The organism is Umboniibacter marinipuniceus (genome assembly GCF_003688415.1).
Taxonomy (GTDB): Bacteria; Pseudomonadota; Gammaproteobacteria; order Pseudomonadales; family DSM-25080; genus Umboniibacter; species Umboniibacter marinipuniceus.
The window spans coordinates 400,064-457,734 of sequence record NZ_REFJ01000001.1 but is presented as its reverse complement, the minus strand read 5'-3'; the positions used below and the strand labels follow the sequence as shown (position 1 = coordinate 457,734).

Annotated in this window: 55 protein-coding genes (2 of these 55 running past the window's edge); 29 read left to right on the top strand and 26 right to left on the bottom strand. The window is 50.3% G+C overall.

Translation table 11 applies throughout. The features are described 5' to 3' along the window. From DFR27_RS02130 to DFR27_RS02105, 6 genes are all read right to left on the bottom strand, one after another. A protein-coding gene (locus tag DFR27_RS02130; protein ID WP_121875806.1) for an ApeI family dehydratase crosses the window boundary here: on the bottom strand, positions 1-419 show its start. The gene continues 1,153 nt to the left of window position 1, outside the view; the window shows 419 of its 1,572 coding nt (coding positions 1-419); its start codon is at positions 417-419; the stop codon falls past the left edge of the window. Between the two features lie 6 nt (positions 420-425). Further along, the gene (locus DFR27_RS02125; protein WP_147434498.1) at positions 426-902 is read right to left on the bottom strand and encodes a COG4648 family protein; all 477 of its coding nucleotides are present in this window, start codon (positions 900-902) and stop codon (positions 426-428) included. A gap of 62 nt (positions 903-964) precedes the next feature. Then, positions 965-1,210 (bottom strand): acyl carrier protein, encoded by a 246-nt coding sequence (locus DFR27_RS02120; protein WP_121875804.1) that lies wholly within the window; start codon positions 1,208-1,210, stop codon positions 965-967. An 18-nt stretch (positions 1,211-1,228) separates the two neighbouring features. Next, positions 1,229-1,495, bottom strand: coding sequence for a phosphopantetheine-binding protein (locus DFR27_RS02115; protein ID WP_121875803.1), 267 nt, complete (start codon positions 1,493-1,495; stop codon positions 1,229-1,231). Further along, positions 1,480-2,280, bottom strand: a complete 801-nt coding sequence (locus DFR27_RS02110) for a lysophospholipid acyltransferase family protein (RefSeq protein ID WP_121875802.1) — start codon at positions 2,278-2,280, stop codon at positions 1,480-1,482. The genes DFR27_RS02115 and DFR27_RS02110 overlap by 16 nt, the downstream gene beginning before the upstream one ends. Then, positions 2,273-2,902, bottom strand: coding sequence for a beta-ketoacyl synthase chain length factor (locus DFR27_RS02105; RefSeq protein ID WP_170150749.1), 630 nt, complete (start codon positions 2,900-2,902; stop codon positions 2,273-2,275). Before DFR27_RS02105 ends, DFR27_RS02110 begins: the two co-directional genes overlap by 8 nt. A gap of 76 nt (positions 2,903-2,978) precedes the next feature. Here DFR27_RS02105 and DFR27_RS02100 point away from each other — a divergent pair, with 76 nt between their 5' ends. Next, complete coding sequence (locus DFR27_RS02100; protein ID WP_121875800.1) at positions 2,979-3,572, top strand: 4'-phosphopantetheinyl transferase family protein; 594 nt, start codon at positions 2,979-2,981, stop codon at positions 3,570-3,572. A gap of 123 nt (positions 3,573-3,695) precedes the next feature. Here DFR27_RS02100 and DFR27_RS02095 read toward each other — a convergent pair whose 3' ends face one another. Then, a complete protein-coding gene (locus DFR27_RS02095) occupies positions 3,696-4,115 on the bottom strand; it encodes a VOC family protein (RefSeq protein ID WP_121875799.1) in 420 nt (139 codons plus the stop codon). A gap of 140 nt (positions 4,116-4,255) precedes the next feature. Between DFR27_RS02095 and DFR27_RS02090 the strand changes: the two genes are divergently transcribed. Continuing rightward, on the top strand, positions 4,256-5,083 hold the full coding sequence (locus tag DFR27_RS02090) for a hypothetical protein (protein WP_211327530.1): 828 nt from the start codon (positions 4,256-4,258) through the stop codon (positions 5,081-5,083). A gap of 15 nt (positions 5,084-5,098) precedes the next feature. Then, positions 5,099-6,298 (top strand): cupin domain-containing protein, encoded by a 1,200-nt coding sequence (locus tag DFR27_RS02085; protein WP_121875798.1) that lies wholly within the window; start codon positions 5,099-5,101, stop codon positions 6,296-6,298. Positions 6,299-6,379: 81 nt separating this feature from the next. Here the strand turns inward: DFR27_RS02085 and DFR27_RS02080 are convergent, their stop codons facing one another. Further along, positions 6,380-7,963 carry an AbgT family transporter gene (locus DFR27_RS02080; protein WP_121875797.1) on the bottom strand — a complete coding sequence of 528 codons (1,584 nt, stop codon included), beginning with the start codon at positions 7,961-7,963 and terminating at the stop codon, positions 6,380-6,382. 213 nt (positions 7,964-8,176) lie between these two features. Here DFR27_RS02080 and DFR27_RS02075 point away from each other — a divergent pair, with 213 nt between their 5' ends. Beyond that, positions 8,177-9,535: an alpha/beta hydrolase family protein gene (locus DFR27_RS02075; protein WP_121875796.1), complete on the top strand. Its 1,359-nt coding sequence runs from the start codon at positions 8,177-8,179 to the stop codon at positions 9,533-9,535. Here DFR27_RS02075 and DFR27_RS02070 read toward each other — a convergent pair. Continuing rightward, positions 9,521-10,105, bottom strand: coding sequence for a hypothetical protein (locus tag DFR27_RS02070; RefSeq protein ID WP_121875795.1), 585 nt, complete (start codon positions 10,103-10,105; stop codon positions 9,521-9,523). The genes DFR27_RS02075 and DFR27_RS02070 overlap by 15 nt on opposite strands. 70 nt (positions 10,106-10,175) lie before the next feature. Beyond that, a complete protein-coding gene (locus DFR27_RS02065) occupies positions 10,176-11,186 on the bottom strand; it encodes a nuclear transport factor 2 family protein (RefSeq protein WP_121875794.1) in 1,011 nt (336 codons plus the stop codon). Positions 11,187-11,376: 190 nt separating this feature from the next. On the opposite strand from DFR27_RS02065, the gene DFR27_RS02060 reads away from it, so the two are divergent. Then, positions 11,377-12,471: an RDD family protein gene (locus DFR27_RS02060; RefSeq protein ID WP_121875793.1), complete on the top strand. Its 1,095-nt coding sequence runs from the start codon at positions 11,377-11,379 to the stop codon at positions 12,469-12,471. 132 nt (positions 12,472-12,603) lie between these two features. Next, positions 12,604-13,062 carry a hypothetical protein gene (locus DFR27_RS02055; RefSeq protein WP_121875792.1) on the top strand — a complete coding sequence of 153 codons (459 nt, stop codon included), beginning with the start codon at positions 12,604-12,606 and terminating at the stop codon, positions 13,060-13,062. A 5-nt stretch (positions 13,063-13,067) separates the two neighbouring features. Here the strand turns inward: DFR27_RS02055 and DFR27_RS02050 are convergent, their stop codons facing one another. Beyond that, positions 13,068-14,708, bottom strand: coding sequence for an acetolactate synthase large subunit (locus DFR27_RS02050; protein ID WP_121875791.1), 1,641 nt, complete (start codon positions 14,706-14,708; stop codon positions 13,068-13,070). Positions 14,709-15,111: 403 nt separating this feature from the next. On the opposite strand from DFR27_RS02050, the gene fusA reads away from it, so the two are divergent. Continuing rightward, a complete protein-coding gene (fusA, locus tag DFR27_RS02045) occupies positions 15,112-17,196 on the top strand; it encodes an elongation factor G (protein WP_121876097.1) in 2,085 nt (694 codons plus the stop codon). A 106-nt stretch (positions 17,197-17,302) separates the two neighbouring features. Here the strand turns inward: fusA and DFR27_RS12555 are convergent, their stop codons facing one another. The 4 genes from DFR27_RS12555 to DFR27_RS02030 all read right to left on the bottom strand — a co-directional run bounded on the left by DFR27_RS12555 (position 17,303) and on the right by DFR27_RS02030 (position 19,265). Then, positions 17,303-17,455, bottom strand: a complete 153-nt coding sequence (locus tag DFR27_RS12555; protein ID WP_170150748.1) for a hypothetical protein — start codon at positions 17,453-17,455, stop codon at positions 17,303-17,305. A gap of 226 nt (positions 17,456-17,681) precedes the next feature. After that, a complete protein-coding gene (locus DFR27_RS02040) occupies positions 17,682-17,888 on the bottom strand; it encodes a cold-shock protein (RefSeq protein ID WP_281269006.1) in 207 nt (68 codons plus the stop codon). Positions 17,889-18,088: 200 nt separating this feature from the next. Next, positions 18,089-18,724 carry a ChrR family anti-sigma-E factor gene (locus DFR27_RS02035; RefSeq protein ID WP_121875789.1) on the bottom strand — a complete coding sequence of 212 codons (636 nt, stop codon included), beginning with the start codon at positions 18,722-18,724 and terminating at the stop codon, positions 18,089-18,091. Position 18,725: 1 nt separating this feature from the next. Continuing rightward, positions 18,726-19,265, bottom strand: coding sequence for a sigma-70 family RNA polymerase sigma factor (locus tag DFR27_RS02030; RefSeq protein WP_170150747.1), 540 nt, complete (start codon positions 19,263-19,265; stop codon positions 18,726-18,728). Positions 19,266-19,416: 151 nt separating this feature from the next. Between DFR27_RS02030 and DFR27_RS02025 the strand changes: the two genes are divergently transcribed. The 5 genes from DFR27_RS02025 to DFR27_RS02005 are packed head-to-tail and all read left to right on the top strand — an operon-like array spanning position 19,417 to position 23,982. Continuing rightward, positions 19,417-19,926 (top strand): nuclear transport factor 2 family protein, encoded by a 510-nt coding sequence (locus DFR27_RS02025; protein ID WP_121875787.1) that lies wholly within the window; start codon positions 19,417-19,419, stop codon positions 19,924-19,926. Next, positions 19,923-20,720, top strand: coding sequence for an SDR family NAD(P)-dependent oxidoreductase (locus DFR27_RS02020; protein WP_121875786.1), 798 nt, complete (start codon positions 19,923-19,925; stop codon positions 20,718-20,720). The genes DFR27_RS02025 and DFR27_RS02020 overlap by 4 nt, the downstream gene beginning before the upstream one ends. Further along, on the top strand, positions 20,704-21,966 hold the full coding sequence (locus DFR27_RS02015) for an NAD(P)/FAD-dependent oxidoreductase (RefSeq protein WP_121875785.1): 1,263 nt from the start codon (positions 20,704-20,706) through the stop codon (positions 21,964-21,966). The genes DFR27_RS02020 and DFR27_RS02015 overlap by 17 nt, the downstream gene beginning before the upstream one ends. A 2-nt stretch (positions 21,967-21,968) precedes the next feature. Then, positions 21,969-22,727, top strand: coding sequence for a DUF1365 domain-containing protein (locus tag DFR27_RS02010; protein WP_121875784.1), 759 nt, complete (start codon positions 21,969-21,971; stop codon positions 22,725-22,727). Positions 22,728-22,770: 43 nt separating this feature from the next. Next, positions 22,771-23,982, top strand: coding sequence for an SAM-dependent methyltransferase (locus DFR27_RS02005; protein WP_121875783.1), 1,212 nt, complete (start codon positions 22,771-22,773; stop codon positions 23,980-23,982). Positions 23,983-24,108: 126 nt separating this feature from the next. On the opposite strand, the gene DFR27_RS02000 is transcribed toward DFR27_RS02005, so the two are convergent. Both DFR27_RS02000 and DFR27_RS01995 read right to left on the bottom strand, forming a co-directional pair. Continuing rightward, entirely contained in the window at positions 24,109-24,969 is an 861-nt protein-coding gene (locus DFR27_RS02000; RefSeq protein WP_121875782.1) for a TraB/GumN family protein, read from the bottom strand. A gap of 28 nt (positions 24,970-24,997) precedes the next feature. Continuing rightward, positions 24,998-26,287 carry a metal-dependent hydrolase family protein gene (locus DFR27_RS01995; RefSeq protein WP_245962583.1) on the bottom strand — a complete coding sequence of 430 codons (1,290 nt, stop codon included), beginning with the start codon at positions 26,285-26,287 and terminating at the stop codon, positions 24,998-25,000. Positions 26,288-26,383: 96 nt separating this feature from the next. Between DFR27_RS01995 and DFR27_RS01990 the strand changes: the two genes are divergently transcribed. After that, positions 26,384-26,917: a PH domain-containing protein gene (locus DFR27_RS01990; RefSeq protein WP_121875781.1), complete on the top strand. Its 534-nt coding sequence runs from the start codon at positions 26,384-26,386 to the stop codon at positions 26,915-26,917. Next, positions 26,907-28,454 carry a PH domain-containing protein gene (locus tag DFR27_RS01985; RefSeq protein ID WP_121875780.1) on the top strand — a complete coding sequence of 516 codons (1,548 nt, stop codon included), beginning with the start codon at positions 26,907-26,909 and terminating at the stop codon, positions 28,452-28,454. The genes DFR27_RS01990 and DFR27_RS01985 overlap by 11 nt, the downstream gene beginning before the upstream one ends. An 18-nt stretch (positions 28,455-28,472) precedes the next feature. Here the strand turns inward: DFR27_RS01985 and DFR27_RS01980 are convergent, their stop codons facing one another. Continuing rightward, positions 28,473-29,546 carry an NADH:flavin oxidoreductase gene (locus DFR27_RS01980; protein WP_121875779.1) on the bottom strand — a complete coding sequence of 358 codons (1,074 nt, stop codon included), beginning with the start codon at positions 29,544-29,546 and terminating at the stop codon, positions 28,473-28,475. 134 nt (positions 29,547-29,680) lie between these two features. On the opposite strand from DFR27_RS01980, the gene DFR27_RS01975 reads away from it, so the two are divergent. From DFR27_RS01975 to DFR27_RS01940, 8 genes are all read left to right on the top strand, one after another. Next, positions 29,681-34,579 (top strand): alpha-2-macroglobulin family protein, encoded by a 4,899-nt coding sequence (locus DFR27_RS01975; RefSeq protein WP_147434497.1) that lies wholly within the window; start codon positions 29,681-29,683, stop codon positions 34,577-34,579. Then, a complete protein-coding gene (gene pbpC / locus DFR27_RS01970) occupies positions 34,576-36,897 on the top strand; it encodes a penicillin-binding protein 1C (RefSeq protein ID WP_147434496.1) in 2,322 nt (773 codons plus the stop codon). Before DFR27_RS01975 ends, pbpC begins: the two co-directional genes overlap by 4 nt. A 200-nt stretch (positions 36,898-37,097) precedes the next feature. Beyond that, a complete protein-coding gene (locus tag DFR27_RS01965) occupies positions 37,098-38,936 on the top strand; it encodes a DUF885 domain-containing protein (RefSeq protein ID WP_121875776.1) in 1,839 nt (612 codons plus the stop codon). A 199-nt stretch (positions 38,937-39,135) separates the two neighbouring features. Continuing rightward, positions 39,136-39,552 carry a DUF3429 domain-containing protein gene (locus DFR27_RS01960; RefSeq protein ID WP_121875775.1) on the top strand — a complete coding sequence of 139 codons (417 nt, stop codon included), beginning with the start codon at positions 39,136-39,138 and terminating at the stop codon, positions 39,550-39,552. After that, complete coding sequence (locus tag DFR27_RS01955) at positions 39,549-39,944, top strand: thiol-disulfide oxidoreductase DCC family protein (protein ID WP_121875774.1); 396 nt, start codon at positions 39,549-39,551, stop codon at positions 39,942-39,944. The genes DFR27_RS01960 and DFR27_RS01955 overlap by 4 nt, the downstream gene beginning before the upstream one ends. Beyond that, the gene (locus DFR27_RS01950; protein WP_121875773.1) at positions 39,941-40,636 is read left to right on the top strand and encodes an SDR family NAD(P)-dependent oxidoreductase; all 696 of its coding nucleotides are present in this window, start codon (positions 39,941-39,943) and stop codon (positions 40,634-40,636) included. Before DFR27_RS01955 ends, DFR27_RS01950 begins: the two co-directional genes overlap by 4 nt. A gap of 12 nt (positions 40,637-40,648) precedes the next feature. Beyond that, positions 40,649-41,611 (top strand): YbgA family protein, encoded by a 963-nt coding sequence (locus tag DFR27_RS01945; RefSeq protein WP_121875772.1) that lies wholly within the window; start codon positions 40,649-40,651, stop codon positions 41,609-41,611. A gap of 22 nt (positions 41,612-41,633) precedes the next feature. Beyond that, entirely contained in the window at positions 41,634-43,031 is a 1,398-nt protein-coding gene (locus DFR27_RS01940) for a cryptochrome/photolyase family protein (protein WP_121875771.1), read from the top strand. Here DFR27_RS01940 and DFR27_RS01935 read toward each other — a convergent pair. Both DFR27_RS01935 and DFR27_RS01930 read right to left on the bottom strand, forming a co-directional pair. Continuing rightward, positions 43,020-43,874, bottom strand: a complete 855-nt coding sequence (locus tag DFR27_RS01935; RefSeq protein ID WP_121875770.1) for a pirin family protein — start codon at positions 43,872-43,874, stop codon at positions 43,020-43,022. The two genes, DFR27_RS01940 and DFR27_RS01935, sit on opposite strands and share 12 nt — an antisense overlap. Before the next feature lie 12 nt (positions 43,875-43,886). Further along, complete coding sequence (locus tag DFR27_RS01930; protein WP_121875769.1) at positions 43,887-44,837, bottom strand: glutathione S-transferase family protein; 951 nt, start codon at positions 44,835-44,837, stop codon at positions 43,887-43,889. Between the two features lie 98 nt (positions 44,838-44,935). Here DFR27_RS01930 and DFR27_RS01925 point away from each other — a divergent pair, with 98 nt between their 5' ends. The 6 genes from DFR27_RS01925 to DFR27_RS01900 all read left to right on the top strand — a co-directional run bounded on the left by DFR27_RS01925 (position 44,936) and on the right by DFR27_RS01900 (position 51,779). After that, positions 44,936-45,862 carry a LysR family transcriptional regulator gene (locus DFR27_RS01925; protein WP_121875768.1) on the top strand — a complete coding sequence of 309 codons (927 nt, stop codon included), beginning with the start codon at positions 44,936-44,938 and terminating at the stop codon, positions 45,860-45,862. Positions 45,863-45,940: 78 nt separating this feature from the next. Then, the gene (locus tag DFR27_RS01920; RefSeq protein WP_121875767.1) at positions 45,941-46,897 is read left to right on the top strand and encodes a nuclear transport factor 2 family protein; all 957 of its coding nucleotides are present in this window, start codon (positions 45,941-45,943) and stop codon (positions 46,895-46,897) included. Positions 46,898-47,061: 164 nt separating this feature from the next. Further along, positions 47,062-48,081, top strand: a complete 1,020-nt coding sequence (locus DFR27_RS01915; protein ID WP_121875766.1) for a cupin domain-containing protein — start codon at positions 47,062-47,064, stop codon at positions 48,079-48,081. Between the two features lie 92 nt (positions 48,082-48,173). Further along, positions 48,174-49,229: an ester cyclase gene (locus DFR27_RS01910; RefSeq protein ID WP_121875765.1), complete on the top strand. Its 1,056-nt coding sequence runs from the start codon at positions 48,174-48,176 to the stop codon at positions 49,227-49,229. 11 nt (positions 49,230-49,240) lie between these two features. After that, a complete protein-coding gene (locus tag DFR27_RS01905; RefSeq protein WP_211327529.1) occupies positions 49,241-50,134 on the top strand; it encodes an amidohydrolase family protein in 894 nt (297 codons plus the stop codon). Positions 50,135-50,171: 37 nt separating this feature from the next. Beyond that, the gene (locus DFR27_RS01900) at positions 50,172-51,779 is read left to right on the top strand and encodes a sodium:solute symporter family transporter (protein ID WP_121875764.1); all 1,608 of its coding nucleotides are present in this window, start codon (positions 50,172-50,174) and stop codon (positions 51,777-51,779) included. Positions 51,780-51,894: 115 nt separating this feature from the next. On the opposite strand, the gene DFR27_RS01895 is transcribed toward DFR27_RS01900, so the two are convergent. From DFR27_RS01895 to hisD, 4 genes are read right to left on the bottom strand one after another with little or no spacing between them, the layout of a single operon-like run. Continuing rightward, on the bottom strand, positions 51,895-52,656 hold the full coding sequence (locus DFR27_RS01895) for an HpcH/HpaI aldolase family protein (protein WP_121875763.1): 762 nt from the start codon (positions 52,654-52,656) through the stop codon (positions 51,895-51,897). Continuing rightward, positions 52,653-53,372, bottom strand: coding sequence for an alpha/beta fold hydrolase (locus DFR27_RS01890; protein WP_121875762.1), 720 nt, complete (start codon positions 53,370-53,372; stop codon positions 52,653-52,655). Before DFR27_RS01890 ends, DFR27_RS01895 begins: the two co-directional genes overlap by 4 nt. A gap of 23 nt (positions 53,373-53,395) precedes the next feature. Next, a complete protein-coding gene (locus DFR27_RS01885; RefSeq protein WP_121875761.1) occupies positions 53,396-54,430 on the bottom strand; it encodes a LacI family DNA-binding transcriptional regulator in 1,035 nt (344 codons plus the stop codon). Beyond that, positions 54,408-55,697 carry a histidinol dehydrogenase gene (gene hisD / locus DFR27_RS01880; protein WP_121875760.1) on the bottom strand — a complete coding sequence of 430 codons (1,290 nt, stop codon included), beginning with the start codon at positions 55,695-55,697 and terminating at the stop codon, positions 54,408-54,410. The genes DFR27_RS01885 and hisD overlap by 23 nt, the downstream gene beginning before the upstream one ends. A gap of 144 nt (positions 55,698-55,841) precedes the next feature. On the opposite strand from hisD, the gene DFR27_RS01875 reads away from it, so the two are divergent. After that, the gene (locus DFR27_RS01875; protein WP_121875759.1) at positions 55,842-56,603 is read left to right on the top strand and encodes an SDR family NAD(P)-dependent oxidoreductase; all 762 of its coding nucleotides are present in this window, start codon (positions 55,842-55,844) and stop codon (positions 56,601-56,603) included. 7 nt (positions 56,604-56,610) lie between these two features. Here DFR27_RS01875 and DFR27_RS01870 read toward each other — a convergent pair whose 3' ends face one another. Beyond that, on the bottom strand, positions 56,611-57,513 hold the full coding sequence (locus tag DFR27_RS01870) for an aldo/keto reductase (protein WP_121875758.1): 903 nt from the start codon (positions 57,511-57,513) through the stop codon (positions 56,611-56,613). Then, a protein-coding gene (locus tag DFR27_RS01865; RefSeq protein ID WP_121875757.1) for a cation:proton antiporter crosses the window boundary here: on the bottom strand, positions 57,510-57,671 show its 3' portion. 1,512 nt of this gene lie beyond the right edge of the window; the window shows 162 of its 1,674 coding nt (coding positions 1,513-1,674); its start codon lies beyond the right edge, outside the window; the stop codon is at positions 57,510-57,512. Before DFR27_RS01865 ends, DFR27_RS01870 begins: the two co-directional genes overlap by 4 nt.

The window sequence follows — 57,671 nt, the reverse complement described above, 5'->3', positions numbered from 1 at the left end:
ACGCACTTCACCCCTTGGTAGAACTCCTCCAGCACAAGGGACTCGCTCTCTAACTGCGCGAGCGTCTTAAAAACCAGTTTGGCTTCGCCACTCGAACCCGAGGTTAGAAACGCCAGCTCACCTGGACTTTCAATGATTCGATCGGCCGACTTAGATTCATGGAACACACCGTCGACATAGGCATCTCTCCCTCCCGCCAAGAATTGCTCTAGCGCAGACTCACTCACCTGATTCAAGAGAATAGGTGTAGCGCCACTCTCTAACAACCCCAAAAGGACACCACAGCACTCATCCAAGCGCTGGCAATACAAGCCCACTTCAGCCGTGGTGGCATGCGCTTGAATGGCTTGGTAGCTTTGCAGTGCCAAGTCGCTACGTTGCAATACAAACTTTTTCAGTTGCGATACAAATCTACTCATAACTCACTAAGTCCTGCGATACCAAGTTCGAAATAGGAACTCCAGTACAAATGTCCCTGCAACGAATAAGTAGATGATCAGGCCATTGAACAGCAACCAAATATCGCGATCTCCGAGCACTACCGTATAAGCACTTACTGCCGCGGTGAGTGCAAAGACGATGCACCATAGCTTGGTCACTTGGCGAGTATAGTGCACGCCTTTTTCCTCAAGCTCTGGTTCCTTTATTCGTGCTATCCGCTCTACCAGAGGGACTTGCCCTGCTCGCAAACTCTGCGCAAACCAAACCAGCATCATCAGGTTGATGACCACTGGATACGAGAGTGCCGATATAGTCGGAAATAAAACGAAGGCGGCGACAACCAATACCAGCAAGCTCAACGCCAGTAGTTTTTTTGATGGGGAGAGCCCCGCACGAATAAATTCAAGATTCCTTAGCACCAAGAGCAGGATTACCGGCACAACGAATAAGGCTCTTGGCACTGAATCCCATAATAACCAGAGGCTGATGGGATAAAGTATAGAGAGCAAGAATATTAGCGCGTTCAACTGTTTCGTAGAGTATTAATAGCCTCTACCACTTCGCCAACAGTCCGGACCGATTTAAATTCCTCGGGCGCAACTTTCTTACCGGTCATTTCGCGAATGCGAACAATCAAATCCACAGCATCAATCGAATCAATGTCGAGGTCATCGTATAACGCTGCCTCTAGGGTGACATCATCCGGATCCACATCAAACATTTCTTCAAAAATTTCTTTCAGTTCATTTAGGGTGTGCTGATCAGTCATTACTACCTTCTCCACGTATCAAGCTTTTGCCGCGGCAACAAACGCTGCCAACGCCGTAACGCTTGAGAAATGCTGTCGAGTTTCTTCGGGGTTAGCCTCAGGATCAATTTTTACGCCGTACTTTTTCTGCAGCGCCAAACCAAGCTCCAATGCATCAATAGAGTCTAAGCCCAGCCCTTCAACAAATAGCGGCTCACCCGATTCAATTTCATCGGGAGACATGTCTTCAAGGTCTAATGCGTCGATAATTAATACCTTAATTTCCTGTTCTAATTCCTGTCCCATTTGTCACCTCGGTCTGTATAAAATTTAAGCCAATCGGCGGTGAGTTGCCGAGCTGCCTTGGCGCGTGGCAAATCATCATACGGCGCTAGCTCCCACCTTCCTTCATACGATAGCAAAAAACCCGGCGCTACCGTAGGCAAATTATTCCAATGAACTTCCTTGGTTAGAAAGGGAGTCGTTCGCTGAATGGTCAGCATTAGGACTGGAACGCCTGCTAGAATAGCTATGTTAGCAGCGCCACGCGACAAGGTCATGGCTTTCATGCTAGAGGTTCTTGACCCTTCGGGGTAGATAATAATCACCTCGCCTCGTGCAATGGCCTGTCGACACTCATCCAACATCTCAGGGCGCCCGTCATTCGGAATAAAGCCACAGGCTCTGACTAACAGCCCCACGAAAGGATTATTCCAAAGTTTCTTCTTAACAATACAATTAGCGTTGGGTATCCGCGCAATCATCATCACCACATCAATCAGGCTGGGATGATTGGCAATTAAAACACCACCTTGCGTTATATCGGCCTCCATTGAGGACCAATTCTTCCACCGGATATCAACGCTACCCGCTAGCTGCATATAGCGAACTAACACAGCGAATCCTCGGCTGATGGCATAACGACTCCAGCGGACACGCCTATCCGGATTACGAATTACTACACGTAACAGGAGCACCCAGAGAGAAAGTAGTATGGCGCCCAAGCCGAAACTCACAAAGCCTAGCGCTGTCGCGACAACGAAGAACACTTGATAGCGGAAAGTTGAAGGACCATTCAGTGCCTTAGTCATGCCAATCGAATGCCTTCGCTAACAAGTTCAAAAATCCATCATAGCCCGCACTGTCATCTAGCTTTTTGACTTCCTCAAGACCTAAGGTTTGACCGTGATCAGAGATTCGCAGCACTAACGCTGTGGTAGCAATATTTGCCGAGGCGACTCGCTGGTAGACTTGAGGAACTGTTTGGTCCGTCATAATGAGCAAGACGTCAGCCCCCTGCTCTCTGCGCAATAACTCACCTTCGAGTAGTGCGTTGTAGAAACGATTTTTCGCCGCACTAATGGCGACGATATGCTGATGATTCTTGGTGGCCATAGACAGTATTCCGGGCTCAGCATTTTGTACCGACAGCGAAAAATCAGTAGGAGACATAGGCTCTTCGTTAACGATGGACTCCATCAACCGCTGAGTTCTAGCAAGATCGCCATATTGCGAGCACCAAACGATACTAAGCCCATCACCGTTGAGCAGTTCGTTGGCAAGTGCCGAGGCACGCTTACCTGCCGGACTCAAGCGCCGATTTAGCATCGCTGGTAATTTGATTCCCCCGCTAAAAACCGCCTCGGGAAAGCCGTCTGCTATTCGCTCGGCTTTATGCTCAGCGTCAATATCAATGGCTACAGCCGTTATCATTAGTGTATCGATAGTCATTGTGCTACTTTCTCAGCTACTTACTTTCATTATGGCCGAATTAACTTAGCTATTAAACATGATAACCACGCTATTCGACTTTCACCATGTTCCTAATGATCCGCAACAAACTCGCCAAGCGAAACGCCAGGGCTTGCGCTCAGCCTCACGGCGCAGACTCGCCGGCCTATTATCACAAGCAGGCGCTAGCAGTGATAGAGTTATTCGCGACGACAACGGCCTTCATCCAGTTGACGAACAATTCTATTGCTCAGTGTCCTACACTCAGAACTTAGTGGCTTCGGCAATCTCTCATCATGCTATTGGGATAGATATTGAAGCCATTTCGCCACGTCGTGATTGGCGCAAGATCGGCAAATTCCTTTGGCGCGAAACACCAAAGAGTATCGAGGAATTCTATTTCCGCTTTGGCGTTATGGAGGCTTGGGGTAAGCTCCGGGGAATAGGCATCCACTCACAAAGCCGACGAATCCATATCTCGGACTCAACGATTACCTCTCCTGACATCCCAGGCACTCACTGGCATTTCATTAACCTTCAACAGGCTAGCTACAACTTCTGTATGGTAGTTGATGCGCAGTACTCCAAGCCTAAGCAGCTTGAAGCACTCTCACATGAGATTACCACTCAACTCGGCATTGCCACCGCCTAGCATTCGGCACTCGGCACTCGGCACTCGGCACTCGGCACTCGGCACTCGGCACTCGGTACTCGGTACTCAGCTACGGATTTACCCAGCTTTGAGTATGGCTTTGCCAATCCGCTGCAATGGCCTTCATGTTGCAAAGAGCTGCGCCTCAATGTCTGCAAAGCCTTTGAATTCCAACGTATTACCGCTAGGGTCGCGAATAAACAAGGTTCCCTGCTCACCGGCTCCCCCCGGGAAACGGATATGAGGCGCCACCACAAATTCAACACCCTCTCTCTCAAGACTTTGATGTAACTCATGCCATGCCTCCATGGCTAGCACCACGCCGAAATGCGGCACAGGTATACCGTGTCCATCAACCAAATTAGACGCTTCAGCTGGTCTTTTGTTCTCGTCCAAATGCACAACAAACTGGTGCCCAAAGAAGTTAAAGTCCACCCAGCGTTCACTGCTACGCCCTTCAGAGCAACCCAACAGCCCACCGTAGAACGACCGGGCATCAGCAAGCGAATTCACCGTGACCGCAAGATGAAAAGGTGACAACATAACTAACTCCTTAATGCCTGCGCGTTTGTTAGCGCGCCATAGAGCGTGACAGTTTACCGCTAGTCCATTTGACTCAGCAGCGTAATTTGCTCATTATTTAGGCTATACCATAATTATCCTATCAGAAAATGGTGCTTGCTATGTCAAAGAAAAAGGCAAATTTAACTCGTCGATCATTCCTTGGCGTTGTCTCGGGAACCTTCGCTGGCTTCGGCATGTCAGTCGTCTCCAAGTCTGCGCAGGCTGAGGTTGTCACCGATTCTGATCCGAATGATGAAGCTGGACGCGGACGTGGCGGTAGTGGCGTTACTGATTCTGACCCCAATGACGAGTCAGGGCGCGGGCGTGGAGGCAGCGGCACAACCGATTCTGACCCTAACGATCAATCAGGACGAGGACGCGGCGGTAGTGGCGTCACTGATTCAGACCCGAATGACCAGTCAGGGCGCGGGCGTGGAGGCAGCGGCACAACCGATTCAGATCCCAATGACGAGTCTGGCCGTGGGCGTGGTAGCAACGGCGTCACCGACTCAGACCCCAATGACGAGTCTGGCCGTGGGCGCGGTAGCAACGGCGTCACTGACTCTGACCCCAATGATCAATCAGGTCGTGGGCGTGGTAGCAACGGCGTCACTGACTCTGACCCCAATGACCAATCAGGCCGTGGGCGCGGCAGCAACGGCGTCACTGACTCTGACCCCAATGACCAATCAGGTCGTGGGCGTGGCGGCAGCGGCGTTACCGACTCTGACCCCAATGATCAATCTGGTCGCGGGCGTGGTAGCAACGGCGTCACCGATTCCGACCCAAATGATGAATCAGGACGCGGACGCGGTGGCAGCGGCATTACGGACTCCGATCCGAACGATGAATCTGGGCGCGGACGTGGTGGCAGCGGTATTACTGACTCCGATCCGAACGATGAGTCAGGTCGTGGGCGTGGTAATCGCGGCTACAAAAACAAATAAGCAAGTGGTTTGTCCATGACATCGTTACCTCCTTGGGTGAGCAACCCGCTGGAATACTTACTGGGCGATATGTCGCCCAGTGAATTCTTCAATCATTATCACGAACAAAAAGCGTTACGCTGCAAGCCTGGTTCTTCAAAGCACTTTGAAGACTTACTCAATGAACATCGCTTAGATACCATCATTGCGGAGACTGAGCTACCGCCCGAGTCTCTGGAAATGGCTCGCACAAATCCCCCGTTATCACGTGATCAGTTCACCTTTAACAATGGCGAAATTGATCGCGGGGCGGTAATACGCCACTTCCAACAGGGTGCCACCTTAATTCTTACCCAACTACAGCTGGCTGACCCGAAGCTTGCGGAGCTCTGCAGAGCGCTTGAGTACGAATTCAGTGCCTATGTGCAAACCAACATCTATTTCACACCACCCGGTTTCCAGGGCTTTCGAACTCACTTCGACGATCACGATGTGTTTGTTATTCAAGTAAGCGGTCAAAAGGATTGGACGCTATACGAGCGACCTGTCGACAACCCGTATCGCGGCGAACGCTTCCAATCAAGCAAACACCCCGCTGGCGAGATCGCAGACAAATTTACCCTCAAGGCGGGCGAGTGCCTATACGTACCCCGTGGCCTAATGCATGATGCGGTGGCTAGCGGCAGCGAACCTTCGCTCCATATCACCGTAGGCATCATCGTAAAGTCTTGGGCAGACTTAATGCTTGAAGCCATGTCAGAGGTTGCGCTTCACGATCCTGGCTTCCGCAGATCCTTACCACCCGGATTCGCTAAAATCGACTTCGACCGTTCGCAGGCTCAGGCGCATTTCGACCAATTGGTGAAAGCCTTCGCTAATTCAGCTCAATTAGAGGGTGCTTTTAATGCCTTTGTCGGAAATTTCATTCGCTCTCAACCCGCTTTGGTAAGCGGTGCGCTGAGTCTTGCGGCGAATCAAAGCTCGGCAGAACAATACTATCTCGTTAGACCCAACTCCTTGGCTCGTACCTTCGTGGACGAACCAACTGGCGAGCTGGTTTTGGTTTGCCCTGGCGGGGACATCCGGTTCAATTCCGATGCCGAAGATAAAATCGACGATATCCTAGCTGGACAACGATTTAATGCGCAATACTTAACCGGACTATCAGACGATAGTTGCGACATCATTAATAAACTACTCGCCTTTGGTATTATTCAAGCTGACAGCCACGGGTAGCCGTTGCGAACAGTCGCCTGAATTGCTCCTGGCAGTACTTAGACACAGAAAAAAGGCCGTTCAGTTTAACGGCCTTTTTCATTATGGGGTATAAAATATTGGCGAGCCCGGCCCCACTGGAATACCCGCAACAAATACCCAAAGGTAAAAGAAGGAGCTCCAAATCACTACGAACACCATGGTGTACGGCAACATAATGGAAATCAGTGTACCAATGCCAATATTCTTGTAATAGCGCGAGGCGATGGCAAGAATCAAACCAAAATAACTCATCATCGGCGTGATCAAGTTGGTGGTCGAATCTCCAATTCGGTAAGCCGCCTGAATAGTTTCAGGGGAATAACCTACCAGCATTAACATCGGCACGAAGATTGGCGCGGTAACCGCCCACTGTGCGGAGGCCGAGCCCAAACTAAGATTGATCAAGCCACACACCAGAATAAACAGGAAGAATAAGCTTGGCCCTGTGAGTCCCGCTGACTCCAATGCCGTAGCCCCCATTACCGCCAATACAGCGCCGAAATTTGTCCACTTGAAGTAGGCAACGAACTGCGCGGCAAAGAATACCAACACCATATAGCCGCCCATCGAACTCATGGCTTTAGACATCGCGTTGATGGCATCGACATCGTTGCTCATGGTCCCAACAACTTTGCCATAGACAAATCCGGGCACGGCAAAGAAGATAAAGATGAAGGCAACAATACTCTTTAGGAATGGCGATCCCGCCAGTTCACCAGTCTCCGGATTGAGCAGCACACCACCCAGCGAATCGACCGTTGTAGCGGCGATAACTAAGCCTACAAGTACCGCAGCCAATCCAGCAAAACGCAAACCTCGGCGTTCGATATCGGTCAGTGCAGCACCGCCTTCGATATTAGTGTTAGCTAACGCCTCGGGATCACCCATTGCCGGGTCGTAGGTCCCTAGCTTTGGCTCAACCACTTTCTCCGTTACCCAAGTGCCCATGGCGGTAACAAGGAACGTGGACGCTGCCATAAACCACCAATTGGCCTCAGCACCCACGGTGTAGCCACTGTCGATCATTTGCGCCGCTTCCTGCGTGATGCCGCTCAAGAGCGGATCAACCGTACCCAGTAGCAAGTTCGCCGAATACCCCCCGGATACCCCCGCGAACGCCGCGGCCAAGCCAGCCAAAGGATGACGTCCTAATGAGTGAAAGATCATGGCAGCAAGTGGAATCAGTACTACGTAACCTAACTCGGAAGCGGTATTAGAGAGGATACCAGCGAAGACAATCACGAAGGTTACTAGCCGTGCCGGCGCGCCATAAACCATCTTTCTCATTACCGCCGAGATCAGCCCTGAATGCTCAGCGATACCAACCCCTAGGATGGCTACCAATACCGTACCGAGTGGTGTAAAACTGGTGAAATTGGTGACTAAGCCAGTCAAGATTCGCTGCAGGCCTTCGGCATTCATCAGGCTTACCACCCGAATCATACCGTCTTCGGCAACATTAGGTGACCCCGCTGGACGAGGGTCAATCACTGAGAATTCGAAGTGCCCCGCCACACCACTTGCGACGATGACTGCCATGCAGAAAAAGGCAAACAGCGTGACCGGATGCGGCAGCAAATTACCAAGAAACTCGACCGAGTCAAGAAAGCGGGTGAATATCGTTTTTTTACTAGGATGCACCATGGAAAGCCCTAAAAGTTCTTATTTAGGCAATAGTCTAACGTATTTTGGAAATGAGTTCCCAGTTGACCATCTAACCGCAATGGCCGCGCAGCAATTAGCGTAATGACAATTACTGAACTTGGGTCCTGGCCCAGCCCTGCGAAACCGCCCGCGCTTTATTTTGACTGCCAATTCAATTACGCTCATCAGATCATTTAACTGATAGGAATCTCCATGCGTTCGCTGTTACTAGGCCTCGTTTTTTTTCTTGCCTCCGCGCCGCTCTTCGCCGAGGAAGAGCCGCTTTGCCACCGCGGATCACAGCTATGCTTTGATTCTATAGCCGAACTTTCCATAGGAGCCCTTAGAGAGCGCCAGTACAGCGCCAACTTCAAGCTGCTCTCACAGCGGAGCTTGGGCGAATTTCCTGGTGCCATGCTAGGTTTCGATATTGATGATATAAGCCAATATGCTCGCCTTGCTATTCCGCGAACTGACCGACCTGAGCAGGGATTCCCGGTAGTGGTGTTCGCCCATGGCTGGGTTGGCATTAATGGCGCGCCAAACTTTGAATTTGCCGAGCAGGGTCTATATCGAGAAATGATGGATAGTTACCTTGCGGCGGGGTTCGCAGTCCTAATCCCGGGCTTTCGCGGCCACGGTACGGTAGCTGGGCAACCCGCTGAAGGGTTGGAATTTCTTGAGCACTTCGACAACAGCAGCTATCTGTCTCCTACTTTCTACGCCATTGACCTACTCGGTAGCGTACAAGCCATCCCCTCAATCAACGGCATCCATCAGCTCAACCCCTCACCTCGTTCACCGCTATTAGATCCAAGTTCGGTTAATTTGGTAGCCCACTCTCAGGGCGGCGACGTTGCATTAACCGCTCTAGCCATCGCAAATAATAATCGCCTAGTACGTACCTCCTTCAATGCATCATCTATTTGGTCAGGCTGCATTGCCGACAGATTCACACAAGCCGAAACCTATGGGCCGATGTCCAACAGTCGCGAAGCCTTCTTATCAGGAGACGGCACCTGGACGGGAAGCGCGGTAGGTGAGCGCGGCGAGATTAACCCTAACTTTGTATTTGCTTGGCCCGCCGATTGGATTGGAACACTGGAAGTAGATAGCGACGCATGGAGCTGGCAAGATGACACCTGGAAGCTATCCATGTTGGCATCATTCAAGGACCGCTACGAAACTATGTATCAAACCTTGAGGGACCATTTTGCCGACTTAGAAGACGTTAGCTATCAATTGAGTTCCAATAGCGATGGCAAGATTAACGCTACGCATCATCCTCGCGTGGCTGAACGTCTCCTGGAGATTGGCGGATTCCATCAGGCGAGGCGCCTTTCAACACCCATTACTTTTAACATCTCGGACCGCGACTACTATAGCTTACCAGCATGGAATCTGGCGCTGACAGATCGTATTAATGACGCGGGCGGCGATGCCAAAGTGAATATCTATACGGGAACCACTCACGGACTGGGAGTCAGCGAGCATACCTGGTTTTCGCCTGAGGGGACCAAGTCAGCCGTTTCGACCGCCTTGGCGGCCGATATCGCCCTATTCAGAAGGTAGTGGGGTACCGCTATTGCTATCAAACTCCACGCGAAAGAAACGGTTGGGCCTGGCGAGCTGATAGACAAATTGCTCCGCTGAACTCTCAACCGTCCAAACATTGACCAGCGAAACGGTTAAACCCGTCGCATTAAACACGGCTTTCGTTTGCGCATCGGCGGGAAAATTCAGTTGCCCATCAACACCAGTGGCTTCGCCAAAGCCACCGTAGCCAGTAACCTCATCAAAGGAGCCGTCCGAGTGGCGATGTTCATGACGGAATTCAATCGTGTCACCCTCGCGAGTGAACACCCAAGTTCTCGATTTATCGTTACCTACCCAAAATGGCACTCTGATTTCATCTGCGCTACAGCGCTCGAAGCGCGCTAGCATTGTTGCCTTGGCAAAATCAGCGTCCACCGCATCATTCGACACCATCACCCCCTGATACTGCATCCCACAGTGAAGCGACAACTGCTGCCAAAAGCTATCGGCGGGGCTAGTAGTAACCTGTTGAGTCTGATTAGTGGCGGCACATCCCAGCAAGCTCGTGGCAAGTAGGACGAAGATAAATACGATTCGATTAAACATAAAAAAGGGCCTGTTGCTGTCATTCATCACAGCATAGCAGACCCTAAATTAAAGCGCAGTCTTGGATGACTTAGCTTGGATTCACGATTGACCGAGTTCGTTCAATGATGTCAACGCCCTGCTGTAACAACCAATACGGGATATCAATCAACACCCAGTTTTCCTTTAATTTATCACCTTCTCGGCGATATACATCAACAACGCGCATGTCAGCACTGACGTTACCACCCGGAAGACCCATAAAACCGCCAGTTGGCTGATTACTCAGGTTTGGCCAGCCAAAGAAACAGGCGTAATTACCCTCGGCAAAGCGGCTTACGTGGCCGTTGAATACCTTACCGCTAAGCCCCTCGCGGAACGGGTATTGATGCTGTTCTTGATAGCGTTCAATGGTATAGCTTGCGCCAATACCAGCCGGACCATACCAGGTCATATCCTGATGCCAAGTTCGCGCTAGCACTTCGGGAGGGCAGCGATCATTACCAGAAATATTCAAGGAAGAGAGGTCGTCAATCATCTGATTGAGCACCGCAAGCGTCTTAACGGCCTCCTCTGACGGTTGAACATCGTTAATGATTCCGTCGTGCGTTTGCGGTCCTGGATAGACAAACGACGCAGCCGTTTGTGGCGGTAGAGGGTTGATTCCACATTGGTGCATTACCCCAATGATGTCGATCCACAATCCGGTCTGAGTAATCTTGCCATCTTCGACACAGTTAAACTCAGCATAACGAATATTAATCATCTTGCGGGTAGGGCGGATACCCATCCACTCTCCATCTAGCAACCCCGTAAAGTGCCCCATACTCATTACCCAGTTATCGCCCGCGATTTCACTCTCGCCAGCCATAAAGACATCTTCTCTTCGCTGCATTGCAGTAACGGCTTCTAGTAAGGGCTGCCAAACAATCTCAGCGACCTTGTCTCGACTGCTTTGTTGGTTGTATGGGTGAACCCCGTAAAAAGTATAGTCATCGGAAATATACTCTTTCATAACGCTAGAAACACTTGTAGCGTCCGCTTTGGACATCGCTTTAAAATAAGCTTTTACGACTGCTTTGTTATCTTGATGAACCGTCATGGGTCTGCCTTTTCATTAAATTTGCTTTCCTGAATAGCGTCAGTTTATCACCTAAACATGCAAAATGTACTTCGAAGTCAAAATTAATTTCACCACTACTAACACCTGCTTAGCGTAGCAGCTATTAGCACTGAACTTGCACCAATCCGCAGAACTGATAGCCTAGATTTAAACACGGAGGTGGAAAAAGATGAGTGAAGGCGATACAACACCCAAGGTTTCAGGGAAAACTCAACATTCCCCCCGAAGTCATGATGTTAATGAAATCAAGCCTGCTGACCGTGAAACTCGGGAGATTATCACCCCATTTGCGTTTGCAATGGAGCCCTCGTTGGTAGGCATTCCCCTTGCGACACCCTTCCGGCGCGGTATAGCCATTGCCATTGATGCGCTCATCGTTGGCTTTACGGCACAGCTGGGAAGCCTTTTTATCGCCATGATAGCGGCCATTGCAGCATTCTTCAGTGTCTCGGAGAAATATTTTCCTACGCAGCAACGCTGGCTACGAATACTTCTCAAAACGCTCTCAGTTATTGCGATTATCGCTACTTTCATCGCCATGCTCATTAACTTAAGCGATCAGCGTTTTATTGAGGCCGTGGGTGTAGATGGATCGGGACTATCTGATGAAGAGCGTATCGCTCTTCAGTCTTATGTTAATGCGACTGATAGCTCCGCTTGCAGCCCGAGTTGTATTCGCGCTCAGCTAGCTACTTTGCACGAAACACTTCGAACCAATGAAGATTCCAAAGAGATTTCAGAACTTAGCGATGACGAAGTGACACTACTAAGCGGGGTATATCACCTCATGAACGCAGAACTTCAATTGGCTAATGAGTTGACAAGCCCCGCTGAAATCATCATTGAGACGGATAATAATCCAGCACCAGAAGACGAAGGTGAAAACACCGAAGAAGAACCTCCTAGCTCCTCTGCAGCCAATGACGACGAGAGCTATAGCCTTCTGAAGTGGGCCCAAGGCTTTCTTGAAGACCTCGGGTTAGGCTTCGGCTGGGCGGCGGTCTATTTCACTCTGTTCCCGGTGTTGTGGAAGGGGCAAACTCCCGGTAAGCGCTTACTGGGAATCCGCGTTTTAGCGCTCAGTGGTAACTACCTTAATATTTGGGACTCATTCGGGCGCTACGGCGGTTACGGAGCGGGATTCGCCACCGGTTTATTAGGCTTCTTTCAAGTTTACTGGGACCCCAACAGGCAGGCTATCCATGACAAGATTAGCGGCACCGTGGTGATTAGAGGTCGTCCCATCCACGAGGACGATGACTGAATCCTCACTCCTAACGCAAAGAACTATCAATGATTGCTTGATCGCTTGGTTGCTGGATTGCTGGATTGGCAAAGCTCACTAAATTCGGCTAGGTTTAAAATTAGCTAAAATAAGTTGAAACGGACGCAATAAATGAACATTGAGAAGCCTAGTTATTCGATCAGACCTTCAAGCCAACTTCTCACCGTCACTAAGTTAGCAGCATTTTTACGAACTAGGTATTGGCTAAGCTTGCTCGTAGTTGGATTGAGTCTGATCATTGTGATAGCCCCAAAACTCCAAGCAGCGACTGATACCACTATAATCCGGATCGAGGTTCGTCTAAGCGTATTGACAGAGCAGGAGCTTAGGCAACTAAGCACGTTTTGTGAGAGCCGTATTGCTACGGCTGACCAATGCGAGAAAATAGACAATTTATTTCGTTACAGCACTGTTACCCAGATCTCTGAGGAGTCTTCGGACGAGGAAGTGCGAGCCTATCTTGATCAGTGGCTAAACAACGCAGAAATGCGCAGCATAGAGCCCTGTGACTTTGCAGTACAACGGCTTAATGACGGCGCGATCTCCTTCGTCATGATTAACCGCGAGTAGTGCCGCTAAAGCGCGGCACTCAAAGCCTTTATATCGTAATTTAAGGTTTTGTCGTTAAGGGTATAATCTACAGGCACATCAATAAGGTGGACTCCTGGCTCACTCAAGCAATGCTGCAGCTGTTCCTGCAGCTGATTGGCGCTGCTAATACGCCATCCCTGCGCGCCATAACTCTCGGCATACCTAACGAAATCTGGATTGCCATAGTCTAAGCCAAAATTATCAAACGCCATATTAGATTGCTTCCACTTAATCATTCCGTAGGCATCATCGCGGAGGATTAGCACAACAATGTGTAAATTAAGTCGAACTGCGGTTTCTAGCTCCTGGCTATTCATCATGAAACCACCGTCTCCACAGACCGTGATGACAGAGCGCTCCGGGTAAACCATTTTGGCCGCCATCGCGGACGGAAGTCCGGCTCCCATGGTCGCCAGCGCATTATCAAGTAAGAGCGTATTGCGCTCAGCGGCGTAGTAATTTCGTGCGAACCAGATTTTGTAGACGCCATTATCAAGCGTCACAATACCGTCTTTTGGCATCACCGCACGGACATCTTTCACGAAGCGCTCAGGTAGGATTGGAAAGCGATCATCGTCCGCAGATTCGGCAGAGTGCGCGCGGCACGCGGCTTGTATTCGGTGGAATTCGTCAAAATTCCAATGGGCTGATACCTCGATAACTTCCTTAATCTGCCAGATGCTGTTGGCGATATCACCAATCACTTCCACTTGAGGAAAGTAAACGGGGTCGATAGCGGCAGGGTCAAAGTTAACATGAATAACTTTCGCCCCATCAGGCTTCATGAAGAACGGCGGCTTCTCCACCACATCATGGCCCACGTTTATAATCAGATCCGCCTGTGCAATCACTCGGTGAACAAAGTCGTTATCGGACAGCGCCGTATTACCCATGAACAGCGGGTGAGTCTCATCGAGCACGCCCTTCCCCATCTGCGTGGTGATAAAGGGAATGCCCGTCTTCTCCACAAACTGTCCCAACATTTTGGACGTCAACTTACGGTTCGCGCCGGCACCGATTAAAATTAACGGCCGCTGTGATTTTTGGATCATAGTGGTAGCCATATCAATGGCCTTGTTTTCGGCAATAGGGCGGCGCTTCACACTCGCCGGAATCACTACCGCATCCGTTTCTTCGGCGGCAATATCCTCAGGGAGTTCAATATGCACTGCCCCAGGCCGCTCGTCCGATGCTAGTCGAAATGCTTCTCGCACCACCGAAGGAATCCGGTCACCACTGACAATCTGGCTGGTATATTTGGTAATAGGACGCATCATCCCGCACACATCAATGACCTGAAACCTTCCCTGTTTACTCGTTTTTATGGGCTTCTGGCCGGTGATCATTAATATCGGCATAGCGCCGAGCTGAGCATAGGCTGCTGGGGTTACGAGGTTAGTAGCGCCAGGCCCAAGGGTAGAAAGGCAGACACCCGTCTTACCAGTGAGGCGACCGTATGTGGCAGCCATAAATCCCGCGCCTTGCTCGTGTCGGGTCAAAATGAGTTTAATGGAGGACGTTCGGAGGGACTCTAATAAATCGAGGTTCTCTTCGCCCGGAATACCGAAGATGTACTCAACACCTTCGGCCTCTAACGCTTTGACAAACAAATCAGATGCTTTCATGCCCTACCCCTCAAAAGTGATTAGTTAGACCTTAAACCCTGTCCGCAAATGATACCAATATCTATTTTTTAGCTAAGGTATAGCTTTTGTCTATCGCCTAGGTGAATACCGCGGGTATCAACGCCATATTGAGTACGAGCACCATACTCGCAGCCATTCTCAGGCTGCACAAACACGCCTTTCCTGTCCGTTTGTGATCGTTAATCCTACCGCAGCCCCGTATAAGTACTATTTTTTATACAATTACGTTTCATTTTTACACTAAAGACAAGTATAATGCCGCCCCTTGAATACTATCCGAGCTACACTTGTGATTCGGAGAAATTAGCTCTCGATGCCATCCCCCGCAAAGGCGCACGGGTTTCGTAGGCTAGAGCACTTTAACTTGAAGCAGAGTAACGACATGGCAGATCTATCACATTACAGAAACATTGGTATTTTCGCGCACGTCGATGCGGGTAAGACCACAACGACTGAACGTATCCTGAAGCTCACTGGTAAGATTCACAAAACAGGTGAAGTACACGACGGCGCAGCTACAACCGATTTCATGGACCAGGAGCAAGAGCGTGGTATTACCATTCAGTCTGCTGCTACAACATGTTACTGGAAGGATCACCGCTTAAACATCATTGACACCCCAGGGCACGTTGACTTCACCGTTGAAGTATACCGCTCACTAAAGGTTCTCGATGGTGGTGTTGGTGTATTCTGTGGATCAGGTGGTGTAGAGCCACAGTCTGAAACTAACTGGCGTTACGCTAACGAGTCAGAAGTTGCACGTATCATTTTCGTCAACAAGCTTGACCGTGTTGGTGCTGACTTCCTACGTGTTGTTGACCAAGTTCGTAACGTACTAGGCGCTAACCCACTCGTCATGACACTTCCAATTGGTCGCGAAGATGACTTCGTTGGTATTGTTGATTTACTATCTCGCACTGCATACAAGTGGGATGATTCAGGTCTTCCAGAGAACTTTGAAATCATCGACATCCCAGCTGATATGGTTGATGACGTTGATATGTACCGCGAGCAGCTTATCGAAACAGCTGTTGAGCAGGACGACGACCTAATGATGGCTTACATGGAAGGCGAAGAGCCATCTATGGAAGATATCAAGCGTTGTATCCGTGAAGGTACTCGCAAGCTAGACTTCTTCCCAACTTACTGTGGTTCTGCGTTTAAGAACAAAGGTGTTCAGTTGGTTCTTGATGCGGTTGTTGACTACCTACCAAGCCCTACTGAAGTTGACGCTCAGCCGTTGACCGACGAAGAAGGTAACGACACTGGCGAACGCGCTTTGGTTTCTGTTGACGAGCCACTTCGCGCACTAGCGTTTAAGATTATGGATGACCGTTTCGGCGCCCTAACCTTCGTACGTATCTACTCAGGTAAGCTTGAGAAAGGTATGACTATTCTTAACTCGTTCACCGGCAAGACTGAGCGTATCGGCCGTATGGTAGAGATGCACGCAGATGAGCGTAACGAGCTAGAATCAGCACAAGCTGGCGATATTATTGCAATCGTTGGTATGAAGAACGTACAAACTGGTCACACACTTTGTGATCCTAAGCACCCTTGTACACTTGAGCCTATGATCTTCCCTGAGCCAGTAATCTCGATTGCTGTTTCTCCGAAGGACAAAGCCGGTACTGAAAAGCTAGGTGTTGCACTGGGTAAGATGATCGCAGAAGATCCATCATTCCGCGTTGAAACTGACGAAGACAGTGGCGAGACTATCCTTAAGGGAATGGGTGAGCTTCACCTAGACATTAAGGTTGATATCCTTAAGCGTACCTTCGGTGTTGAACTTGAAGTAGGTCAGCCACAGGTTGCTTACCGTGAGACTATCACCATCCCAACTGAAGATTCTTACACGCACAAGAAGCAGTCTGGTGGTTCTGGCCAATACGGTAAGATTGACTACCGCATCAAACCTGGTGAGCCAGGTTCAGGCTTCACGTTCTCTTCATCGGTTGTTGGCGGTAACGTTCCTAAGGAATTCTGGCCAGCAGTTGAGAAAGGCTTCAAGTCTATGATGAACGAGGGTGTTCTTGCAGGATTCCCAGTTCTTGACGTTGAAGTTGAACTTTACGACGGCTCGTTCCACGCGGTCGATTCATCGGCAATTGCCTTTGAAATCGCAGCGAAAGGCGCATTCCGTCAGTCAATTCCTAAAGCCGGCGCTCAGCTAATTGAGCCGATCATGAAGGTTGATGTATTCACACCTGAAGATCACGTTGGTGATGTAATTGGTGACTTGAACCGTCGTCGTGGCATGATCAAAGATCAGGAGCCAGGTGCAACAGGCGTTCGTATTAAAGCAGACGTTCCACTTTCGGAAATGTTCGGCTACATCGGACACCTACGTACTATCACTTCAGGCCGTGGTCAGTTCTCTATGGAGTTCTCTCACTACCTACCTTGCCCTCAGCAGGTTGCTGACAAGGTAATTGCTGAAGTTAAAGAGCGCAAAGCTGCTAAGTAAGCGTTAGATACTTCGTAGCAAGCTTACTTGCTACAACAAAAGCCGCAATATCTCACGATATCGCGGCTTTTTTTTGCCTATTCTATTGGCTGCGAAACACTCAAGATTAAGCACCCTGTCTCGCCACCGCTATCGTCATAGTCACAACCACCGTCACAGTCACAACCACCGTCAGAGCCACCGTCAGAGCCACAGCCACAACCACAACCACCGTCAGAGCCACAGCCACAGCCACAGCCACAGCCACAGCCACAGCCACAGCCACAGCCAAAATTAAGCTAGAGCTAGGGCCTCATGCAATCACGATAACAGAGAATCAAACAATAGAGGGATGATCAACACTTAGAAACTAGCGTCACAAGAAAAAACGGCAGGGTTTTACGGCACTAGCTCGGCGCTAACAGGATGCGAAGCTGGAGGGATGCAAAAAAAACAGACATAAAAAAAGCACGCTAAGTGCGTGCTCTTTTATCAACAAAGGTCGATTAAGCTGCAGTTACGTTCTCAGCTTGTGGACCTTTCTGACCAGTTGTAACATCAAAAGTTACCGCTTGGCCTTCAGCTAGGGTTTTGAAACCTGTGCCGTTGATTGCAGAGTGGTGGACGAAAACGTCAGGACCAGACTCTTGCTGAATGAAACCGAAACCTTTAGTTTCGTCGAACCACTTAACTACGCCAGTTGTAGACATAATAATATTTCCTAAATGTAAAAATGTTTTCCCCTTTGGGGACGAATCGCTGAGTGTTGCCGATTCATTCATATCTTCGGGGATTTCACATCTAGGCTTTCGCTAAGAGGGGTCTTCTCGGAGGTACAATGAAACTTACAATGTTCAACAGCGACCACTATACACCAGTCTTCTATGAATGCCAAATAGTTATCGTTAATATTTTATTTTGCCATAAATGGATTCAGGATTAGACCCTGCAACCCGGAAAAACGAATAGGTGCATCAAGCACTGCAAAACAAATACAATCTTCTTCCATTCCAGCAATAGGCTGATGTTCAGTGGTTTCATTGGCGACGATAAAGTCGCCCTGGTTGTAACGACCCATCTCATCGGAGAATGAGCCCTTCAAAACTAAGGTGATTTCGTTGCCACGGTGAGAGTGTTGCGGTAGCTTCGACCCAGCTAGAATCTTGTAGAAACGGCCTACATAGCGCGGATCACCTGTCTCTACATCGAACGTTTGGACGGATTTAAACATGCCCTTCCATTCCAAGCCATCTAGTCCTTGCGGGACGAGACGCCAAAGCGGCTTTGGTAAGCCAGGGACCACCGTAGGCTCGGCTTGTGCTTCACGATGTTGACCTAGCGATGCCATCATACGATCGAAAAGCTCTGGGCTGACTTGCTCGCCTGCACTCTCTACCACCAACTCCGCGGCAAGCGCCTCGTATCTCTTGTAGCTGTCGCAACAGCTGTCGCACATGTCGATGTGACACGCCACAATCAGCCCGAGAGAATCGGTGAGTAGCCCACTTGCGTGCTTCAAAAGCACTTCGTTTGACGGATGATGATTCATACTAATTCACGCTCATAAAGTTCTCGAACTTTTTCATCGCCAACCGCAACCGGCTTTTGACTGTTCCCAGGGGAACATCTAGATCGAGTGCAATCTCACTTTGTGATTTTGCTTCAAAGAAAGTTTTGTAGACAACTTGGCGCTGTTCGATCGTCAAATTGTCAAGCAGCTTACGCACAGTGGCTAAATTTAGATCACTATCCGGATCAATTTCCGCACTTTCATCAGGTAGGTCTGGCCATAGCTCACTGCTGGTCATTGGCTGTCGACCTTGCTTGCGTAGCCAGTCAATTTTTTTATTACGGGCGATGGTATAGATCCAAGTAGTCGCCGAGGCCTTGGAGCTATTGAACTGCGCAGCTCTGTCCCAGACAGTAAATAGTGCTTCCTGGATAATCTCTTCCGCATTTTCGGAAGACAGGCCACCCTTCCTCAAGAATGCCTTGAGTTTTGGCGCGATATTGTTGAACAATTGCGAAAAGGCCTGCCGATCTCGGTCGTTGGCAATACGGGTCATCAGCTCGTTTAGATTCGGATCCATTGGAAGTACCAGAGTTATCAAGCCTTTACCGTAAAGTATTCCCATTAGAGGGTAAAGCTCGACAATTACCTAAGCGCGAACAATTGTTTTGTGATCCACACTTAAGCAACACTCGTAATGCGTCTAAGCCAAAGTTAAGGATTGCCATAATATGGACCAGACCATCGAAGAAACTCGTCCTTCAAGTCCCTCGGAGTTGCTCGGGGATAGCTGCTTCGCACGTGACTTAACGAGTTGCTCGGCGCCGATTAAAGCTGTGTGCGAGCTTTTCGCTAATCTCAATGCTCAACAGGTAACTCGAGAGAACTTTGCTAAGGCTTACCGCGACGACATCGTCTTCACTGATCCGCTACACGTTATTAACGGCCTAGACAATTTGTTGAGCTATAGCGCAAGCCTCTACAGCAATGTACAGAGCTGCCATTTCGAATTCGAACGAATCCTCGAGCGTGACGGTGAAGCAACTCTAATATGGCAAATGCACTTGGTACACCCCAAGCTCAACGGCGGCAAGCTAGTCATCGTTCCGGGTGTCACTCACGTACTATTTGAAGAACGCATCTACTACCACCGTGATTACTTTGACGCTGGCGCAATGCTCTATGAGCAGCTTCCGCTCCTAAAGCAGGTGATTCGCTGGCTTAAGGCAAGGCTCAAATGAGTAACAGTTATTCAAGCGTTTGGATTACCGGGGGATCAAAGGGGATTGGCCGCTCACTTGTTGAGGTGCTAGCGCCTCGAAGCGAACAGATATTCGTTTCCGCGCGTCAATCAACTGCACTCCAAGACGCTACCCAAAGCAATTCGATTCATGCGATACCGTTTGACGCGAACGATCAGCAGTCAATTATTGCTGCGCAACGACGAGTGGCGCAGCAAGCCGATTTCATTGATCTACTCGTGGTTAATGCCGGCATTTGCGAATACTTCGACTCCCACAGTCTTTCAAGCGAGATTGCGGAGCGAGTCATGCACGTTAACTACACTGCTTCGGTTCAACTCATTGAAGCGGCGCTGCCGCTGCTTCGTGCTGCTGTGCGAGCTGGCAAAAAACCGAAAATCAGTGTTATTTCGAGTAGCATCGTTTTTCTTCCGTTGCCGCGCTCTGCGGCCTACGCGGCCTCAAAGGCAGCATTAACTCAGTTTTGCGAAGCGCTGCGCTACGATCTCGCAAACGAAGGCATAGACCTCCAGCTCGTTTTTCCTGGCTTTGTCGCCACGCCGCTAACAGATCAAAATGACTTTGACATGCCGTTCAAGATTTCTAGCGGGGAAGCCGCAGAGAGAATCGTCAAAGGCCTAGACCAAGGCAAAGCTAATCTGCAGTTCCCAAAACGCTTTACCTTCTGGTTAGTAGCCATCGATAGTTTGCCGGCATCCATTAAGAGTTGGCTGTTACGCAAGATGTCACCGATAAAAAATTTAAAAAGAGATGACCATGAATCAAAAGCTTAAAATCGCGGTAATTGGCGGTGGAATTTCCGGCTTGACCGCTGCACACCTTCTATCCGAAAAGCACACCGTAAGCCTGTTTGAGGCGGGTGATTATTTGGGCGGACACACCAACACCGAAGATGTTGAAATCAACGGCAAAAACTATGCGGTGAACACGGGTTTCATTGTTTTCAATGACTGGACCTACCCTAATTTCATCAAACTCATGGACAGTTTAGGTGTTGAGTCCGAGGACTCCGATATGAGCTTCTCAGTGCATTGCGAGAACTCAGGCCTCGAATACGCGGGTACCAACCTCACCACGCTTTTTGCGCAAAAGCGAAATTTATTTAAGCCTAGCTATTGGAAGATGCTACTGGATATCATCAAGTTCAATAAACAAGCAAAGACGTTATTAGAAGAAGGCACCGTTCCCGACGTCACACTTGGCGAGTTTATCGATAGCGAAGGGCTTGGTAGGTTGTTCCGCGATAAATACATTATCCCGATGGGCGCCGCAATCTGGTCGGCTTCGGAAGAAGTGATGTTGTCCTTTCCGCTGCCATTCTTTTTAAAGTTCTTCAATAATCACGGTCTTCTCAACGTTGAGCATCGGCCGCAGTGGCGAGTCATTAGCGGCGGGTCACGCAGCTATGTGGCGCCATTAAGCCAACGCTTTGCTCAGCGTGCCATCACTAACCGCCCCGTAGACTCTGTTGTCAGATCCGAAGCTGGAGTGAGGCTAAATTTTGCCGATGGTGAGCTGGCACATTTTGATGAAGTTGTTTTCGCCTGCCATAGCGACCAAGCTCTCGCTCTACTTGAAAACAGCACCGAGCTGGAAAGAGAGATATTGGGCGCTATCCCCTATCAGCATAATGACGTTGTCCTGCACACCGATACGCGGCTAATGCCCAAGCGCCGAGCTGCCTGGGCGTCATGGAACTACCACATTCCCCAGCGTCTCACGGAGCAAGCCACTGTGACCTATCACATGAACCGTCTGCAGAACTTCGCTGACTGTCCTGAAGAGCTTTTGGTGACGCTCAATCGAAGCCAAGATATTGACCCCAGTAAAATCATCAAATCGTTCTCCTACGCCCACCCTGTATTCAGCGGTGACGGCGAAATTGCTCAAGGAAGATGGCACGAGATCAGCGGCCACCATCGCAGTCACTTCTGCGGCGCTTACTGGCGAAACGGTTTTCACGAAGATGGCGTATTCAGTGCGCTCCGTGTTGCTGAACAGTTCGGGATTAAGCTTTGAGCATGTATTCCGCGATATATAGAGGGCTTGTGGTGCACACTCGCCACGCCCCTCAGTATCACAGTTTCAAATACCATACCCACATGCTTTACCTTGACCTGGATGAACTCGGTCAACTGGCCAACGATATTGGTGTTTTTAGCATCAATCGTTTCAACCTGATTGCTTTTCACCGCTGTGATTACCTTCAGGATTATCACCAAGACTTGAAAACCGACATCATAGAAACTGTGGCAAGAGACAGCCTAGGGGTGGGAGTAACTACTGAGCGTGAAATAACTCGGGTTTGCCTCTTAACCCAACCAAGATATTTCGGCGTAAGTTTTAACCCGCTCAGTTTGTTCTATTGCTACGATGTGAATAACCAACTAATTTGCGTTGTTGGCGAAGTTCACAACACGCCTTGGAATCAACGTCATCGCTATGTCATCCCCTGTTTAAGCACCAAAGAATGGCAGTATAAGCACGAAAAAGACTTTCATGTTTCCCCGTTCAATCCAATGAATCTCAACTATCACTGGACGCTGTCGCACGCAGACCAGCATTTAAAGGTCGTGATTGACGCCCGAGTAAGGCATCAGGAAGAAGCGCGACACTTCGTTGCCGCGATGCGCCTGAGTCGGACTTCGGTAAACCGAATGCCCTCTCTACTAATCCGCTACCCAATGAGTGCCGTAACAACTATCATCAGAATATACAGTCAGGCGCTTAAGCTCTGGTTGAAAAAGGTGCCTTTTTATAGTCACCCCGAGACAAAATAGTAGGCAGGTTGCCTGCCCTCAAATGTTTGCAAAGGATTACACGATGAAAGCAGCCACGCGAAACGCCGACAGCACAAGCCCGAAGTTAAGCTGGACTCAGCGATTGGTCTTCTCCAATCTCAACCAACTGGCGGGGGCACATCTCACGCTCTGCGACCGTGGCAACACACGATGTTTTGGGGAAGAATCGGCTACCCTCAAGGCGACAATTAACGTCAACCACCCTCGCTTTTACACAGACTTAGTTCTGGGGGGTACTATTGGTGCCGGCGAATCGTATATGGCAGGTGATTGGGAAACGCCCGATCTCACCGCTGTTATTCAGGTGATGGCCAGAAATTTAGGGATCACCTCCAGACTTGATGCTGGACTTGCTAAGCTCATTAAACCACTGAACAAGTTTTATCACTGGCGTAATCGAAACACCGAACGTCAAGCAAGAAATAACATCGCTCGTCACTACGATCTTGGCAACGACTTCTTCCAGACATTCCTTGATCCAACCATGTCCTACTCCGCCGCAGTGTTTGCAAAGGATGAGGCGACCATGGAAGCGGCCTCACTGGCGAAATTCGCCGCAATGGCACACCAACTGGAGCTCAAGCCTGAGGATTCATTAGTTGAAATTGGCACTGGGTGGGGCGGATTTGCCATCTACGCGGCCGAGAAGATCGGCTGTCATGTCACGACAACTACCATTTCGGAAGAGCAATACGCGTACACGCAGGCTCAAATCAAAGCGAGAGGATTAGAAAGCAAAATCACGCTTCTGAAAGATGACTATCGTGCACTTCAAGGCAAATTTGACAAACTCGCTTCAATTGAGATGATCGAAGCCGTGGGTTGGCAGTATCTTGACACCTACTTTGGCACCCTGAAGCGACTATTGAAACCTGGGGGCAAGGCCGTCATTCAAGCCATTACCATCCCTGAAGATCGATACGAATCTGCCAAGACCGACGTAGATTTCATTCAAAAGTACATCTTCCCCGGTGGTTTTTTACCATCAGTTTCCGCCATCTCCACTCACGCTGGCGCCCAGGGCTTGTACCTTAGCCATTACTACGATTTTGGCTTGGGTTATGCGCAGACGCTGGCTAACTGGCGAGAACGATTCGAAGAAAACCTCGCCGTCATTAAAGCGCAAGGTTTATCGGACACCTTTATCAATATGTGGCGATTTTATTTCAGCTACTGCGAGGGCGGGTTCCGAGAGAAGAAGATTGGCGTAGGCCATTTTACGTTCACCAATTGAATATAGAGACACACCGTTACCGTTTACTCAATACCACCCCTTTGAGGTCTTAGTAATCTTGCCTCATATCGCCTTGGTCGCGCTCTCTGCCCTTAACGGGGTTCTTGACCAAGGCGAACTTCTTTTTTACTGCTCTACCTTCGTTACTTGAAACCCCTGCTTCTCAAGACTTTGTATAAGTCCATCTGACCCCAAGAGATGGGCTACGCCCACCAGCACAAACTCCGTTTCAGGCGTCTCGCCCATCTCAACCAAGGCTGGCATCCACGCTTTATTACGCTCAACAAGTAGCGACTGATACAGGTCAGGAAAATCATCTTTCATCGTCTGCACATACATCGCCTCCAAGTAGCTTAGCTCACCCTTTCGCCATGCCGCACGCATCGAGTCCATTTCCAGTTCGATGGATTCTAATTCGTCTAAGGTCATTTCCATCAACTCATTTTCGAATCCTTCACCGTAACTAGCAAAAAATGAAAGATGATTATCAATGGACTCCAATTCGCCAACGTTTCTATCGTCTATCAAGGCGCGATTGAAATAATGTTGATCAACGCCAGGGGCGCTAATACCTATGCGCTGTAACTCGATCATTAGCATCTGAATGGTGACAAAGCCGACCTTATAGCGATCAAAAGCTTGGCTAGGTAATTGCGCGTGTCGCAACCAACCAGCCAGCGCTTCATACTGAACCGAATCCAAATAGTCTTGTAGGGTCTCGCCATTAGGTAAACTGACTCGCTGCATCAACTTCTGCTGAATTGCCACGTCGTTGAGGGCACTCATATCAGTCTCAAAGAATAACGTATCGGAGGCATCATAGGCGAAGTCGAAACTAGGAGGCAGCGGGTAGTCCTGTGCCGACAATACATGGATAGTTCCACCTAAGTAAAAGGTGTTTTCACCCTGCTTTACCTGCCACACTGGGGCGGCCGCCAACTGCATTGAGCACAGCAGAACCACCACGAAAATCATTACTCTTAGCATTGCTTGTTATCCTTATAAAATGCGTACACTACTGCTTCACAACGGTTCCGTTTTTCATGACGAAATCAACGTCAAGTAACGCCTCAATATCCCCTAGTGGCGAGCTTTCCAGCGCAATAATGTCTGCTAGTTTACCTACTTCAATGGTCCCCAAATCCTCTGACATATCAATGAGGTCGGCGGCGTTAACAGTCGCTGACACCAAGATATCCATAGGAGTCATGCCAGCACGATGCATTAACACTGCCTCTTGGGCATTCAGACCATGTTGCGATACGCCACTGTCGGTACCGAAAGCAATTTTTACACCGGCTTGATAGGCGCCCTCAAAATTCGCTTGCATATCAGCCCCCACTCGAATGGCCTTTTCTGCCTGAGCAGGTGTCAACAGCGTTGTATTCTCAGCCATCTGAACAACGGTATCGCCTGCCAGCAAAGTGGGGACAAGGTAGGCGCCGGTAGATTTGAACAATTCGTATGACTCGGGTCCAGCATAGGAACCATGCTCGATACTATCTACCCCAGCTTCTAGGGCCGCAATGATACCGTCTTCCTGATGTGCGTGGGAGGCCACCTTGCGCCCCAGACGATGTGCTGAACGAACAATTTCCTGCAGTTCATCCATCTCCATCTGCTGTCCGGTGCCGGTTGCACGATCCGTGAGCACACCACCTGTGGAGGTAATTTTGATCAGATCCGCACCATACTTTACCGCATCGCGTGTTGCCCGACGGCAATCGTAGGGACCATCACACAGGGTTCGCCTTCCCGCCGAAGCGTGAAGCATGTATTCGGGGCTTAAACCACTAACGTCATTGTGACCCCCCGTGGTGGCAACACCAGCCGCCGCAATCACTCGTGGACCTTCAACCCAACCGCGAGCTACTGCGTCGCGATAGGCATACATCATTGCTTCGTTGGAGCCGACATCACGGACGGTAGTAAAACCAGCTGCCAATGTTCGTCTTCCATAGAGAATGGCTTTCATCCCCGCTAACGCCTCAGATAGCCGCAGCGCGTCACGATCGTTCGTCGGACCGAGTTCGCTCTGCAGATGAACATGCATATCCATCAAACCTGGCATGACAAAATAGTTACGCAGGTCAACCAGTTCAACCTCTCCCGTGAACTCCGCGAGCGACAGATAGCCACTTGCAACCTGAGTAACACGATCATCTGTCACCACCACGGTTTGTGCCCGCAATGGTTCCTGACCTGGAATCATGAGTAATTCCCCGGCGTAGATGACCTTGGTGTTGGCCACAACGGACGTTGATAGCAGCGCTAGCAGCACTGCGGCGTATCGAGCCATTAACATTGTTATTCTCCACGGTTGACTGATAGGTCGACTATAGCGCTTAATTTAAAGCAAATAAATCTACTCGCGCTCAGCCGCAATCAAGGATGTCATCAAATGGAGTTTCATAACGGCGTTTTATCGCCAGAATCATTACCACAAATTAGTCAACTCTCCTTCACGCCCGTAGAACGAAGCTACATAAAGATTCGACGCCTTATCACCGCTGTTGTGGTGATTGTCTGCCTGGTGTTAACGGCCGTAGCATGGTTGGTCATTCCTGACCTACTCCCCGCGGCGGGAATTCCAGCGAAGATTATCACCGGCGCATTAACATTCATCAGCACCCTCATCGCGGTTTATTGTTGGTTAGCTGACCCTAAAAAATGCTTCGCCTTGCGCGAACATGACCTGAGCTATCAGTCCGGATTAATTGTACGCAAGACGGTTACTCAACCTATTACCCGAGTACAACATGTAGAAGTAAAACAGGGGCCTATCGAGCGTCGATACGACCTAGCCTGCCTGTTGGCTTATAGCGCCGGCGGGCACATGCACACCTTCGTGATTCTGGGATTGCGGTTCGAAGTAGCAAAGCAAATGCGAGCCTTTATTCTTGAACACAAGGAGGCTGTTCGCGATGAGCAGTGAGTCAACACCGAGTATCGATGGCGAGTGGCACCGAATATCACCCATCGCGGTAGTCTTCTTCTTAGCGAAAACCCTAAAGCAGCTGGGCGGTCAGTTTATCTATCTGATCCCGGCTTTCCTTATATTAGGAAAGAGCATCAAAGAAAATCCAGGAGTGACCATACCGAGTATCATTGGGATATTACTGCTATTAATTTGTTTTGCCGTAGCCAGTTTCTTGGTGTATCGCTATCGTCTCACCAACGATACCATTGAAATTCGTTCAGGTATTTTCAACAAGACGCAAACCCACCTGCCCTTCACACGCATTCAAAACATTCGCTTTGAGCAGCCCATTTATTATCGTATTTCCGATTACTGCTGCATGCAGCTAGATACGGCAGGTTCAGCCAAGAATGAAGCCAAGCTCATCGCTATTAAAATGGATCATGCTATTGCTCTCAAAGAGACCATTTTAGGCGCTAGAGCTGCAGCTGACGTACCAACAACCGCTGACGGCACTGAAGCCAACCCAGCGGAAACGCAAACTCAAGAACTTATACTTAACCGTCGTTCGGTTGGGGACCTCGTTATCCACGGCTTAACCAATAACCGAATCTGGATCTTCCTCGGCGCGGCGGCTCCCTTATTCGATGAGTTCGCCGATTCAATCGGTAGCGCCTTCAGCTACATTGGCATTGATTTGCAGCAACTCTTCGATGTTGACGCTCAAGGCTATGCGGTCGTCGCGCTGGCCGCGCTTAGCTTCACTATGATTGCCATGATGATTCTAGCGTTATTCTCGGTGGCCGGATCAATCCTCACCTACTATGGCTATACGCTGTCACGCGCCGGTCAACGCTATATCCGTCGCTCAGGATTGCTCACTAAGCATGAAGTGGCCCTGCCGCTGCGTAGATTACAATCCATTGAATTCAAACAGGATTGGTTGGATCTTTTATTAAAGCGAGTAAACCTAACCTTTAAACAGAATCAAACCGGAAACCCTGGACAGCCGGGAGTAGAAACTAATAGCAAGTTGATTGTGCCCTCGGTTTTTCCAGAGGAAGCCTTCGACTTAGCCAATGATGCAATGCCTGGCACACAACTTAATCGCGCGGCCTTCAAACCTATTCATCGCCGCTTCATTATCAGCAAAATGCTCTTTATGTGGATACCGATTAGCCTGTTGGCGAGCGCGATTGTTTGGCTTAATAGTGACTGGTTAAAGGCCATTGAAGTGTTTGGCGCCATCGTTTTCATTGGGGCGCTCGTGAGCTACTTACGTTGGCGTAGATGGGGGTTCGGCGGTGACGAACAATTCGTTTACATTCGAAAAGGCTTCATTGGGGTGAGCTATAAATGTTTCGAACGTCACAAGTTGCAGCAAATCAGTCAGTCGCAAAGTTGGTTCATGCGTCGTCGTAATCTCTGTAAGATCCAGTTTGTATTAGCATCGGGAAGCATCAGCGTACCCTATTTACCGGTAGCTGATGCGGTAGATCTCGTAGATGGTTCACTTTACATTACCGAGTCTTCTGGCAAGTCTTGGATGTAAAACTTAGCACCTAGGGCCTCATGGGTTGGCAACAAAACCTTCCCATGTCGCCATATAGTCAATAAATGCGGGCCCCAGCTTTTCAGCCGCCAAATACGCTCTGCTAACCGGCAATGACTGACTCACAAATTGCTTATCCTGACAGCGCAGCGGGAAATCATGATGCAGGATGGCCGCTCGGCCGGGTAGCACAAAATCTGCACCTTGATCCAAACACCACTGAGCATCTTCGGCACTGTAAATCTTCCCTGCGACGCCCAACGGCACACCCGATAGATCGAGCTTAGTGAAGCAATCAATAAGTCTTTGACCCGCTTTATCCCCGTCCGCAACGGTGGCCTTTACGTCCCATAACGACATATCGAGATAGTCAATTTCGTGGTCACCACAGATTTGTTGAGCGACTTGTTGCATTTCGCTTAACTCCACGCCAAATCGCTCAGGGGAAAGTCTCACCCCAACCACAAAGTCCTTACCGCAACGCTCGCGTATCCCCTTAATGACTTCATTAAGCATCTTACTTCGCGCGGTCAAACTGCCACCAAACTCATCGGTACGACTATTGATGCTGGCACTGAGGAATTGGGCGATCAAATATCCGTGTGCACCGTGTACTTCAACCCCGTCGAAGCCAGCGCGCTGGCAACGTTCCGCCGCGCTAATGAAACACGCTATCTCGTCCCAGACCTCCGCATTCGTCAGCGCTCTCGCCTGATATTTCTCTATGTCCGAAGGGGCTACCGCTTGCCCCTTCGCAAATTGAGGCGGTGTTCGCATTCCCGCATGGTGCAACTGCACGATAGACATTGCCCCCGCCTTTTTGAGCCCCGAAGCGAGACGTTTCAGCCCGTCAAGATGTCTATCATCGTAGAGCCCCAACTGGCCATCAAAGCCTTTTCCTGTTTGGGACACCTGGGCAGCGCAAGTATGAACCATTGCAAAACCGCCTTCAGCGCGATGTACGAGCCAATTGTATTCATCGTCAGTTAGCGTTCCGTCCACATGACTCTGTAGATTCGTCAGCGCCGCCAACGAGAATCGATTGGATAAAACTTTTCCCGCGATGGTTAGCGGGGTATTCAGCTCAGCCATAAAAACCTCAATAGTGATTAGCGGAGACAGTTTTACTGCCTCACTTTGTCATAATTCCTCAGAATTCATCCCACCACAATAGCTGACCTCCATGCTATATTTGATAGGACAATTACTTAGTGGGCGCCTATACCATGAAGATCCTAATGCAGCTTAGTCTCCTATTTGCACTCCTTGCTTCGCTCGGTTGTGACAACACTACAGACTCCCCACCCCACTCAGCCCAGGGAAGCAATGATAACCCTGAGGTCTTGGCGTCTGATCACTCAGCTAGCTTATTTGCCGATGTCCCATTAAGAGTGATCGCAATGTCCGAAGTCCAGCAAGGCAACATCAACGTTATCGAACTGAAGCTGAGTACACCATTGGCCGATCAGCGTTTAAGAGAACAGATTATTCTGAGTCCTAACGCCGGCGAAGCGGTGTTAAGCGCTGATGGGATGCGTGTGCAATTTCGCGATGTAGCGCCCAACACCAACTATCAGTACCGAATTTTGGCCTCCCTCACGGCCGAAAATGGCACCACATTAGCGGCAACGCAAAAGGGCGAATTTCAGTCTCAACCCATGCCTTCTTCAGTTCGCTTTGACGCCCAGGGTGCCATTGTTAATCTGCGCTCAGTCGACAGCTTGATCCTTCACAGCACTAATCTCGAATTTGCCGACCTCAATGTATACCGAATAAAAGATGATCATTTGGGCAGTTTTTTCTCAGACTTGGATCGCTTCCTAGATGGCGCTAGCCGCTATCTAAGGAATGCAGACAAACAAGCCGCCATTGAGCATCTCAACAGTCAGCGAATTGAACTACCTCAAGGGAACAATACACGCCATGAGGTAGGCGTCGGGCTAAATACGCTCGCTGACTTCGACCGCTCCGGTATCTATCTACTCACCGCGAGAGGTCCCGGTGATTTAGATTTTCAGAGTGCAATGTGGCTCAGTGTTTCGCACATTGGTCTCCAACTACGTAATTTCGATGAGCGGGTGGAGATCTTTGCTCAAGAGATCGATGGTGGCAAGGCGATCGAAGGCGTGGAGATTACTCGCCTAAACTATAACAACGAGAGCCAATCTACGGCGGTGACCGACCAACACGGTTACGCAGGCTTCGCCCATAGCGAGGGTCGCGGAAGCTTCTTCATTGCCCGTCATCAAAATGCCGTCAGCGTCATTCAACTTTACCGCAACAGTTATGATCTCAGCGATAAACTTCAAGGCCTCGAGTACCACCAGCCTCAGGTTCAGTATGCGTACTTCCCTAGGGACCTCTACCGCCCGGGTGAGACGGTTCATTTCTCCCTACTGGCAAAGGATCATGACGGCCATACTCTCACTAGCAAGCAACTGCTTGAAGTCTTCGATGCGCGTGGTGCTGAGTTTGCAACCGTGGCCAAAAGACCTAATGAGTTTGGTTACATTCAGCTAGCCATTGAGCTTCCAGAAGATGCGGTAGCGGGTTATTGGGGTATCCGTGTTGATGGTGGTGCCAACACCGCCTACATCAATTTCCAAGTAGAAGAATTTTTGCCTGAAACACTTGAGATAACTTGGAACAACGGCCAAGACGCGCCTGCGTGGGCACTAACGGAAACGATTGATTCGCCGCTGCAGATCCCGGTTTTAGGGCAGTTCCTGTATGGTGCTCCCGCCAGCGGCAATCGATTAACAACGAGTGCGGTAATACGCCCTAGCGTTCGCCCCCTCAAAAACTGGCCTGACTACTACTTCGGCAACAATGACGTTGGCTCACTCTATTTGGACCTTCCAGAACAAAATTTAGACGCTGCGGGGGTAACATCAACGGAGCTGAGTCTCGCCACACTGGAGAACGCCAAGGTCGACGTTGCATCACTAACCAGCCCAGCATTGATGAGTCTAAGTTACAGTTTATTTGAAAGCAGCGGCCGAAGCATCGACCGTCAATATGACGTAATCCTTTGGCCTAAGCCTTTTTTCGTTGGTATCGACCCTCAATTCGACGCGGGTCGTGTCCCTGAAAACAGTATTGCCGAGTTTGTATTAGGTCGGTTCGACGTCAGAGGTGAACAAGTTTCCGAGGGTTTGGCAAAGATTCAGTTAATTCGCGAAGAGCGAACTGGATTCTGGCGTCACAGTGCTCAACGCGGTTGGCAATATGTTCGTCAGGACAATGAGTATCTCATGTTTGACGGCCAGTACGACTTTGACAACACCGCAACGCTGCAGCTCCCCGTTGAGTGGGGTACGTATCGTCTTGAAGTGACTGACGAAAGCGGAGGATTAACCCGCATCCGTTTTCAAGCGGGCTCCGACTGGTATAACCGCTGGATGAATCAGGCCAGCTTACAGGACCCGGAAGCCATTACCATTAACCTCAACGGTGATGGCTTCGAGGCTGGCACAGAGTTCATTGCGCAGATTAGCAGCCCGATTCGCGGTGCTGGCTTGTGGGTCCTAGAAGCCGATCAAATCCTAGCGAAGGGACATTTTGATATCACGGATTCCACCAGCGAAATCCGAGTCACTATTCCCTCGGGCGTTGATCGCCATGACCTTTATTTAAGTGCCTTTGTGGTCTCCCCAGAAGGTGATTATGAGCGAGTTAGGAAGCGCGCCTTCGGCCTTCAGCACGTTCCCCTAGATCGTCACAACCAACAGCTCGGCCTGCGTATAGATACGCCTGAAAACTGGCTTCCCGATCAGAATAATTCACTGTCTTTGCAAGTTATCAATGCCAGCGGTGAAGCCTATAGCGGTCCCGCTCAAGTCACTGTTAGCGCCGTGGATGTTGGCGCCTTGTCACTGACAGATTATCGTATCGAAGACCCCTTCGCTGCGCTATACGGCCCTAAACGGTATGCTGCAACCAGCGTGTCCGATATATACGGTTGGGTACTGGAGCCCAGTACTCTGGTCAACGCGCCCATTCATTGGGGTGGAGACCTCATGATGTCAGCGGCCCGCGTTGATATGCAGGATGACGAAAGCTTGCGCGGCGCGGAACGCGCCAAGTCGTCGCCCACGATTGCCACCTGGTTTAGCGGTCCCGTTAACGTCACCAACGGAAGCGCCACCATTGATGTTGAAGTACCTGATTTTAATGGCGCGCTATTACTCACCGCACACGGTTTTGGCGAACGCGCGGTGGGCTATGTGCAGCAACGTGTAACCGTTTCTTCGCCCGTTGTAATCGACTTCGCTCAGCCGCGATTTCTAGCCCATGGCGATCAGTTAGAGGGAATTATCGATCTACGCAACCTTCGCCATGAAGGTGGTGATCTACAGCTAAATATTCACGCCGAAGGTGCGCTGACGATGACGGAGATCAATCAAACAATCTCCTTAGATCGCGGAGCGACGTCGCAGCTTCGCCTACCTATCAGTACTGCTAAGGCGGGAACTGAAGGTACTATCGTTGTCGCATTAACGGGTGAAGACCTTAATATTGAACGCCGCTGGCCTATTTCCCTGCGCGGCATTCAAAACCCGCGGGCCAATTTCGCTCACGCGCTGGTTGAGGCGGGTGGCTCAGTAGCACTGCCGCGGTCTTTGTTGACCGACTTACAGACCGAGGACCTAAGGAGCTGGCTGCAAATTAGCGCTCAGCCAGACTTCGGGCAATTAGAGAATTGGACTTACCTTGTTGACTACGAGTATGCCTGCTTGGAGCAAACAACCAGCCGATTACGCCCCTGGCTAAGCGCCTCGTCAACGCAACTTAACGCTTTAGCTGCTAGCGAATCTGAGCGCAGCGACATGTTCGAAGCGAGCTTGCTGCGCTACCGCGAACTCCAGCATCCAAGTGGTGGCTTCCAACTTTGGCCCTCTTCCAGCAACGAGTCTCCGTGGCTCACCGTTTATGCCGCCGACGCACTGCTAACCTTACGTTCGGCCGGAACAAACGTCCCCGAGTCGCTCATTAAGCCAGTGATAGAAAGGCTGCGTAGTTACGCCCTGAACAGAGCTCAGCTTGATGACCTTGGTTATAGTCAGAACCCCAATGCCTTAGACGCCAGCGTAAAGAGCTACGCGGCCTATGTCTTGGCCAGAGAGGGGTTACTAGCGTTGGGACCAATTCGTGACCTTCGTGATCGACAAGGACTTTCGCTACGAACACCCATCAGCGTTGTCCATCTAGCACTAGCGTTGCGGCTAAGCGGAGACTCAGCGGCAGCCGACGCGTTACTACAACAAACACTCCCGCACACCGTGAGGCCGGAGAGCTATATGGGAGACTACGGCTCTAAGCTACGAGACCAAGCTGCTGTGTATCAACTACTACAACGGCATGATCTGTTGGCTTCGGTTGATGCCACGGCACGCTTTAACGATCTATTCCAAACGTTCCGTGATCAACAATGGCTTAACACCCAAGAGCGCGCGCAGTTACTAAGCTTAAGTTTAGAAAACAGCGGCTCAACAGCTTGGGAAGCCGAGGTGAGTGGTACCGATTTTTCAGGGTTACAACGCGGTGATCGCGGTCAACGCTGGCGTCTCTCGAATACCCCACTAGAGACTGTGGTTAGCAATCCTAGCTCGGAACCCATATTTGTTAGCTTTGCGGCCTCGGGGGTTGCCACGCCTGAGGCGCTTGCGAAGGACCCTGTGCGGGTTCAGCTTGATTACTATCTCATCGAAAATGGCCAGTATCGCCGGTTAACAGAAGCCGATGAAGTGGCGAGCGGCTCGTTGGTTTACGCGCAAGTTAAAGCTTGGTCTGGGCAGAGAGTCCACGACGCGATGCTAATTTCTCTGCTCCCTGCTGGCTTCGAACTGGTGAATCCACGCTTGCCGAATTCACCAACACTCGATGAGCTTAACGTAGCGGGACTCTCCGCTGGCAACAATTTATACCCTGAGCATGAAGCATATCGTGATGACCGTTTCGTCAGTACTTTCGATCTTCGCTCGGATAGGGAAATACAAACTGGCTATCTACTCAGGGCCACCACACCGGGTAGCTTCCAGGTACCGATAACACTTCTTGAGTCCATGTATCAACCTGAGGTGCGCGGCCAGACTAGGCCGCTGAATAGGCTAATTATTCAGTGAAGAACATAAGGAATCGAAGGCTTAAGTTTATCTTAGGTCTTTGCGCCGGGCTTATGGTCACGGCGCTGTTGGCGGACCAACTGTTTCCACTTGCTCTGCCAGAGCAACGAAGCTCTTATAGTAGACTGGTAGTTGATCGCAATGGGCTGCCACTTCGGGCATTTCCGGACGAAAACGGTATCTGGCGCCATGAAGTTGAATTAGCACAGGTCAGCCCACGCTACCTCGAGGCGCTGCTCACCTACGAGGATCAATACTTTTACCTTCACCCCGGTGTAAACCCGATTAGTCTACTTCGAGCTGCACAACAGTGGATAGCGGCGGGAGAAATCGTTTCCGGCGGTTCCACCATCACCATGCAAGTGGCTCGTCTACTTCACCCCCATCCTCGAAGCCTTCTAGGAAAGACGCAACAGATTCTTCGCGCCCTGCAGTTGGAATGGCACTTGAGTAAAGACGAGATCCTTAGCCTGTATTTAAACTACGCGCCCTTCGGCGGAAATTTTGAAGGGATTGAAGCGGCAAGTCAGCAATATCTAAGAAAATCGAGTAGCGAGCTAAGAGATTCTGAGGCGGCGCTACTTGCAGTGCTTCCGCAATCACCTACGCGTTTCCGCCCCGATCGCCATCCTGAAGTAGCACGAGCCGCTAGAGACAAAGTGATTGACCGCTTAGTTAATTTTGGCGTTTGGAGTGCTACCGAAGCAACCACCGCGAAGCAGGAGGGAGTGATTAGCTGGCCCCTATCGCGCCAAACCGTTGCCCCGTTGTTGAGCCTCCGACTCTCCCAACGCCATCCGCACACAATCGTTCCCACTTTTATTGATGCTCCACTGCAGCAACGCGTACAAAGTTTAGCCTCACGACACGCAAACCGCTGGGGGCGCGAAACTAACGCGGCAGTATTAATTGTTAGTAATCATCAGAGCGAAGTGATTAGCTATGTGGGCAGTGCTAAGTATGCTGATCCTAATAGTGCCGGCTTCGTCGATATGGTACCCGCCATTCGTTCTCCTGGCTCTACCCTAAAGCCGCTACTATTCGCGCTGGCGCTAGACGAGACCTTGATTCATAGTGAAAGCCTGTTTGTTGATGCGCCGCGTCTGAATACCGACTATCAGCCCGAAAATTTTAATACCGGATACATGGGGCCAGTTAGCGCGGCAAGCGCACTCCGACTATCGCTCAATATCCCGTTTGTGCAGCTCATCGAAGCCTACGGTTCGCAGCGCTTTGCTGACCAATTAGCTCACGTCCAGACGCCTTTAGTTTTCAATGCGGCGTCCCCCAATCCGTCCATCATCCTTGGTGGCGCTGGTACGTCATTAGCCTCGCTTGCCTCACTTTACGGGGCGATCAACAACAACGGTTTGGTAACGCCTTTACGCTACTCTGCACTCGACCCCGCTGTCGCCCCACGCAGACTTATTTCTCCCGAAGCAGCATGGATTAGCTATTCGGTTTTGGCTGCTCAGCCGCTGCCCACACTGAATGGGCCGCGCCAACAAGATCCTCTCAACCCCATTGCCTGGAAGTCTGGGACAAGCTGGGGGAATCGGGATGCGTGGGCAATTGGCGTTAACGCGGACTATACCGTTGCCGTGTGGCTCGGCAGAGCTGATTCCAGCCCCATCGCCAACCTAATGGGAGCTCAAGCTGCGGGGCCGTTGATGACTCAAGTCTTTGCCCAGCTCGCAAGCGCTGAACACGCTCCAGATAGACCCGCCACAGTATTAAGTCGCGATATCTGCTGGCCAGACGGACGTGCCGTTGAACAAACGGAGCACTGTGTTAGTCGTCGCGAGGCACTCACGATTGAAGGTGTTACGCCGCGTACGTTGAACAGTGATCTACCGGGCGAATTCCTCATTGCGAATCGCCCACTGTGGGTCAATGCGGCCGGCACAAGGCGGCTACTTGCACACTGTTTAAACCATCGCGCGCAGCGCCTTTCAATCCCCATTTGGCCCGATAGCGCTGCGGGGCTGCTGCCTCCGGAATTCATCACGCCCATTCCAGCGCTCAGTCAGCACTGCGCCTCACCGCTGCAAGCTCACAATAGCCCTCACTCAGCCCTTCGCGTGGAAGGGGTCCAATCGGGCGAGACCTTTCGCCTGCTCAATGGCGAAGCTATCAAGCTCGCCATCAACATCCCCAACGCCATCACGCCGGTTGATTGGATTCTGGACGGCGCACTGCTGTCCAATGACTCCGCTTCACTATCCTTGAGCCTCTCCAACCAACTCCTTGGCGAACACCGACTACTCATCATTGATTCCCAAGGTAGACACCAGTCCATCAATTTCTCTGTACGCTAGCGACTGCGACAACTCTGTCACAAGACTTCGTTTTGCGAACATTGTGATCCGGTGAAAAAGCGTTACTATTGTGACACTGCTTAATTAAGTATTAACTTTCCGTCCACAATACTCCTAGTAGCTACTGACGCCGTTCCTAAGTACGTGCCGGCGTATCAACTAGGGGGCAATAAATATGGACGCCAACAAAGGGTTTCAGTATGAAGAAGACCATTCTTAGTGCCGTCATCGCAGCCGCACTAGTAGGCTGCGGTAATGATGCCACTGTCCAACAAAGCAACCATTCAGAGGCAGGCCAAGCGCAAGCCACTGATATGATTAATACTCCCGATGCGGCATTCTTGCAGCTGGTCGACGATCAGTTCATGGCCATGGTCGCACTGAGCCCGGAGTTCCAAACTTCGCTAGGGATTAAAGATAACTACGGGAAGTGGGATGAGATTTCTGAAGCAGCAGACGCTCGCGCGCTCGCACTCACGCAAAGTAGTCTGCAACAGCTAGAAGCGCTAGACCCTAGTTTACTCAACGAGCAAAATCAGTTGAGCTTGCGCATGGCCATCGCCCAGCTAACGCAGCAACTAGAGCGCAATCGCTGGCGTAATCACGGCTACCCGGTTAACCAAATGTACGGAGTACATAGCAAGGTTCCATCGTTCCTCATTAACCAGCACCGCGTGACCAGTGTCAGCGATGCTGAAGCCTACATTGAGCGTTTAAATGGTGTGCCTACGCTGTTCGAACAACTCGAAGCTGACATGAAGGCTCGCCAAGAGCTAGGTGTGATGCCACCCGCGTTTGTTTACCCAATGGTGCTTCAAGACTCACGTAATATTATCGTTGGCGCTCCTTTCGATGACGGTGAGGCAAGTGCCCTACTCGCCGATTTCACTGGCAAGGTTGATGCGCTGGATATTGACGATAGCCAGAAACAAACATTGATCGCCAATGCTACTACCGCCTTGGTGGAGCATGTTGGCCCAGCCTATGAGCAATTGATTGAGGTACTTGAAGCACAGGCCGCTGTCGCGACAACCGATGACGGCGCGTGGAAACTGCCACAGGGCGATGAGTACTATGCGTCGCAGCTTCAGATGATGACTACTACGGATCTCAGCGCCGACGAGATCCACAATATTGGTCTTGAGGAGGTTGCTCGAATTCACGGTGAGATGCGTGACATCATGGCGCAAGTAGGCTTTGAAGGTGACTTGCAGGAATTCTTCGAGTTCATGCGTACCGACCCTCAGTTCTATTACCCAACATCGCCGGAAGGCAAGCAACGTTATCTGGACGAAGCTACTGCCCTTATCGATACCATGCGCGCTCAGCTAGATGACTATTTTGGCATCCAACCTAAAGCCGCATTAGAAGTGAAGGCTGTCGAAGCGTTTCGCGAACAGAGTGCCGGTAAGGCTTTTTACAGTCGTCCGGCTCCAGACGGCAGTCGTCCGGGTGTTTACTATGCCAACCTTTATGATATGAACAGCATGCCTACCTACCAAATGGAAGCGTTGGCCTATCATGAGGGCGTACCCGGTCACCATATGCAGCTCGCCATCGCTCAAGAGCTTGATGAACTGCCGAAATTCCGTCGCTTCGGTAGCTACACCGCTTATATTGAGGGTTGGGGACTCTACAGCGAATTGCTGCCAAAGGAGATGGGCTACTATCAAGACCCGTATTCTGACTTCGGACGCCTCGCAATGGAATTATGGCGCGCATGTCGCCTGGTTGTTGATACGGGTATGCACGAAAAGCGTTGGACTCGCGAAGAGGCCATTGAATACCTTCAGGTCAACACGCCTAACCCGGATGGCGATATTGTGAAAGCCATTGAACGTTACATCGTAATGCCTGGTCAGGCCACTGCCTACAAGATTGGCATGATCAAGATTGTTGAGCTTCGTGAAGCCGCTAAAATTGAGCTGGGTGATAAGTTCGACATCCGCGGATTCCATGACACTGTGCTTGGAAGCGGAGCCGTGCCACTGGATATCCTGGAAGAAAATGTCAACGCCTGGGTTGAAAGTCAGCGTTGACCACCGGTCCAAGTAGCTCGTGTTCCCAACGGGCACTCGCTACTTGAACCCTCAGCGTATTGCGCTGAGGGTTCACACCTTAGTTGTCCCAAGGCCGCGCTCCGACGCGGCCTTTTTTATTCCGTGGAAACTACCGATAAACCGAATCTCTTCCGACGTCGAAAAAAGGTCTAGAGGCACTCAACTTTAGGCACTTCCTATGAAGCATGAACATCGCATTCGTCTCCTTACCACCCTTGGCATGGTGCCATTTATTGGCGCCGCCATTGCGCAATTTGTGGGCATCTCGCTTTTCGGATATTTGCCAGCAGAGATTTTTACTAGCTATGGGACGGTCATCATAAGCTTTCTAGCTGGCTCTATATGGGGCGCTTCGCGGTATCGGCCGCAGGAAATGAAAGCGCCGTTTGTAGCCACGAATTTGCTGACCTTAGCGAGTTGGTTCGCGCTGCTTCAGTCCTCAGTGCTGTTCGTGCTTATCGTGAATAGCTTTCTCTTTATCCTGCTTTACCGGCTAGAGGCTCAACAGGAAACCGACGACAGCTATCTGCGCCTACGCCGCGTTGTGACCACTCTGGTGGCACTCATGCACTTAACTATGGTGATACTACTATGACTCGACTAACCGTTTTTTTCGATGGTTCCTGCCCGCTCTGTGCTAGGGAGATGGATGCCCTCGCTCGATTCGACATCCATTCACGCATCCATTTCGTGGATCTCAATGACGAACTGTCTCTGCCATTGGGGATAACACACTCTGATGCGGTAGCAACACTGCATGTCATCGACTTTCAAGGACAGCTGCGAACCGCTGTGGACGCGAATGTACTACTCTGGGAAACGGTAGGCAAGAAACCCTGGTTGCGTGTTTTACGCTGGCCGATCATTCGAAGCTTCGCCAACCTTGGCTATCGAATCTTCGCCAAACACCGAGAATATTTTAGCCTTTTACTAACGGGTAAAAAACGTTGCGACGGCCATTGTGAGGCCAACGGTTCGAAGTCATGAGTGTACATCGGATCATAATCGGTGCTGGCGGCGGTATCGCCAAAGCCTTTTACCAGCAGATACTGGAGCTGGAGCCAGAAACGCTCATCACGCGTATTTCGTCGCAAGACATTACGGACGCCATTCACTGTGATTACAGCGAAACCAGTATTAGAGAGGTTTGCCAGAACCTCAGCACGGCAGACGAATTAAGTGTTCATATTTTCAACGGGCAGTTAGTTAGCGAAGGGAGTTTTCCCGAGAAGAGCTTGAAGGCCTTTGATAGCGACTACTTTCAGCGCCTCATTCACAGTAATACCATCGTCCCCATGTTGTTTCTGAAGTACCTGCTGCCTCTTTTCAAGCCGAAAACTCGAGGCTTGATTAGTGTGCTCAGTGCCAGAGTTGGCAGTATTGATGACAACCACCTCGGCGGCTGGTACAGCTATCGGGCGTCAAAAAGTGCCCTGAACCAGATGTTGCAATGCCTAGCTGCGGAGTTACGCCACCGTAGCCCGAGCACCACGGTGATTGCATTTCACCCCGGAACCACCGACACTGAATTATCGAAGCCATTTCAAAAGAACGTGAGCGCAGAACGGTTATTTTCTCCCCAATTTGTCGCATCACGCCTATATTCATTATGTAGCCAGCCAGTATCCGCGGACAGAGCCCTGTTCACAGATTGGCAACATGAAGCCATTGCTTGGTAAACGAGGAACATTATGTATCGCGACTTCATTCCAAAAACAAAAATTAGACTCGGTATTAGCGCCTGCCTGTTAGGCGAGCCCGTTCGCTTCGATGGTGGTCACAAGCGCTCCGCTTTCTGCACCGATGCGCTCAGTGATTTTGTTGAATACGTACCGCTTTGCCCAGAGGCTGCAATCGGACTAGGCGTCCCTAGACCAACCATTCGTCTGGAGCAACACGACGACCAGATCATCGCCACATCGGCCAAAGGTAACGATGTCACCGAAGCGCTCGTTGCTTACGGGAAAGAGCAGGCTGTGGCGCTAGACCAAAAGATTAGCGGCTATATTTTTTGCGCTAAGTCGCCAAGCTGTGGGATGGAGCGAGTCAAGCTATACCAAGGCGATTCGAAAATGAGTACCAGTGATGGCATAGGGCTTTTTTCAAATGAAATCATGCAACACAACCCCATCTTGCCCGTTGAAGAAAATGGTCGCCTGAACGACGCGCTATTGCGAGAAAATTTCATCACTAGAGTTTACGCCTACAGCCACTGGCAGCATGTCATAGCCGAAGGTTTGACGGCCGGTAAGCTCATAGAGTTTCATAGTCAGTACAAGTATCTCTTAATGGCGCATAGCCTTGCTGCCTACAAGACCTTGGGACAGCTACTGTCCGACCTCAGCGGCGACCTTCAAAGTTTGAGTGAATGCTACATTGTGGAATTTATGCGTTCAATCAGTAAGCCGGTGAGCCGAAAGGCCCACACCAATGTGTTGCAGCACCTTCAAGGTTACTTTAAAAATCACCTCACCTCGGCTCAGCGTCAAGAGTTCGCCAAGGTCATCACTGACTATCGCAACGGTCATCTCCCACTACTCGCACCACTTACCCTGATTCGTCATTTCTTGGCTGCCTATCCCGATGAGTACGTTGCCAAGCAACGCTACCTGCATCCGTATCCCGATGAGCTAAACCTCCGTTATGCCCTTTAACTACCTAGGATAGAATCGAGTCATGTCACAACTGGTATGGTTTCGAAATGACCTTCGAATCGATGACAATCCAGCACTGGCTGCTGCACTTGAGACCAACACTCCGGTCTTCGCTGTCTATGTTGAAATCAGCAAACAACACGCAGGCTCAGCGCATCAAAACGCGTTGAGAATGCATCAACTTCGCGCCGTCAACGGTGAGTTAGCAAAGCGTGGTGTAGTACTGAGGATCTTAACAGCCGAGAATTTTCATCAGGCCGCTGGGGCCGTTGTTGATCTTGCCACCGCATTGCGGTGTAACGGCATCTACGCCAATCGAGAAAGTGGCATCCATGAACTTGAGCGCGACCAGTTTGTAAGTAATCACTTTCATGGAAGGGTCAGTTTTTACGGTATAGATACCGTTCAACCCTTAGGCACCATCACCACCGGCCAAGGTACGATGTTTAAAGTCTTCACACCCTTTAAACGCGCTTGGTTAAGCCGCTGGAATGAGGCGTTAGTCAGCCCTATCAAGGTATCAAGTCAATTACCGGCCGTTGAACCCTCCACCGAAGTTGACGCCTACACTTCTCGGCGGATTGCTACACTTCCCGATGTCTCCCACTGGCTACATCCAAAGAATACACTGCAACGCTTTGTTCAAGATGCGGCGCGTGAATATGACGAATTACGTGACTTCCCCGCAATTGACGGCACCAGCAAGCTTTCTCCTCATCTAGCCATCGGCGCCATTTCGATTCAATCCTGCGTGAGGTCATTGTTGCGGGGACGAAGTATTGGCGAGCTTAACAACGGCGAGTCAGTGTGGCTGAGCGAACTAATTTGGCGAGATTTCTACCGCCACTTGATGTTCGCCTACCCCGACATATCCAAAGACAAAGCCTTTCAGCCGTACACTGATCTGATTCAATGGGATAATAACCAGCGGAATTTCGAGGCCTGGTGTGAGGGCAAAACGGGTTTTCCTATCGTGGACGCTGCCATGCGGTGTCTCAACACTACCGGATGGATGCATAATCGACTGCGCATGGTAGTCGCTAGCTTTCTCTGCAAAGACTTGATGATTGACTGGCGGTGGGGTGAACAGTACTTCATGTCCGTGCTAATCGACGGTGACTTCGCCAGCAATAACGGCGGATGGCAATGGGCCGCCAGTGCGGGGGCCGACGCGGCACCTTACTTTAGAATCTTCAACCCTATTCGACAAAGTCAGAGATTTGATGAGCAGGGAGCGTTTATTCGTGCGTGGATTCCCGAGCTCAAAGACCTCCCTGACAAGGCAATTCACGATCCCCATGGCTGGTGTGATAAACACCAACTAACAACCGCTTACTGCTCAGCCATTATTGATCGCTCGAAAAGCAAAGACCGTGTAATGACGGCCTTTGCGGCTGCGAAGGAACAATTAGTGGGTTAATGTCCCCAAGCGATAATCACTCATCGCCTGTTCAAGCTCGGCTCTTGTGTTCATCACAAACGGGCCATACTGAGCGATTGGCTCTTGAATTGGCTTTCCACTTAACACCAACAGCGTCGCGCCTTCATTGGTAGCGGCAAGAGTAAGCGTGTCACCAGCCGAATAGAGCCCCATCTCCCACTGTTTCAGACCGGTTGTTGCGCCCTCGAAGACGTAAACAAACGCCGGTTCTTCGGCGTTAAACCGCAACTCGACCTCCTCTTCGGCCGCCAACTCAAGCTCAATCAAGTGTGGCTTAGTGGTCATAGCTGGTAAGGGCCCCGTTAATTGCAGCGCTTCATCCGAGCCGCTGTGTAGCGCTACCTTTCCGGCAATCACTGCAATCTCCGAGCCCGCACCAAATTCTGCCCGAGCTAACTGCTCAGCCTTAAAATCATGATAGGCTGCAGGCTTCATTTTCTCGGTGCTAGGCAGATTTAGCCAGATTTGAAACCCCTGCATTAAGCCGTCTAATTGCTCTGGCGTTTCCGAATGAATGACACCGCGAGCGGCAGTCATCCACTGGACGTCACCGGGACCGATGACGCCCTCATTACCCATATGATCGCGATGGCGCATTTTGCCCGCTTTCATGTAGGTGATGGTTTCAAAGCCCCGGTGAGGGTGACTGGGAAAACCTCCCATATAGTCAGCTGATTTATCACTGTTAAATTCATCTAGCATCAGAAATGGGTCCATTCTCTGCTGCATTGCTTGCCCACCAATGCGGCGGATTTTTACACCATCGCCATCTGCGGTCTCAATGGATCGGACTTTCTGTTCAAGCTTGCGTTCAGTGGTCATCGTGGTTACTCCTTAACCGCGCCCATGCGGGCTCGAAAAATCTAGCATTGGGCCCGCTGGAACGATTGCTGTGGGGTTGATCATTCGATGCGACTCGTAGTAGTGCCCCTTGATATGCTCAAAGTCCACGGTCTCAGCGACACCTTCAACTTGATACAACTCCCGCAAATAGGCCGACAGATTTGGATAGCTCTCAATACTACGAAGGTTACACTTGAAATGGCCAACGTAGACGCTGTCAAAGCGAATCAGTGTGGTAAACAAGCGCCAGTCCGCTTCCGTAATTTGCTCACCTACCAAATAACGCTGTTGACCCAAACGCGTCTCAAGCAGGTCGAGACTTTCGAATAGCTTTTTCACATGGCGCTCGTAAACAGCTTGGTCAGTGGCGAAACCGCTGGCGTAAACGCCATTGTTAATCGTTTTGTAGATCAACGCGTTTAATTCGTCGATTTCGCCACGCAAAGCTTCGGGGTAAAAATCCTCGGTATTACCGGTTAAACGATTAAATGCCGAGTTCATCATGCGAATAATTTCAGCCGATTCGTTACTGACTATTTGCTGTGTCTTTTTGTCCCAAAGCACAGGAACTGTTACTCGGCCTTCGTACTCGGGTTTCGATTTCAGATACAGTTCATAGAGAAATGACTTTTGATACAGCGGATCATCTAGCGTCCAGCCGTTTTCCAGCATCAGGTAATCAACCACAGTGACATCGATATGTTCCGTCAGCGACTTTAATACTCTGAAGATTAGCGTTCGGTGCGCCCAGGGACACGCCAAGCTCACATAGAGGTGATAGCGCCCAGATTCTGCCTTGAAGCCAGAATTCCCTGAAGGTCCTGCTTCACCAGTCTCCGTCACCCAATTTCGGAAGGCACTGTCTTGGCGTTCAAATTCGCCGTTCGATGATTTGGTATCGTACCATTTATCAACCCACTCACCGTTCTGTAATAGTCCCATGATTTTTCTCCTTAATTTTGATGATATGACTATAACGCTGGCGAACCATTAAAAAAATAACCATAATTTAATCAATTAGTTAAATTGAACTTAACAATATGAAGAAGCAACTTTTGGACACCCAACTCCTAATGATCCTCGACGCGATTGATCGGCGAGGCAGCTTTGCTCGCGCCGCCGAGGAGTTGGAACGGACCACCGCAGCCCTCTCGTACAGCATTAGCAAAGCAGAAGAGCAACTTGGTTTGACCCTTTTTCAGCGCCAGGGGCGTCGCTCCGTGCTCACCGCTGCTGGCGAACTAATCCTCCATGACGGTAGAGAGATCTTGCAGCACTTGAGTGGTCTTCAAGATCGCGCCTTCGAGCGCGCTCAGGGCTGGGAGCCAAGAATTCGCATTGGTTTAGAAGCCACGGTTAACGACATTCCGTTCTACCAAGCACTAAGCGTGTTTTGTCGTAGTCATCCCAATATTGAAATAGAGCTTATCGAAACGGTGCTCAATGGTGGCTGGGAGGCGCTATCAGCCAGTAGTATTGATCTGCTAGTAGGTGTTCCTGGACCCATCCCCCCGCAGTGTAACTTCCGCTGTGTGAAGCTCAACTCGCTGGACATGGCCTTGGTCTGCGCCGCTAAGAATTTGCCAACTCCCGTGCAAACTCCGCATCAAATGCCCGCTGACTTAACGGAGCTCGGTCATCTTGATGGCGTAAAGCGAGTGATTCTTCGTGATACAGTCCAGCAAGATCTGGCTCGTCAAGCGGGGTTGGCCGATAGACGTTATGATCTTTATGTACAAACTCGCTCGCAGAAAAAGGCGGCAATACTGAGTGGATTAGGTATCGGTCATTTACCTCGACACGAGATCACCCATGAACTCTCGACGGGAGCGCTAGTAGAATTAGCGAGACCGCTCAGCACCAATTTAATGAACTATGTTGCCTGGCAGCTTAATCATGCCGGGAAAGCTACTCAAACCCTCGCCAAGCTAATTACTGAGGCCTACCAAGCCACTAATACGCAATAATTTGCGACAAATTAGTTGCAAGATTCGGTCTCTTGAGCTAATTTTGCATTCGAAGTCAAAAATATCCCAAGGATTCCCATGAGTCGACAAATTGTTGAAGCTTTTTACCAAGCACTTACTCACTCTCCAGAGCAATTATCATCGCTGGTGAGCGATGATTTCAGTTGGGCGGCCGCTCACCCAATCAATGACCTCGAGAGCCTCGATGATTGTATCGAAAAGTTCTGGCGTCCCATTGCCACTGCCATGCCAGATGTTGAGCGCAAAGTATTGGTGGATGTAGAAGGTGATGACAACGGTCAGCAATGGGTAATGGCCAGCGGTTATTTTATTGGCAATTTGGTAGCGCCACTATTTGGCATTCCCACCACAGGCCGAGCACTTCATTTGCGTTTTACCGAGATTATTGGTGTTAAAGACGGGCTTGTTAATCGTGGCGAAGTGATTCTGGATTTCCTCGATGCCATGAATCAAGTTGGCGTGAACCCCATCCGTCCGTCCTTAGGCTTTGACGGTTTGATTATGGCTCCTACCCGCGCCTCAAGCAGCGTGCAGGATAGCAGCCTAAGCACAGTCCAGCTTATTAAAGATATGTTGGCGGAACTCGGGCGATATGACGGCCAGTCATTAGAATCAATGAAGCTAGCAGACTACTGGCATGACGATTTCATGTGGTATGGCCCTGCCGGCATTGGCACTACTCGCGGCATAGATGGCTTCCGCCGACTCCATCAGGGGCCATTCCTGCGTGGCTTCCCTGACCGAAGTGTCGACGTCTCTACCTGCTACGTGGGAGAAGGCGATTTCGCGGCTACCGGTGGTTGGCCTCATATGTCGGCAACCCATACTGGACCACATTGGCTAGGTCTCGCTGCTACAGGTCAATCCATTACGCTTCGAGTGATGGATATCTGGCGACGAGACGGCGATAAACTCAAAGAGAACTGGGTAGGTATCGACATCATCCACATTCTCCTCCAGCTTGGACTGGACGTTTTCGAATTGATGGACGAGCGCTTCTGCCGTAAAGCATAGCCGCCAAGATAGCTCTGCAAGCCCCGAGTGATAGTAGGTCAAATCCAGGCTGATCATCACTGGGGGCTGCCAGCAACTTGCTTTTTGCATTCGAAGTACATTATTATCTTTTTCACTCAAACACCTTAACTAACGGGTGTAATAATTATTATTAGAGGCACATCATGTCCCAAGAAAACCTTTCCATCGCTCAGCGCGTTCTCCGATATGACGAACTTGTTCCCTGCACCACGGCGTTTATTGACGCTCGAACCCCGGGTAGCGACAAGAAGCAAAATTACTGCTTGATCGGCCAAGGCGTTGCGGAAAACCCTGGACAAGTTGTGCACATTAAATTCCCACATCCATTCGATATCGGTGCCGCGAAACAACCAAATGGTTGCAAGAACTCGCATCACAGCCATGATACCGCTGAAGTCTTTGTGGTTCACAAAGGTAGTTGGAAATTTACTTGGGGCGAGCACGGTACGGATGGTGAGGCCATTCTAGAGGAAGGCGACACAATCTCTATCCCAACTAATGTATTCCGCGGCTTCGAAAACGTGGGTGACGATGAGGGATTCCTGTTCTGCATCTTAGGTCTCAATAACGATCAAACAGCTGGTCACGTCCACTGGGCGCCATACGTTTATGAGCAGGCCACAAAACACGGTCTTGTTCTGCTTGAGGATGGACGTTTGCTAGACACGCTTGCCGGCGATGTCGTTCCCGATGACGCGGTACTATGCACACCAACTACCGCTGCGGACGTGCCCAACTTTGACTCCATGACCGTTGAGCAGATGCTTCGTTGTGTTATCACCCATGAGCAACTTGCCGATCAACCCGTTGGCGGTCTAACCAGCTCCGGCGTAAAGGAAATCGCTATTGTCGGGGCAGCTAGCAATGAAGAAGCTATCCCTGCTGCGAAAATGGCCTGGGGGCACGGCTTCTCATCGCGTCGCCTTCAACTTGAGCCTAAGGCAAGCACCAGCGTGCACACCCGAGCCGAAGAAGAAGTTCTGTTTATCCACAAAGGCTCACTGTCTTTGACCGTTGACGGCGAAGACTGGCAGCTAAACGAAGGTGACCTGATCACCATTCCTGTGGGCGCAACGCGTAGCTTCCATAACGCGGCAGAAGAGCTATGTGATGCAATCGTAGTCCGCGGCGCTGACGTTCCAAACGCTGCCAGCTTTAATTAAGCCAATTTCGGGGCGTGATCAGTTAACACTGATTCACGCCCTATTTATTTATACTGTGAGTCAGTGCCAACTAGCCTGACCGGAGAAAAATTATGAATCGCCTTGAAAATCACTTCGACTCAGCCCCGGCTGATAGCAATGAAACAGGCAATATGACCGGCTTTGATAGCGAGTTTACTGACATTGTGGATTATATTCTCCGCATCACTTACCGTATTTGGGAAGGTAAGCAAGTTGGTCTTTGCTATGACTACTACTCGGATGACTGCCCGGTTTATACCATTGCTGGCGTTAGTATTGGCGCGGAAGAAGTCACTCAGAACACCCTAAACACCATGGCAGCGTTTCCAGATAGAACACTTCATGCCGAAGATATTATTTGGGGCGGTGATGCTCAGAATGGCTATCACTCTTCGCACCGTATTCGTACCCATATGACCAACCTGGGTCCCAGTGACCTAGGACCAGCTAGCGGCAAGCACGCGGTGATTCCGGTCATTGCCCACTGCGTATGTAAGGACAACAAGATTGTTGAAGAATGGTTAGTTCGAGACAACTTTAGCCTCGCCGAGCAGCTTGGATTTGACCCAATCGCCGTGGCAAAGGAAAAAGCGGCCCTTCCCTTGTCTGATCGTCTAAAAGATTACATTGATAGTGAGGTGGCTCGTCTTGATGCGATTGAGCCCACACGAATCGCTACTCCGGCCAGCAGTGATGAAGAACTTGCCGTGACTGCACTCAACAACATCTGGAATGCCCGAATGGTGGGCGATGTCCACAAATACTATGCTGAGAATGCACGCTTCTACGGTGTGAATAAGCGCCAACTCAACGGTCATCAAGAAATCATGCAGTTCTACCTGCAGCTATTGGGTTCACTCAGCGGCATCCGTTTTAGCGCCGATTACGTTTGCTCTAACGAACACAAGGACGGCGGCTCTGACGTTGCCGTGCGCTGGACGCTAAAGGGAGATCACTTGGGCACCGTACTTTACGGCAAGCCTACCGGTGCACCAATCTTCATCCTGGGCGAAAGTCATTTCCGCATCATTGACGGTGAGATCACCGAAGAGTGGAATATTTTTGACGAGCTGTCAGTATGGGTACAGGTATTCCGTGCGAAAAACGCCCTAGCAGCAGGCGAATAAGAGAGGCGCTTATGACACCGGCCCGTATCATCGATTCCCACCACCATTTATGGGATCTAAGCAAGGTTCATTACCCTTGGTTGATGCAGCGCGGTGTCAAACGTTTTTTCGGCGATCCTACGCCAATCCAACGTAATTACCTAAGCGCGGATTTTAAATCCGACCATGGTAAGCTAAAAGTTGTGAATAGCGTGCACATTCAAGTGGGTGCTGAAAATGGCCTGAATGAAGCTCAGTGGGTTGACGCGCAAACACGCAGCAACTCACTACCTTCCGCTCAGGTTAGCTTCTGTGACCTCACGGCCTTGGACGCGACCGAGCAGCTGGATCAACTTAGCATGCTAACTTCGCTCCGGGGCATTCGCCAGATTGTGGGTCGCTCACCAAGTGAGGACGCACAAACTGGTACAGACGGTCTTATTGCCTCACCGGCGTTCGGCAACGGTTTGAGCTTGCTTCAAGCCCGTAAGCTGAGTTTTGATCTGCAGCTAATACCCGAGCAAATGCTGCGCATGGCCTGTTTGTTGGAAGGTTACCCCTCACTATCGGTCTCTCTATGTCATATGGGGTCTCCGTGGTATCAGAGCGGCGCCGGTCTAGCAACGTGGAAGGCCGGTATTCAGGAGTTGGCCAAAAATCCAAATATCCACTGCAAGCTTTCCGGCTTAGTGATGTTCAATCATGGCTGGCGTCCCGAAGACTTCAAACCGTATATCGAACATGTACTCGAGAGTTTCGGTGAAGGGCGTGTGATGTTTGGTTCTAATTTCCCAGTGGATGGACTTCATACGGGTTACGAGCAACTCGTTGATGCATATATTCAATGCATCAACGAATTAGGAAAAGTTAATCTAGACGCTATCTTCCATGACAATGCGGCAGCGTTCTATCGTTTGACTCGCTAATTCCGAGTTAACACAATAATAATGATGGGGTAAATCTATGTACGAATTTGGGGCTCTTAACTGGGGCGTATTAGCAGTCTATTTGATTGCCAATATTGGCCTGGGTGTATTCTTAAGCACCAAAGTTCAATCAACCAACGACTTCTTCTTGGGTGACAAAAGTATTCCGTGGTGGGCAATTGGTATCTCCGTTGTAGCAACCTACGTCAGTGCGCTTTCTTTCCTTGGCGGGCCAGCCTGGTCCTATAGCGAAGGGCTAGCGGTTATTGCGATTCACCTCAATTATCCCTTGGTGATTGTGTTTGTTATCACCTTCTTACTACCCTTCTTCTACAATAGCGGTGTGGCATCCATTCACGACTACCTTGAGAAGCGTTTTGGCGTTAAAGCGCGAACGGTTATGAGTGCCATCTTCCTGACATCTCAAGGACTAACTACCGCGGCTGCAGTCTATGCCACCGCACTGGTCATTAATTTCATCACGGGCTTCGGTGTAACCGAGGCAATTGTTATTGTCACCATCATTGCCCTGCTCTACACCATGATGGGCGGTATTGCGGCCGTAATTTGGACTGATGTTGTTCAGGCCGGTATCCTGCTAGTTGGTGCGTTGATTATCTTCGCAGCACTACTCGATGCACTACCAGAGGGGCTAATGACCACGCTGGAGTCGCTGAAAGATCAGGGAATGACCAATGCCTTAGTCACCAAGTTCTCGCTGGCCGAGGTGTCTACGGTTTGGAGTGGCGTTATTGCTATGACACTGTTCCATATCACCGTATATGGCGCGAACCAGATGATGGTTCAGCGAACCCTAACGTCGAAAAATATCGGTGACGCCAAAAAGTCTTATATGATGATGGGCTATGGCGCGATCTTCATCTACTTCCTATTTTTGCTTTTAGGGGTGCTCTTCCACAGCTACTATGATGGCAAGACCTTCGAAAACGGCAATACGATCATCTTGGACTTCGCCTCTACCCTCGCAATTCCCGGTCTAATGGGGCTCATTGCGGCAGCTGTAGTAGCGGCCTCAATGTCGAGTTTGGACTCAGCATTGAACTCGATGTCAACGGTCACCACCATCGACATCTATCAGAAGTTCTTCAAACCTGACGCATCCGATGAGCATTACCTCAAGGCGTCACGGTGGTTCACAGTATTTTGGGCGGCAATGATTATTGGTCCAGCCATCCTCTATGCAAGCAGCGAAGGCTCAATTCTTGAAACGCTCTCGAAGGTTGGTTCTTTCTTTGTAGGGGCTAAGCTAAGTTTGTTCGGCTTAGGTATCTTCTCAAAGCATACCACTGAGCGTGGCGTGCTCATTGGCGTGCTTTTTGGCTTCGCTTCGGTTTGGTACGTTGCTAGTTACACCGACATCGCCTGGCCATGGTTTTGTGCTATTGGCGCCATCACCAACACCCTTGTCGCACTGGCGGCGAGTCTTATTCTTGACGGCAAGGCGAAGGAACACTCGCAGTATACCATCGTTGGTCAACGCAAATGGTTCGCGGAAACCGGTACGCCTACCACCGAGAACGGCTGGTCACTACTGCCCGGTAAATTGGATAGAGCCAGTCTCTACTTACTTGGCTTCTTCTTCGTTTCTATTATCGCGCTTTGGGCATTTAACGCCTTTATCTAGCGAGTTAAAACCTTTTAAAAGCTGGGCCGTCCCAGCTTTTTTATGCCTACAAAAAAGGCTTCGCTCTAGTCCTCTGGTGGGGATTTGTGCGAAGCCTTGACGTTATCGTTGCTTGCTAGAAGTGCTTAGACACATCCTCGACGAGCGAATTTGCGCCCTGCTTGATAAACGAATGATCCGATGACATCAAGAATAGACGGACCCCGCGTTCCACCCAGAAGGACACATCATCTGCGGAGGGTACAAAGATTCCCACAGCCTTACCGGTCTTTTTCGCCGCACCGCAAACACGTTCTGCCAGCTCCACAACTGCCGGTGCTCGAGGTGATGTCTCACCCAGCGCTACCGTCAAATCCATCATGCCAATAAACAAACAATCTATACCATCTACCGCAGCAATCTCTTCAATTTCATCAAACGCGGCTAAGTCTTCAATCTGTGCAATGACTACCGTGTTATTGGCAGCGTGTTGTAAGTTTTCGGCAACAGTATTACCCGCATAGTTGGCGGCACGTGTGGAGCCCGCGTAGCCTCTTCCCCCGTCACCATATTGGCAGACTTTAGCGATATCGACGGCTTTCGCTAAACTATCAACGTGTGGGACCACTACGCCCGTTGCACCGCAGTCCAGCGCATTGAGTAATTGCGAAGGAGCTGCCGACGGAACTCGGACGAGCACCGGCATGTTTCCAGCTCGATACGCGAAGATATTGGCATCAATGTCCTTTCTATCGAACGGCGAGTGTTCCGCATCAAGGCACACTAAATCCATGTTGGTTCGAGATAGGACCTCCGCCAACATCATTGAAGGCGTTTTTACAAAGGTCCCTACTAGCGCCTCTTTATTGGCCAAGCGTTGCTTGAGTGTCTGCGTCATGATTTTTGCTTCCATAGTTCTTCAAGATATTTATTCACTATCAACGGTGCTTCTAAAGTCACTAAATGACCGGCGGAAGGCACCACCCCTAGCGTTGAATTAGGTATAACCGTCGCCATCTGTTGGTGTAAAGCTGGGCTACACAGTGCATCTTCAGCACCGCATAGTACCAGCGTTGGAACACGGATTTGCGGCAACGATGCTAAACTGTCCGGTCGCGTTTCTAATGCTTGCCATTGCGCATCGAAGGCTTCAACGCCCGAGTCCATTGCCATGGCAAGCACACAGGCTTTAATCGTTGAATTCATCACGTTATCACGGGCTACGTAGAGTGGAAATAATTCATTCAGCAAAAACGCCTCGAGAAATTCCTCGCCGCCTTGTATCGCGAGCTGACGTTGCTGAGCCCTCAAGCCCATTCGCTCTGGTTTTTCTGCCTGAGGATTACCATCCATAATCACTAATGATCTTACGCGCTCCGGCGCTACCCGCAGAATTTCAAAGCTAATAATCGCGCCCATCGATAAGCCAACGAGGTGAAAATCACCCGTCACGCTTCTAAGTGCGCGCTGCGCCATAGCAGAAATTGAAATGTCTTCGGGGGAGTGTTCCGCTACCGTACAGTGGTAACGGTCTTGAAATGCGGCTAACTGCGGCGCGAATAAGCGCTCATCACACAGTGAGCCGGGGATAAAAAGAATATTTTCGCGTGTCATAAATCCAGCCAGTGGGGCTGAACTTATGCGCTCAGCCCGATATTTAATTTCCCGCCAAACTGTCGTTTTTCTGCGGGGATTGACGAATCTTCAATTCGTTCCATCAACATGCTTACCGTTGCCTCAACCATTCGTTCAAGCGGTTGAACAATGGTTGTCAGATCGTAGGCCTGCCACTTTGATGCAGCGATCCCATCAAAGCCAACCACCGATAAGTCTTCGGGAATTCGTAACCCGAATTTCGCCCTCAACGTATCGATGCAGCCAATAGCCATAATATCGTTAGCGCAAATCACCGCCTGCGGCAGCTCACGCGCTGAAGACATCATCTCTACGGTACTTGCTGCCGCACTGTCATAGGTATAGTCACCTTGGTAGACATCGAAATGCGCGCCAGCTTGCTTCAATTGGGTTACGGCTCCCTGTAAGCGCTCTTGCGCAACCGCTGAGTCATTCGGACCGCTATAGACGGCAAAACGCTTATGGCCTCGCGAGAGTAGATGCTCAACAAGAAGCTTAGCACCCTCGAAATGATCACAACCAACGGAAGAGATACTTGAGTCAGAGAACACTCGATTGTAGAAAACTAACGGTATCCCGCGTTTACGGCACTGCGCTATCTGGTCATCGGAGAACTGCGACGCTGCGATGATGCCATCTACCTGGTATTGCCATATTTGATCAAGCACAGCGCGCATATCGCTGGCTGCGCCCACCGTAAAGAGCAGAATATGCACCCCGTGCTCAGATAATTTTGCATTGAGATGCGACATCATCTCGGGATAATTCAAATTAGTGAACTCGGTTGTGATCACCGCCACAATGTTTGAGCGGCGAGTAATTAGCCCTCTCGCAATTGCGTTCGGCTGATACCCAAGTTCATCCGCAGCCTTCATCACTTTCGCTCGCGTCTTCGCCGAGACACTCGCCCCGGCTTTGAAGCAGCGAGATACTGCAGATTGCGAAACGCCTGCTAGGCGCGCAACGTCATATGACGTTGCGCGATGGTTAGCGGGCTTGGCTACTTTTTGATTATTATTTACCGAGCTTTTTTCCATATCGTTCCACGCGGATATCGGCCTGCGCCTTGTGCCCCGCGAAACCCTCTACTGCACAAAGACGTGAACAGTATTCACCAATGTGGTGCGAAGCTTCTTCCGTAAGGCGCTGATAGGTACAGGTCTTGATGAATTTACCAACCCATAATCCACCAGTATAACGCGCTGCTTTGTTGGTTGGTAGGGTGTGGTTCGTGCCCACTACCTTATCACCATATGAGACGTTGGTCTCGGGTCCAACGAACATTGCTCCGAAGTTCGTCATGTTATCGAGGAAATAGTCAGGATCTTCAGTCATCACCTGAACGTGCTCATAGGCAAGTTCGTCGGCAACTTGCAGCATTTCTTCGTAGGTGTCACACAGAACGATCTGACCGTAGTCTGCCCAAGCCTTACCCGCAATATCAGCGGTAGGCAATACTTTCAACTGGCGCTCAATAGCCGCTAAAGTATCATTCGCTAACTGCTCCGAATTAGTTAGCAACACAGCTGGTGAATTAGGCCCATGCTCTGCCTGACCAAGTAGATCCGTTGCACACAATTCACCGTCGACAGTTTCGTCGGCAATGACTAAGGTCTCCGTTGGGCCGGCAAATAGATCAATTCCCACTCGGCCAAACAACTGACGCTTTGCCTCAGCAACGAAGGCGTTACCTGGACCCACTAACATATCAACCGGTGCGATAGTTTCGGTGCCAATCGCCATTGCGCCAACAGCTTGAATACCCCCGAAACAATAAATTTCGTCAGCACCAGCCATGTCCATTGCGACCACAATAGCTGGGTGCGGTACGCCATTGAAGGGCGGCGCACAGGCAATAACTCGCTTAACCCCAGCAACCTTTGCGGTCACAACACTCATATGTGCGGACGCAACTAGCGGGTACTTACCACCAGGAATGTAGCAACCCACGCTGTTCATCGGAATATTCTTGTGACCAAGAATAACGCCCGGCAATGTCTCTTCTTCAACGTCCTTCATTGAGTTGCGCTGAATTTGAGCGAAGTTGCGCACTTGAGTCTGCGCGAAGCGGATATCTTCGATCACTTGCTCTGGCAGCTCATCGTAAGCCGCTTTAATTTCTTCGGCGGTTAGACGGAACGGCTTATCGCTTGGCCAGCCATCAAATTTTTCGGCGTAAGCATGCACTGCCGCATCGCCATTCTGCTCGATATCGGCGAGCACACCTTCTACCGTTTCGCGGACCATGCGATCATTATTTTTAGCGACTTCTACGTCAATACCGTCTTTTAATTTTCTAATCATTGGAGCACCTATAAGTACGAATTTTATTGTTCAATACAGGCAGGTTAGTTATTTTTGACTTCGAATGCAATATTTGTCTTTTAATTTCTAATCAGGTAAAAGATAATCTCACCTATTAGACATATTCTAGAGCGAGCCGCCATAATGACTTCGAATTCAAAATCACCCTATAGTAACTCCCTGCTTTCGGGTCGAACGGCACTGGTAACCGGTGCAGGGAAAGGCATTGGCAAAGCCTGCGTAGAATCACTCGTCGCCGCAGGCGCCACGGTTATCGCTGTTGCCAGAACAGAAGCAGACCTTGATCAGTTAGTCCTGGAGCATGGAGATCGGGTTGTTGCTTGGTGCCTAGACGCCACCAGCGACGAACTATTAACCCGAATCAGCGAGTACCAGGGCATCGATATCCTTGTCAATAATTTAGGCACCAACACGCCTCAGCTTATCAGCGAGCTTGACGATGAGGTACTGGATCAAATGCTCGATATGAATGTGCGTTCGCTCTTTCGCATCACCCGTTCGGTAGTTCGCGAAATGATAGCGAATGGTCAGGGCGGTTCTATTATCAATATCGGCTCGCAGATGGGTCACGTGGGCTCGCCGAAACGTTCCGTTTACTGTGCCACCAAGCACGCGGTAGAGGGGCTAACTAAGGCATTGGCTGTGGAGCTAGCGGAGCACAATATTCGGGTAAATAGTGTGGCACCTACCTTCATTGAAACGCCAATGACTGCGCCGATGTTTGCGGACCCCGACTTTCAGGAGTTTGTGATGGAACGGATCCCACTCGGTCGTGTGGGGCAAGTGTGCGAGGTTGCCAATGCCGTGACCTTCCTGGCATCGTCCGCCTCATCGCTAACGACAGGATCATGCGTCAAAGTAGATGGTGGCTGGACCGCACAGTAATTTCCAGCTAGGGCACTCCGTGCCCTTTAGACGCCACCCAGACTCGATACCAGTCTTCGCGACTAAGGCTAATCTTACTCTGCTCCATCGCGCTCGCTAGTCGATTAAGCTTACCGCTGCCATTAATGACTAGCGGCTTACTCGGATGGCGTATTACCCATGCATAAGCCACACCCTCAAGGCTAGTCTCATACTTTATCGCGAGCTCGCGCAAACAGCCTACCACACGCTGCGCTTGCTCTGTTTGCGCGTTGAATAGTGAGCCACCAGCTAAACAAGACCACGCCATGGGCCTAACCGCTGCCATCTGCAACCGATCCGTTATACCATTCTCGAAGGCGTCGAAGTTAAGTGGGTTCAGTTCCACCTGGTTGGTGACCAGTTGACCGTCAAATCGATGGTTTAGCAGCTCGAATTGGCTAGCGCTGAAATTGGACACACCAAACGCCCCTACCTTACCTTCTGCACGGAGCCTAGTGAAGCAGGCTATCACCTCATCAACATCCATGAGCAAGTCAGGACGATGTAATAGCAGAGTATCAATGTGCTCAATCTGCAGCCGCTCCAGCGAGCGCTCAACCGAGCTAACGATGTGCTTAGCGCTGGTATCATAGTGATTGATCGACACGCTGTTTGAGCTCGAAACCAGCTGGATATCGCATTTAGTGACAACGTGAAATTGGTGGCGAACCGATGGGTCGAGGATCAAGGCGTTACCAAATAGTTGCTCACAACGATAATCGCCGTAGATATCGGCGTGATCTCCGATCGATACACCAAGGTCCAAATGGGCCTTTAGAAAGCTCAACGTTTGCTGTGCGCTAAATTGCCAATCTGCTAACCGCCAATAGCCTTGAGCCCAGGTTTCGTTACCAACAAACTGAAAGGGCGAATCAGAGGCCACCGTCATAACCCTTCACTGCGAAGTTCATTTTCAAGTTGCTGTGTGAGCGTATCATCCAGCGAAAGCAGTGTTGAGACATTAGTTACCGCGCTGATGGTCGCTTCCACCATTTCAGGGAAGAGGTGATTCGCACCGAGTGCTATCAATTCATCCACCCCTGCCGA

Bases quoted from the DNA above. Each gene is read 5' to 3' on its own strand.
- DFR27_RS01965 (WP_121875776.1), top strand. From the start codon at position 37,098: ATGAAGAAGACCATTCTTAGTGCCGTCATCGCAGCCGCACTAGTAGGC.
- DFR27_RS01985 (WP_121875780.1), top strand. From the start codon at position 26,907: ATGAGCAGTGAGTCAACACCGAGTATCGATGGCGAGTGGCACCGAATA.
- DFR27_RS02065 (WP_121875794.1), bottom strand. From the start codon at position 11,186: ATGACGGTTCATCAAGATAACAAAGCAGTCGTAAAAGCTTATTTTAAA.
- DFR27_RS02080 (WP_121875797.1), bottom strand. From the start codon at position 7,963: ATGGTGCATCCTAGTAAAAAAACGATATTCACCCGCTTTCTTGACTCG.
- DFR27_RS01935 (WP_121875770.1), bottom strand. From the start codon at position 43,874: ATGACCACTGAACGCAAGCTTGAACAGAAAGTCCGATCCATTGAGACC.
- DFR27_RS01905 (WP_211327529.1), top strand. From the start codon at position 49,241: ATGACACCGGCCCGTATCATCGATTCCCACCACCATTTATGGGATCTA.
- DFR27_RS01975 (WP_147434497.1), top strand. From the start codon at position 29,681: ATGAAGATCCTAATGCAGCTTAGTCTCCTATTTGCACTCCTTGCTTCG.
- DFR27_RS02085 (WP_121875798.1), top strand. From the start codon at position 5,099: ATGACATCGTTACCTCCTTGGGTGAGCAACCCGCTGGAATACTTACTG.
- DFR27_RS02090 (WP_211327530.1), top strand. From the start codon at position 4,256: ATGTCAAAGAAAAAGGCAAATTTAACTCGTCGATCATTCCTTGGCGTT.
- DFR27_RS02095 (WP_121875799.1), bottom strand. From the start codon at position 4,115: ATGTTGTCACCTTTTCATCTTGCGGTCACGGTGAATTCGCTTGCTGAT.
- DFR27_RS01990 (WP_121875781.1), top strand. From the start codon at position 26,384: ATGGAGTTTCATAACGGCGTTTTATCGCCAGAATCATTACCACAAATT.
- DFR27_RS02030 (WP_170150747.1), bottom strand. From the start codon at position 19,265: ATGGATCCGAATCTAAACGAGCTGATGACCCGTATTGCCAACGACCGA.
- DFR27_RS02110 (WP_121875802.1), bottom strand. From the start codon at position 2,280: ATGACTAAGGCACTGAATGGTCCTTCAACTTTCCGCTATCAAGTGTTC.
- DFR27_RS01890 (WP_121875762.1), bottom strand. From the start codon at position 53,372: ATGACACGCGAAAATATTCTTTTTATCCCCGGCTCACTGTGTGATGAG.
- DFR27_RS02060 (WP_121875793.1), top strand. From the start codon at position 11,377: ATGAGTGAAGGCGATACAACACCCAAGGTTTCAGGGAAAACTCAACAT.
- DFR27_RS01885 (WP_121875761.1), bottom strand. From the start codon at position 54,430: ATGGAAAAAAGCTCGGTAAATAATAATCAAAAAGTAGCCAAGCCCGCT.
- DFR27_RS01930 (WP_121875769.1), bottom strand. From the start codon at position 44,837: ATGGGACTATTACAGAACGGTGAGTGGGTTGATAAATGGTACGATACC.
- DFR27_RS02115 (WP_121875803.1), bottom strand. From the start codon at position 1,495: ATGGGACAGGAATTAGAACAGGAAATTAAGGTATTAATTATCGACGCA.
- DFR27_RS02020 (WP_121875786.1), top strand. From the start codon at position 19,923: ATGAGTAACAGTTATTCAAGCGTTTGGATTACCGGGGGATCAAAGGGG.
- DFR27_RS02100 (WP_121875800.1), top strand. From the start codon at position 2,979: ATGATAACCACGCTATTCGACTTTCACCATGTTCCTAATGATCCGCAA.
- DFR27_RS01955 (WP_121875774.1), top strand. From the start codon at position 39,549: ATGACTCGACTAACCGTTTTTTTCGATGGTTCCTGCCCGCTCTGTGCT.
- DFR27_RS01940 (WP_121875771.1), top strand. From the start codon at position 41,634: ATGTCACAACTGGTATGGTTTCGAAATGACCTTCGAATCGATGACAAT.
- DFR27_RS02010 (WP_121875784.1), top strand. From the start codon at position 21,969: ATGTATTCCGCGATATATAGAGGGCTTGTGGTGCACACTCGCCACGCC.
- DFR27_RS02050 (WP_121875791.1), bottom strand. From the start codon at position 14,708: ATGAAAGCATCTGATTTGTTTGTCAAAGCGTTAGAGGCCGAAGGTGTT.
- DFR27_RS02025 (WP_121875787.1), top strand. From the start codon at position 19,417: ATGGACCAGACCATCGAAGAAACTCGTCCTTCAAGTCCCTCGGAGTTG.
- DFR27_RS01915 (WP_121875766.1), top strand. From the start codon at position 47,062: ATGTCCCAAGAAAACCTTTCCATCGCTCAGCGCGTTCTCCGATATGAC.
- DFR27_RS02055 (WP_121875792.1), top strand. From the start codon at position 12,604: ATGAACATTGAGAAGCCTAGTTATTCGATCAGACCTTCAAGCCAACTT.
- DFR27_RS01910 (WP_121875765.1), top strand. From the start codon at position 48,174: ATGAATCGCCTTGAAAATCACTTCGACTCAGCCCCGGCTGATAGCAAT.
- DFR27_RS01920 (WP_121875767.1), top strand. From the start codon at position 45,941: ATGAGTCGACAAATTGTTGAAGCTTTTTACCAAGCACTTACTCACTCT.
- DFR27_RS01870 (WP_121875758.1), bottom strand. From the start codon at position 57,513: ATGACGGTGGCCTCTGATTCGCCCTTTCAGTTTGTTGGTAACGAAACC.
- DFR27_RS02105 (WP_170150749.1), bottom strand. From the start codon at position 2,902: ATGATAACGGCTGTAGCCATTGATATTGACGCTGAGCATAAAGCCGAG.
- DFR27_RS02005 (WP_121875783.1), top strand. From the start codon at position 22,771: ATGAAAGCAGCCACGCGAAACGCCGACAGCACAAGCCCGAAGTTAAGC.
- DFR27_RS01945 (WP_121875772.1), top strand. From the start codon at position 40,649: ATGTATCGCGACTTCATTCCAAAAACAAAAATTAGACTCGGTATTAGC.
- DFR27_RS02000 (WP_121875782.1), bottom strand. From the start codon at position 24,969: ATGCTAAGAGTAATGATTTTCGTGGTGGTTCTGCTGTGCTCAATGCAG.
- DFR27_RS01980 (WP_121875779.1), bottom strand. From the start codon at position 29,546: ATGGCTGAGCTGAATACCCCGCTAACCATCGCGGGAAAAGTTTTATCC.
- DFR27_RS01925 (WP_121875768.1), top strand. From the start codon at position 44,936: ATGAAGAAGCAACTTTTGGACACCCAACTCCTAATGATCCTCGACGCG.
- DFR27_RS02070 (WP_121875795.1), bottom strand. From the start codon at position 10,105: ATGTTTAATCGAATCGTATTTATCTTCGTCCTACTTGCCACGAGCTTG.
- DFR27_RS01950 (WP_121875773.1), top strand. From the start codon at position 39,941: ATGAGTGTACATCGGATCATAATCGGTGCTGGCGGCGGTATCGCCAAA.
- DFR27_RS01875 (WP_121875759.1), top strand. From the start codon at position 55,842: ATGACTTCGAATTCAAAATCACCCTATAGTAACTCCCTGCTTTCGGGT.
- fusA (WP_121876097.1), top strand. From the start codon at position 15,112: ATGGCAGATCTATCACATTACAGAAACATTGGTATTTTCGCGCACGTC.
- DFR27_RS01960 (WP_121875775.1), top strand. From the start codon at position 39,136: ATGAAGCATGAACATCGCATTCGTCTCCTTACCACCCTTGGCATGGTG.
- DFR27_RS02075 (WP_121875796.1), top strand. From the start codon at position 8,177: ATGCGTTCGCTGTTACTAGGCCTCGTTTTTTTTCTTGCCTCCGCGCCG.
- DFR27_RS01995 (WP_245962583.1), bottom strand. From the start codon at position 26,287: ATGTTAATGGCTCGATACGCCGCAGTGCTGCTAGCGCTGCTATCAACG.
- DFR27_RS01895 (WP_121875763.1), bottom strand. From the start codon at position 52,656: ATGACGCAGACACTCAAGCAACGCTTGGCCAATAAAGAGGCGCTAGTA.
- DFR27_RS02035 (WP_121875789.1), bottom strand. From the start codon at position 18,724: ATGAATCATCATCCGTCAAACGAAGTGCTTTTGAAGCACGCAAGTGGG.
- DFR27_RS02015 (WP_121875785.1), top strand. From the start codon at position 20,704: ATGAATCAAAAGCTTAAAATCGCGGTAATTGGCGGTGGAATTTCCGGC.
- DFR27_RS01900 (WP_121875764.1), top strand. From the start codon at position 50,172: ATGTACGAATTTGGGGCTCTTAACTGGGGCGTATTAGCAGTCTATTTG.
- hisD (WP_121875760.1), bottom strand. From the start codon at position 55,697: ATGATTAGAAAATTAAAAGACGGTATTGACGTAGAAGTCGCTAAAAAT.
- DFR27_RS02120 (WP_121875804.1), bottom strand. From the start codon at position 1,210: ATGACTGATCAGCACACCCTAAATGAACTGAAAGAAATTTTTGAAGAA.